Source organism: Legionella sp. 39-23 (genome assembly GCF_001897665.1).
GTDB classification, from domain to species: domain Bacteria; phylum Pseudomonadota; class Gammaproteobacteria; order Legionellales; family Legionellaceae; genus Legionella; species Legionella steelei.
Window position 1 is genome coordinate 57672 of the sequence record NZ_MKTO01000009.1, and the last position, 57671, is coordinate 115342.

Genomic DNA, 57671 nt, shown 5'->3' on the forward strand with positions numbered 1-57671 from the left:
AGTAAAACTTTTAGAGCAGATTCATGATCAATATCCACTCATCAACGTCTTAATGATTACCTCTGTTGGTCATGCATCGATTAAGGAGCAATGTAAATCCCTTGGTGCGAAAGGATACATCCAAAAACCATTTGAGGTTGAAGAAATTACAAGTGAACTAAAAAAATATTTATAACTCACCATAGGTGGCGTTCATGAATGATGATATGAACAAATACATAGAGGATTTTCTTAGTGAGGCAAATAATCATATCAAAAATATGAATTTGACACTTATTGATTGGGAAAAAGCTCCAGACAATAAGAAAAACCTCCAAGATATTTTTCGTTTTGCTCATACGTTCAAAAGTATTTCTGCAACAATGGGGTTTCAAAAAATAGCCAATTTAAATCATGCTATTGAAGATTTATTAGATGCGATTCGCACTCAAAAAATTCCACTCAATAAGTGTATTAATCTTTTATTTAATTGCTTTGATTTTTTAAAAGAAAGCTTAAAAGAAATCTCAGAAGGAAAGCCTGAGCCTGCTACAGAGACACTGATTCAACAAATTAAATTGGTATTATCGCATGATGAGAAACAAATGGCTGATCTCTCAACGCTCAAATCGTTGGGTACTCTGGAAGCAGTGACAAGCATCGAGGTAAAAGTTGACCGTCTCGATAAGTTACTCAACCTGACGAAAGAATTACTCATTAACAAAATGAGGTTAGAAAGTTTAAGCGAAACGATTCAATCCTCAGAATTAACTGCAACTGTGGGTATTCTGAATCAAACCCTCAATGAGTTACAGTATCATGTCATGCAAATTCGACTCGTGCCTGTAGGATTTGTTTTCGATCGTTTTTCACGCATGGTCAGAGATCTTGCGAAACAGCAAAAAAAACAAGTGACATTGCATACAGAAGGTAGAGACATCGAGGTTGATCGCTCACTAATCGATGCGATAAGTGAGTCTCTTGCGCACTTAATCAAAAATGCGATTGATCATGGCTTAGAATCCTCTGATATGAGAAAGGCGAAAAAGAAAGCTGCGGAGGGAAGTATTACATTAAGTGCAAAACATCAAAAAGAGTTTGTAGTTATTGAAGTGAATGATGATGGTGCTGGACTTGATCTGGAGTCCATCAAAAATATTGCGATACGCCGTAATTTATTACCAACAAGCGCAGCAAAACTAGAAGTTACAAATGCTATCTTTTCTGGGATTTCTACTACTGAAAAAGTGACGGATATTTCAGGAAGAGGGCTAGGCTTGTCTATAGTCAAACAGACAATTGAATCCATTAATGGGACGATTGCTGTCGCCACTGAAAAGGGAAAAGGAACTCAATTTACGATAAAAATCCCACTAACCTTAACTGTTATTCTTGTTTTATTAGTGCGTCAAGGCAAGCAGATTTACGCGCTCCCCTTAAACAGTATCGAGCGTTTAATCAATATATCGCGTCAGGAAACAGCAAGCCTCTTGCATCAAGAAGCTTTTGTATATGAGCAAATAAACGTTCCTCTGTTGCGTTTATCCGTTCTCTTTAGAGAAAAAGTAGTGATAGAAGAACGGCAATCCATTGTTGTCTTAAGAAAAGAAGAAGAACTATTAGGTTTAATTGTAGATACGTTGCTTACCACTGAAGAAATTATTACCCAACCTATCAATCCAAGCCTTCGCGGTAGTAAATTATTCTCTGGCACGGCATTATTAGGATCAGGAGAGACGATTTTAATTGTAGATATCGATGAACTTTTTCTATGTTTAAAATCAAAACATGCAGGATGAGTCATTATGAAGATAGAGAAACGATTCAATGAATTAATGAGCTTTGCGGCATCAGAAGCAACCTTTGCATTTTCAAAATTATTAAACCAGCAGATGACGCTGGCAGGCACTGACGTCAGTGTGCAAGTATGTGAGGTCCAAAGTAGCATTAAGGAGAGCATCAAAGAAGAAGTTGCCCAGATTAATCCCAACTTGGGAGGTGCTGTCATTATGACTACCCCATTGCTTGGTACTTTAGAGGGTTTTGGTTCATATATTTTACCAAGAACTTCTGCTTTAAAAATCTGTGATGTGCTTTTGCATAGAAACCTTGGGTCAACTATTCAATTAGGAAGCCTTGAAGAGTCTGCTCTATTGGAGTCGGGAAATATAGTTGTTGGCTGTTTTTTAAATGCTTTAGGTTATGTGTCCGTATTAGATAATATTTTGCATAAAAAAATGACTCTTACGGTTAGCGCCGATAATGAGATTCCTAATTTAAGTTATATAAGCTCTAAAAGTGAATATAGAATTCGTGTTAGCTTTTATATGAAACATATCGTTCAAGAGGATCATCAGTGTGCTGATATTGATGGGATTTGTGTTTTTTTCTTTGACAGTGCTAAAGTGACAGAACGATTAAATATGCCACACAATCCTGAAAAGAGTTGGTGAACTCATAATAGATTGTCACTGCTTTTTTCGGTAGAGGGTTGTGTTTCTTGCATTTCCCTATTAATAATAAATTAATATTAAAATGTTATTATTAAGTTGTAGCGATATCATCTCCTAGGTTATAAATCATACACTATCGCTACTTTAAACTTTTCTATATACAAACATCAAAAACATAACCGGTGTTATCTCGAGTGACGCGAAACCCTGCCATCTATTCTTTTTTCTCATACCCCTGATTGATACATCGAAACCAGCTTTGCTTATTGGATTGAATGACACGTAATAGTTATTTAATCATTTTTTACTATAATTAAACAAAAAGCATCCTTTTATAGGGGACAAATCCTATGATATTCAAAATTGCAGGTGTGGCTACGACACTTAGCTTTGATGTACTACAGGATGTCATTTTGCGCGCATTAAAAAGCGAAGGTAAAGAATTTACGATTGAGGTTTTTGATGAGCGTGATAATCATATAGCCTCTGCACTCATCGATGTATCTGGTTCATCTGTTGCACTTGACGAACTACCTCTTACAGAACATTTTAAAAACACTCACATAGACAATCCAACGGCAATTGTTGCGCAAAAAAATACAATTCTAGCTGCCTTAACGAACTCACTAACACAACTCAATGACGAAATTAAAAGACAGCCCGGACGGGTGGCTGAGCAACTTGTTAAGTACCGAGAGCTTTTTATGTATTACCCTTTTGAGGCATCGGCACTACATCAATTTATTCATAACAATAAAGAATATCAAAGCGTCTTTGAAGCGTTTTTACCCGGATTCTCTCAACTGAGCACAAAGGAATTTCAAACAGCATTAGGAGGTCTTTATGGAGAATTCGTTTCTCGAGAAAAAGACCTTGCTTCAACTCTAATCGATGAAGAACAAAGAAAAGATATTGTTCGCAAGTCTGAAGCGAGCGTCGCTCGTAAACAAGGAGAAATGGCCGCTTTCCTTGCTGCCCCCCAAAATGTACCTATGCTTGTTTTTTTGGCTGGTGAATTACCAAAATTCGCAGTCGCCGCTGCAGCTTGGGATAGCTACTCGAGAAGCGCTCAAGAAAAGCATGCTCAAAAGCAAAAAGAACTCGAGGAGCAATTTAATCACGCCAGGCAAAAAGAAATCTTAGCAACTGATACGCGTTTGCAAACGTATGCTCGAAGTGTGTTGGGCTTATACATTAAACAGTTCCCGGAACAATACAAGGAAGCTACCAGGATTGATATCCCAGAGCAGTTTTTAAAACATGCAGGCATGAGGCAAAAAATTATAAAGCTATTATTCCCAGCCGAACCTAGAATGGACCTAACTAAACCTTTAAAACAGCCTGATTTTGAACACGTGCTTGCATTAATTAATAATGATTCTTTGGTCAACAATCCCAAATTGATGGATTTATATGTTCATGAATATATTGACAACTATTCTCACAAACAAAATTTCAAAGAGTATAACCTGTCCTATCTGTTTTTAGATAAATTTCATATGAGCGAGAGCACGTTTGAAAAGACTAATCTTGCAAATTCAACCTTATCCAATGGCCGCTTTTTCAATGCAAGTTTTGAGAAAGCCATTTTAACTAATGCTGATTTACACGGCTCTGACTTTTCTTTTGCCAATTTTTCGGGCGCAGATTTGCGTGGCGCAAATCTCAAGGGAGCCATACTCGATTATGTCCACTGGGGGCGTGCTGTACTTTCTGAGAGTACAGTAATTGATTGGGATAAGTATGGTGCAGATATCATATTAAGCCAGTTAAAAGCTATTGGCCAGGCAACGGATTTAAATAGAGCGCAACAAAAGGCGGAAGCGAAACAGTGTATCAATTTGATTTTACCCAAGATCAGTTCGAATAAATCTTTATTAAAACTGGTTGCGCTTATTGAGGGTAAACACAAGGACTACGCATACCTTAGAGAGGAACAAGCGCAGTGGCGTTTTAACCAATATGGAAATACGAGAACATGGTCAACCATCATTGGCCGAATTAAGGAACAGTTAGACTGCAATGTTGCCCTGGAGGGTAAAAAGCAAGAAGAGGAAAAGGAGAGCTATACCGGAGAAGAGTACAAAACCTTTCTTAAAATCATGGACGAGCATCGAGGCCGAGGGTTTGGATCTGTTTCTCATTCCAAATTATATGAACATTTTTCTGAGGATGAGCTGAATGGTATACAATCAATGAAGATTTCTAAAAAATAGATGTCAATGTAACCATACTAGAGTAAGTCACACACTTTGTTCGTAATCACATCTTCTCAATGTGTACAAATACCGATATAATTGCACAACGATTAAAAAGCATTCTGCTCATAAATACAATCGTCTATTATCCTGATTTAAGAAGAAGCCATCATGCTATCCAGGTTATTTCAGCTACCACTTGTAGCGCTCATTGTTATCTCACTATTGGGTTGCTGTATGGAAATCGACATTTCCTTGCCCAGTTTTCCTAGCATTATGACGTTTTTCGGCAGCACAGAAGCACAAGTCCAAAGCACTTTAAGTCTTAATTTTTTAGCATTCTGCCTTTCTGGTTTGCTCTATGGTCCATTATCTGAAGCTTTAGGACGACGTGGTTTAATGCTTTTTGGAGCAACCTGTTTCTTAATTGGGGCAGTTGGTTGTGTGTTTTCATTTTCGATATACCAATTAATGTTTTGGCGTTTTATTCAAGGTTTGGGCGCAAGTAGCACGGTAGTGATGGGGTTTGCCATGGTCTCGGATCGGTATCATGGCGAAGTGGCTGTACATTATATTGGTAAAATTAATGCTTATGTTACTATTTTTATGGCAGCAGCGCCTATTTTAGGCAGTGCCATTATCAACTATTTTACTTGGCGCGCTAATTTTTCCTTCGTAGCTATGATTGCTTTGATTTCATGGTTTTTTTTGATATGGCAATTACCGGAAACCAAAACTGAAAAACAACCTTTAAAAGTTTCGACCCTCTTTAAAGACTATTGGACGGTTTCCACACATGGGCCGTTTTTAATTTATGCCAGCATGCCCAATATGTTAGTTACAGCTTATTTAACTTTTGTCGGTAGTGCGTCGTTTTATTATATTAACACCTGTAAATTAACTTATTTCCAATTTGCCATGCAGCAAGGATTAATTGTCTTACTCTTTTCGCTTACCAGTTTTTATGCTGAAAAAGTGATCAACCGAATTGGAAGCCGAAAAGCAGTTCATTTAGGGATGATGTGTTGTGCTATATCTATTGTGCTTTTTACTTATTTCGCATTCCAGTATCCTGATTCACCACGTTTGATCACTTTTGCCATGTGCTGGTTGGCTGTGGGCTGCGCATTTCCGATGAGTGTGATTTTTGCACAATCTTTGGAAATTTTACCGAATCTCAAGGGTGTGTGCTCTTCATTCATCATGTCAACGCGTTTGTTTATTTCATCTGGAGCTGTTGCTTTAACGGGCCTTTTATTTGATGGCTCGATGCGCCCCGTAGTCCTTGTTATTGATGGGGCTATCATTTTAGGATTGGGCATGTATTTTATCATAGAACGCAAAATGCTTCCTAAAGACAGCCTAGTAAATGCCGCTTGAGATTCTTTGTATTGTAGCCTGGGTGAAGCGACGCGGAACCCGGGGAACAGCGTTTGATTTTTTATCTGCAATTCGGGCTACGGCTTTTCCTTCACCCAGGCTATTTTTTGACTGCCAGCAATCGTGGTAGCTGCCTTAAATTTTTAATTGATGGGCCTGTTTGTTTTTATGAATTGATTGTGTTAAAAGTCATGTACCTAATGCTGCAATAACGCTGCAAATATCCTTTATTATCAAGAGATTTTCATGGATGAAAATAATAATAAATCCCTAACTTTCCGTGTTTGGGTAGTCTGTGCGCTGGGTTTGTTTATTGATGGTTATGATTTATATATTGCTTCAGTCGCAGAGCCATTCATTAATGCGATATATCATCCTTCTGCGCTTATGATTGGTCTTACGCAGGCAGCAGCGCCTCTCGGTGCAGTATTCGGTGCAATCATTGTTGGGCGATTGGCGGATATGCTGGGTAGGAAAAGCATGCTCATTATCAATCTTATTTTTTTTGTATTTATTGCTATTTGTTCTGCTTTTGCCTGGAGTATCACTTCTCTTTGCATTTTTCGATTTCTACTTGGTTTTGGCGTTGGTGCTGATTATCCCATTTGTGCCGCCTACTTGGCCGAAATGATCCCTGCTCAAAAAAGTGGACAATTTATTGCAACTGCTATGTTTATTAATTGTCTTGCTTCGCCAGTAGGCGTAATTGTTGCCTGGTTTTTATTTAAACTACATCCTCAGCTTGATGTCTGGCGGTGGATATTTGCTTCAGGGGCAATTCCTGCGATAGTAGGGCTGTTATTCAGAGCCAAGTTACCAGAAAGTTTTTTATGGAAAGTCCATCAAAATTTAAAACCGCAATCAAAACGTTCTGTTTTGACACATTACCGACTGATTTTTTCTCCAAGAATGATAAGAGTTACTCTGTGCCTTTGTTTTTGCTGGTTTTTATTAGACATATCCTATTATGGAATAGGACTATTTACTCCTTACGTGTTACACGCATTTAATCTGTCTAGTGACGTTAATTTCCTGAGTGCACAAACTGAGGTACTGAAAAGTACTTTAGTGGTCAATGTTTTTGTGTCCTTAGGTGCTTTTGCCGTTATTTTTTTTGTTAATCAAGTACCGCTGATTAAACTGCAGCGAATAGGATTCTTTTTTTCATTTTTGGGATTGCTAATCCTGAGCATAAGCTATCTGTTTCCAAGCCTCGGTATTATTTTTACCGGGTTTATATTATTCAATTTTTTTATAAACTTTGGTCCAGGAATTACAACGTATCTTTTGCCAGCAAAGATCTATAGTCCTGAGTTTAAAGCTACAGGGCATGGCTTAGCGGCAGGGACTGGAAAATTGGGAGCATTTATTGGAACTATATTTTTACCAATTTTCCAAGCCCGACTGGGTATCTATCTGACATTAGCTATTCTTGCTAGCACTCTTTTGCTGGGGTGGTTGTTCACAAAATGGCTAGAACAAGAAGAAAATAAATTAACTAATTTCTCGGATTCAATTTCTGAAAGTACATTGTTATCAACGTCTTGAAAGGTGAAATTATGGATTATCAATTGAGTGAAGAACAACACCGTTTTTGGAAAGAGCAGGGATTTGTGTTCATATCCAATTTTCTTTTTGGGGATATGAAACAACAACTGCAAAGGTGGTGTGATGAGTTAACATCCTGGCCTGAAACACCAGGAAAATGGATGAAATATTTTGAAATGAATGCCCAGGGAGAACGTCAACTTTGTCGCGTTGAAAATTTTATTGATTATCATCAAGGAATGCATGAGGTTGCCAATAGTGTGCGCACTATAAACTTAGTATCTTCATTAATGGGAGAGCAAGCTGCGATTTTCAAAGAAAAAATTAACTATAAATTTCCTGGTGGCGGGGGATTTAAGCCACATCAAGATGCTCCGGCGTTTATTAGTTTTAAGCAGCGTTTTCACATCACAATGATGGTGGCTATAGATGATTGCACTTTAGAAAATGGGTGTTTGCAAGTGGTTAAAGGCGGTGCGAATAAGCCGACAATTCTTCCTCAAGAGGCTGACGGTTCCATTAAAAATGAGATGGCTTCCAAATTTCACTGGTCTCCAATTGAATGTAAGACAGGAGATATTATTTTATTTGACTCCTATCTACCCCATTATTCTGAGCCTAATCGCAGTAATAATCCTCGTCGGGCAATTTTTATTACCTTTAGTAAATTTTCTGAAGGTGGGTTTAAACGTGATGCCTATTATAAGGACAAGCGAGAACACTTTCCGCCTGACTGTGAGCGTGACCCCAATAAAGATTATTCAGCAGGCGCTGCCATTTATAATGTTGCTAATCCTATTTCTGAAGTGATGCTATGAATACCATAAATTATATTGATCAAAAAATTGATAAGGTTTTTCACTATTTATATGATGCTAAAAATTTGGATTACATAGGAGAGCCTGTTTCCCAATTTGAACATGCACTACAGTGTGCTTATTTTGCCGAGCAAGCAGGGCATAGTCAGGAAGTCATTCTTGCATGCTTATTTCATGATATAGGACATTATGTTTTGGACAATCAAAATAGGATGGCTGATTTAGGTGTAGTACATCATGAATGGATAGGGGCGAGTTTAGCCTATGGGCTAGGATTCTCTGCAAAAGTTGCTTTGCTCATTGGCCATCACGTGAATGCCAAGCGTTATCTGGCAGGAAAGAAAAAAGAGTATTTTGAGCGTTTATCTGCAGCAAGTAAAAAAACGCTTTTTTTTCAAGGCGGGGTGATGCTTGAAGAAGAGATGGTGCTTTTTGAAAAAAATATCCATTTTAAAGACATATTACGTGTGCGGGTTAATGATGAAAAAGCCAAAGAAATGGACATAGAGATCCCCGACCTTACTTATTATCGCCCTTATTTATACAGGCATTTTGAGGAAACTGAGAGAACAACTGAGAGCATAATGCTCCCCGATTATGTTGATGATAAATGGGTAGAGCAATTTAAAGCATTTCTGGAGAGTGAATGCTATGAGAAAGCGAGTATGTTGGGTTGAATAACCCAACTATCCTAAGTGCATTAATGCGCCTATAAAAGATAAAAGAGGATTTGGCACTTCATGTGCAACGGGGGTGGCTGGAGTAAACAAATAAAGAATAAGTGTTATCAGAAAAATCAGTGCAGAAACATAAAATATAATTTTTACTGGAGATTTTGCTGAAGGATTTGTTCCTTTCTGTCTATATTCGATGACCCCTGAAATAATTGCTATAACTAAAAAAATAAAAGCTATTTTCAACATTTTATCTTTCCTTTTACAGAGTTAAGGATCATTCATCGCATTTTATGTAAAAACAAAAAAAGCGTGAGTACATTAAAAATACAACTGCTTATTAAAGAGTATAACAACGATTTTTAAAGAGTGCTTGGATATGCAATAATTGTTCTTTATGAAAAAATATCGATCTATTTAAAAAAAATGTTAAAATAGAACCTGATCGTGTAAGCCGGTTGCCCGATTATCCCTCAAGGGCCAAGAATAAATGCACATGCAAACAACTCGTGAAAAAAAACAACTGTGGATTATTTTACTTATTGTCTTAATTAGTTTTGTCGGTTCCTCCATCGTTTATCCTATTCTTCCACCTTTGTTTTTACAATCTACCGATCAATTAATTATCTCTCCGGAATGGAGTGAAACGGGTAGACGTATTTTACTGGGGCTAACTCTCGCGATTTTTCCTCTGGGACAATTCATTGGCGCTCCTATTCTGGGAAGAAATTCTGACTTGTATGGACGCAAAAAAATACTGGTCCTTAGTTTGGCTGGAAGTGTGCTCGGGTATGTGTTGACTGTCATTGCGTTTTGGATAAACAGTTTTTGGCTACTATTATTTAGTCGCTTTTTAACAGGATTCATGGAGGGTACTTTTGCTGTTGCAAGGGCATTGGCGTCAGAACTGACTACCATTAATAAGTTTGTAAGCTTTGGGCGGATCAACAGTATGGCTGGTGTTGGTTACATTATTGGACCAATCATTGGTGGCTTATTATCCAACTCACAACTTGTGCCTTGGTTTTCATGGTCATTTCCTTTTACTGTTGCAGCACTTGCGTCAGTGATAACTTTAGGACTTGCTTGGTGGAAATTGCCGGAGCATAAAGCCACACGCACACCCCAAAAAGAATCTATACTAAGACAACTCAATATTATCCAACAATTCAAACTTTTGTTGCAGCAACACCCGCATTTGAAACCGTTACTTATTATCAGCACGTTGTTTACTTTTGCAGTAGATATGTTTTATGAGTTTGGTCCGGTTTATCTGGCCGGAAAATGGCTCATGTCACCCAGCATGATTGCGCTGTATAATGCTGTTTTATCCGCGGCACTTGCTATAGGCGCTTCATGGCTTCCACGTCTTCTTTCAAAACACCTACCTATTCATAAAATTATTATTTTGGCCATGCTAGCGACTACTTTGATTTTTGCGGCGATGATTGCTTTGCAAAATCCCATAGCGATGTTTTTCTTTTTTGCGCTCATTGGATTTAGTATTACCAGCGTTGTAACCACTTTGACAATTCACATCTCAAATAGGTCACATGCAACCATTCAAGGTGAAGTCATGGGGGCGCAATTAAGTTTGCGCACGCTAGGTGATGCCATTATTTGTTTTGCCGGTGGTTTATTGATTGTTTTATCCATTATTTTGCCCATTATTTTATGTAGCCTCACTGCATTGACCGCCTGCATTCTCTGTTTGATGTATTTAAAACCGAAGGTCGAAGAGTTTAAGAAGGATTCACTTACATCGTAAGTGTTTGTTTGATCAACTATACCTGGAATATCACTGCAAAGCTTCTAGATGTTTGTATGGCCAAGTTTTTCCTCAATTATGGTGGTCCAGGAGGTTACTATTTTGCATCTGACTCAAGAGAATATCGTTAGTAATGAAATAAGTTGGAAACTTTTCTCTATTATGATTTTTCATCCATTGAGGTGCTGCAAAACGCATCTTTATTTTCAAATTGTTCTAATATTTATAATAAGCAGTGTGATATTTGGAGAAAACAATGCCTAGTGTTGCCGAGGAATTAATTAAAGAGCGTAAAATAAAGCAGCAGATAGCTCAAGAGGCCTATGATGCGGAAGTGCTTAAGTCAATATTAGGCCAAAAAAAAATACAAACCGTTTATGAGACTATGCTCAAAGATGGTAGTGCAGATCCTAGTAAGTTTTTGAGCACTATGGAGAGTTCCGAAAAAGCCGCTCATGCTGCTGCACGGGCGAAGCATGAGTTGAATAATGCTAAAGCTGAGGTAGCTCATGGAGAGTATCTGAAAGAGAGAGAGGGCTTAGATGCTCAAAAAAATACGCTTGAGCAACAAGGTAAATTTACTGCGGAAATGCGCAAAGAGTATGAGCAAAAATGTGAAGCGGCGTATCAAAAATATGTAGATACAAAAAAACAATTAGATAAAGATAGCGAGGCAGGCTGGAATGCATATAAAGAGTTTTGCCAAGATAATAGGAAAAAATATGATGCTCTTATAAATCCCGATGACACTATGAGTCTATCTGCACCTTCTGAAACTCAGACTTCTCCAACAGTAGTTACACCGCTACCATCTGCTCCCAAAAAGGATGTGTCTGTTGTCAGTGCACTCAATGATGAGATTATGAAGAAATTTCAAGAAACCTTTAAAGACAATCAATGGTACAAAGATAATCCACCGAAAAAAGGTGATGATGGTAAGCTCAGCTTAGCCTTCAAATCAGATGAGGATATGCACACATTTTTCGAAAAGCTTGCTAAAGAAAATAAAAATTTTATCATCGTTGATGGAAAAACAAATGAAGTTATGGGGTATGCAAAAGATGGAAAATTGTGTCACGCAAACGGAGATGAGTTTAAGAAAGGAGACGCACTCAAACCGGGAGGCACAAAGCTCGATTCTTTCAAAATGCCAGAGCCACAACCAGAGACAACACAAAGCAATACGCTCTAGTATGTCAATGCAACTCACTATGCTATCCCTGCACAGGCAGGGAGCAATTTATTGCTAAATCATGGATGGATTTTCCGTCTGGCGGGAAATGAATACCACAAAGCATGTTCGGAGATTAAACCTCAGCAATCGCGGCATGTTCAATAGAGATTTGTTTCCTAGCACTTTTATGAATCATGTAAATCAATGCAGTTCCTAAAAGGGCACAGACTGGTATAACAAGCAAGGCATGATGGTATGATTGAAGACTGTATTGTCTTAATCCATTTGCACTTAAGCCTCCTTCCCAGTAACAATCCATGATTTTACCAATTAAAGTATGAAAAAATGATCCACCAAACATATTGATACAATTTAGAAACGCTATGGTTATTCCTAAATGTTTACTGGATACGAGGGTCGCCCCTGCTGCAAAGACAATTACTTGATAGCAGCACATTAATCCGATAGTGAAGAATAAAGCACTAAGTAGCCACCAATTGCTTACATTCTCAGTAAGAAGTGCAAGAAAAGCCAGGGATAGCCCAACGCCACAAATTCCTATTACTGTGTAACTTCCTAGTTTCTTGCTAAGAAAAGCAAGTACTGGCCCACCAAATAACATACCCACGAAAATAAAAGAGACAAGTAGGGCTGCATCCGATTTAGTTAATCCATAAGCGGTAGTTAAATAGGGCACGCCCCATACATCAGCAAAACCTTCAAGCGCACCCACCAGCAGCAAATTAGCTAAGGCAAGAACCCATAATCTCTTTACAGTAAATAAAACAGATAAATGAGACACGTTTATATCAGGCGATTTTGTTGTTTTAAAGTTTTTTGGGGTCCGTACAATCAAGTAAGTTAAAAATCCTATAGCGATAGAACAGAGCGCTAAGATGAATCCTACATGCTGGCCACCATAGTTTGAGAGTAAGTGAGTCAATGGTCTGCCGCCATAGACTGCCCCTAACAGTCCAACACTAAAAGAAAATCCAATCATTTGAGAGTACTGATTGTTACGAAACCATTCAGAGACAACTTTGGATACCCCTAAAAAACCAACAGCCGAACTTGCTCCAATTAAGAATCTGCTGAATATAGCGAGGTGAAAATTATTGGTAGAGGCAAAGAGTAGGGCACCCAAGCCACAAAGGAGAGCAAAGATAAAAACTATTACTCTGGCGCCAAATTTTTCTAGTAAGAGCGCCATAGGGATTTGCATTCCAGCATATCCATAATAATAAAATGCTGCCAAGAAGCCAAAATTGGATGCATCGATAGAAAATTGAGTCATTATTTCTTGCATCATCAATCCTGGCCAAAGACGTAATATAAATTGAAGCGCAAAAAATGAAAGTGGAAAAAACCACATAACAAAAGGCAAGTAATTGTTTGTAAATTTAAAAAAATTGTTGTGAGTCACGATACCCTCCAGCATTCATAATCAGTTATTTAAAAATCCGAGTGTCTCCCTAGAGAGGTTCGGATTAGGAAATAGCTGACCGCTCTAGGGTAAAGAGGGCAAAATAATAATAATCTGTGCTGAAGAAATTGCTACAGCCAAAGAATCATGGCATAGCGATACTTTTGCAGTGGACACTGCAGGGAATGTATTGCTTTGGTTCGTTTGACGATGATTCATATTGATGGCAGATTGATTAAATTTTATCTATTGTTTGGTTAACATATCAAATTGGACTTCATGGTGTCAATTTAATTTTTTGAAAGATGTCAATTTGTACCCGTGCCATTCCCATGCAGGCTGGGCTGTTCAGTCTGGCCTAACTTTATTTAGCCATTTTTTTGAGGTGGTTGGAATGACATTTTCACTCCAAATTGTCTAAAATGAGCATATGGATATTAATAACATACTCATATGGACATAAACTATAAGCTTGTGAAGCCCTCTATTGTTTTTAAAGAATACGTGAATAAGTATGCTTACATTGGATTAAGTATTTCCATTATTAGTATATTAATCGCTTCATTCATCGTGTCTTATCAAATAACAGGCTTTATTAACGTTAATGGCTTTCTTCGAGCACAATCATCAAATCCTGCGATTTGGATTCTTGATCTCACCCCCTTTCTTTTCGCTTATTGGGGGCAGGCGTTTTGTTATGGATTGGCCAATACGGCAGAAACACTTGTTGCGGATAAAACTCAGGAGCTTCTCTATAAAAGCGGTGATCTGGAGTCAAAGCTAAAATATGAGAGTGAGCATGATTTTTTTACTCAGTTGCCAAATTCGCTTCTATTTCGTGAGCAGGTTACGCAAGCCATTAATAAAATTGAGAAGTCGAATGAGTTGGCAGTTATTCTCTTAAAGTTAAATGACTTTAAAGCAATTCATAATAATTTCGGTAATTTTAATGCAAACAGTGTCTTAATGCAGTTCGTAAAAAAATTAAAAGATATGTTACTTTCCCCTTTTATGCTCCAGGCCACTATGGGCATGAATAGTGTTGCCCGGATGGAGGGGGATGAATTTGCTTTATTGTTGCCAAGATTGAATAAAAATATTAATTGGGACAAGCTGTTGAATGCCATTATTGATGCGACTACGCTTAATTTTATTGTGGACAGCATTCATGTAAACATCAGTACTACTGCGGGTGCAGCTATCTATCCCCATGATGGGGATGAGGAGCTCTCATTAGTCAATCATGCGCGCACAGCAGTTTTTCATGCAAGAAAGAAGGACAAGCCTTTTGCTCTTTATCATTCAAATATGGAAGATGATTTTACTACAAACCGAATTGTGGTGAATGGCTTAAAAAAATCAATAGAAAATCAAGAAATGAAGATTTATTTTCAACCCACAGTTGAACTGGCAACAGGTAAAATAATAGGTGCTGAGGCTATGGTCAGCTTTGTGCATGAAAAATATGGACTAATCAGTATGGAAAAATTTATATCGCTTATTGAGGGAACAAGTCTAATTCAACAATTAACACGGTTTATGTTAACCAATGTCACAAAACAATTAGCGCTTTGGCATCAGGCTGGACATAAAATTTTTGTGTCGGTTAATTTATCAGGCCAAGATGCCATTGACAGGAAATTACCTGCTTTTGTAGCGAAATTACTTAATGAAAATAAAATTCCTTCTGAGTATTTAATACTCGAATTCAATGAACGCGCCTGCTTAGCAGAGCAAGCAAAATCAATTGATGTGTTAAACCAATTAAGTAATCTAGGTGTTAAAATCGCGATACATGATTTTTGTAGCGGTTATGCTTCATTTATTTATCTGGTCAATTTCCCTATCAATGAAATAAAAATTGAAAAGTCTCTTATTTTGAATATGGTTAAAGATAAGAAAAAATCTAAAATTGTCGAGGCCATTATTAAACTGGCCCAAACTTTCGAGCTAGAAGTTTTGGCCGATGGAGTAGAAAGCCAGGAAATTAGAGAGCAACTGAAACAGTATGGTTGCAGGTATGGGCAAGGGTTTTATTTCTCTCGTCAGATGAGTCCGTATGAGTTTATGGTGTTGTTAACTGCGGATGCAGCATAGTCATAGCCCAACACTTTTAATTAGTTAAACCAGTCCCAGGCACATTTTTTTTATCTTTATCTGCAACAGGATCAGGCGGGGTAACTGCATTAAATACACCAACTTTTCCTAAAGCTTCAGCTAAGCTATGGGGACTCTGAACTGAAACACTGGAATCTGCAAGTTCACTGGTCATGGGCTTTGGAATAGATAGATCTATGCCAGGCGGGGGTGGTGTTACAGGCGGTATTGTTGTTTGCAGTCCAGATGACACTGCTGATGGTATGACGGGTTTAGGGTAAGTTTTAGAGAGTGCTTCACCTACTGGAACCCCTGCTTTTGTTTGAATCACGGCTCCAGTCAAACCTATTTTATCGGCCGCTTCTATAGCCCCCTCTACATATTCTCTATTCGCTGATTCGAGAATCAAATCAACACTTTTTCCAGCAAAAAAGCGATTAAGGGTGCCATCAAATAAACAAGGTGCGATGTCTTCTTTTCTCTGCGTACATAGGTTTAAATCGCCTCTATAGGTTACTTTATTATATACTCCTTTAATGGAGGCCAATAATTCAAGTAGTTTGCCTTTAACAACCTCATCATTGTATGGGGTGCCAACATCTATCTCTGTGTATTGCATGTCTTTTGGCTTGAAATCTTTGATTCTCGCTCTGAGTAGGGGCGCGGCATTCATTTTAGACTGAAGTTTATCATGATAACTTGCAACAACCAGCTCATGGCCGGGGGTAATTGCATAAGTAATATAAATTGAAGGCATAATAATAACCTCTCTTATTTTCGGAAAAACAATAATTAATCTATTTGATTATAATATAGACTATTTGTGTTGTTTTTGATTTATTTTGGCGACCGCGCATAGGCAGATTCAGTAGTTGACTCAAGCAATTTCTCATAATATTTAATAAAAAAATCCTTTGCTTGTGACGGCGATTCAAACCCTAGGGAATTACTGCATTTCAAGCCTAGTCCGAGACTTGCGTTGTGTATGCTGTACTGGCTCTCTTTTAAAATTGATTCAGCATAATCTAGTGACTCTAAAACACGTGTATATGCTTCTTTTGCTTGTTTTAGCTCAAAATTCTTGTGTAGCCATAAACAGTAATGTGCCATTGCCTCAGCTAAAACCATATAACCGTAACTGCCATAATGAGGGAGCATGAGCTTGCTATTGGCGATAAGCTTACTATAAAGAGTTTCAGATTCTTTAGCGTTAGCCTGTTGCAGTTGCTGGTAAATGTATGCGTTGTAACGTTGTGTCGCATGAACAGAACCATATTGAATCGCCATTTTAAGCGATTCAAGTTCAGAAAATCCAAAATCACGATTTATTTCTTTTCTTATTTTTTGGGAAAAATAAAAAAAATGAGCTCCTCGTACTAAATCAAACTGATTTAATTGGGGCTGGGAAAACAATAAAATGGAAGACATGCTATTTTGTTGCGTCAATGCTGCGCCATAGGAGCACCAAATTTTGGTCCAGTACCCTGTGAGTTCAGTACGCCTACAAAATGCTTCGAAAGCTGGATTGTGATGTGCGATGCGAGTAATGGTTTCAATGCCTGGATTTTTAATGAGCTCATGTTTTTGCTCATCATTTGCCTGATTAAATACATAAATAAATAATTTATCGCTTGCTGTTAATTTTAATGACGTATTGAACGTCTTAAAATTAAAAAATGAGTACATGCTTTTTATGCCTTTTTCTAAGTGTTCAATCTATTGCTTGGGACTGATTTATTTTGCGCAGGCTTAATATCTTCTTCAAGTTAAGGACGTTATGAGGAGATCTTGGCCAAGGCTTATCGCTGTCAAGCTAAGGGAAAAAATACACAAAATCCCTCGCCCCCCCTTGGAGGCGGGTGAGGAGGGGCTTTACCATTTTTTACTTAGCTTTGTGACTATGGGCCAAGGCCCAATCTACGCCATTGAGCAAATTATATGCATTATACAACTGAAGAATGCAGCTGACTATTGCTTTGAACTTAAAAATAGCAATTAAGTGCTAATGCCCCAGTTACGAACTCCGCCGCATGAGGTCCTGTAACAGAAAACCAAACACCACCAATAAGACCTAGATTAGAAGTAAAGTTGTATTCGATGGCAGGGGCCAACGAAACTTGTTCATTTGCTTTTCCACCCACACCCGCAACAGTCCCGCCTGGTGTAAATCCTGGATTACCCTGAAAATTACTTCCTGGGCTGTGAACATATAAAACTTCGAAAACAGGAACCCAGTTTTGCGTGAGTGTATACTCAAAGGCCAAGTCAGCAGAATAACTGTTATCAAGTTTTACTTTACCCACGGTCTGGGGAGCACCACCAAAAACGCTTACTCCATGTACAGTGACATCACTAAACTTCGCACCAACCAAACTTAAACGCGTGCGTAAATAATGTTTATTAGGTAATAGAATCAATTTTTGAAAGTTAAAACCAAGGTAGGTCTGGAACGAACCTAAACCTGTTTGATCGGTGCCCAGTTTTTTGGGGTCTAAATGTTCATAGCGTCCTGTGGGAAAAACTTCTTGAACTACCACGCGCAAATCGGGAAGCCATGAGTTCTCTTTTTGCCGCAAAACTTGCACCCCTGCAGCCAAACTATAATCACCCATGCCATTTCCATGTTCCCCATGATCCCAACTGTAATCATAGGGTAAAGAAGTTTGTAAATCTAAAAAGCTAAGAACCCCTAAACTGACAATAGGAGTCACTTCAAAATTTCTAAACCCATGTGGATAGCCGCTATAAAACGCATAAGGTTCAAAGTTAATATGGCCTTTGGGAATTGTTTTTCCAGCAGGTGCAAGTAAAGGTCCAGTGAACCATGGATCAGCAAATGCTGCATTGACAAAAAATAACAATAAAAATAAGAGTCTTGATTTCATAGTGAATAGTTTATGTTAAAAGTTAAAATTTAAAGCTTTTTTCATATTAATGGAATTTATTTTTAACTTGTTTGCTGTGCTTTTTCATAATAAGTGTCGTTGTGAGAGATTGTCGTCAAAATTTTTCACAATTTGAAATATTTTGTGCATCATAAAAATTAGAAGTGGAACTAGGAAGTGTGATGAATGGAGATAAAATATATCGAGCGGTACAAGCTCGGAGCATTTTTGGCTCCGAGCTTGTTATTTATTTTGCAGGAACTTCTTTCCACCAATTGGTTTTGGTTTCTGTTGCCCAATGTCCTTCGCGCATACGAGCAACAAAAGCCTCGGCTTTTTCAGGAGTTGATGATTTTTGATCTAATTTAATGCACCAATCCCATTCACCGGATGTAGACCACATTCCTTCTACGCCATCCCATTTTGCCATTGCATTCATGTCAGACATAGATTTATTACTTTTCACAAAAATTACACTGTTCCATGCATTCATTATTTATATCCTTATAAAAAATATTTTAAAAAGGTGCTTGAGTTGATGCTCAAACTTTTTAAGAATAGAATACTTCCCGAATTCTTGCCAATGTATCCAGTAATTTTTTATTGATTGATTTTTTATTTGGCTTTAAGGGCTAATTTTGAGCCTTTAAGCAACAGGGGCAATAAGCAGTTGGGTTTCACTTTCCTCTGTTGGCGGTAACTGTTGAGGCTTGCAAAGCCATTGATTTTGAAACTCAACTTCTCTGTCTGTTTTTGTGCTACTAAAAAATAAGGTATTACCTTCACCTATACGCGCTAAGCCTACAAGAATCCCTATACCAAAAAATGCGGTAACGATCATAACGATATCCGCAATCAGTCGGCGCGTATCATGGCGATGGCTAAATTCATCTTTAGCCGCTTTCATTAAATCATTGGCCTGATTTTGCGAGGGATGACCTGACAAACGTATGGTCAATGCTTTTTCATAGAATTGATTGATTGATTGATCATATTCGTCCCCATATTTTTGTTCTTTGCTGAGGGCAATTTTTGCTTCACGGAACGCCTTTAGGGTGAGTAAGTCCTTGATCAAGGCTGGGGAGAATTTTTTATTTTCCACTTTTTTTAGAATGGCTTGCCGCAAAATATCATCATTTAGTGCTGCTGCTATTAACTGATTTTGCAGAGGAACATCAAGTTTATCAAGTATTGGGGTGAACTGCTCAAGAAGTGTATCCAATGGCTTCACTGGGGATTGTTCATTAATGATCTGAGTATTAAGAAGCTTTTCATAGATCAATTGAGCACGTGTTAATTGTCTGTGAATTCTTTTGCCGCATGCAGAAGATAATGCATTATTCCTTTCAAAATCTTCGACAGCTCGTGAATACATAGGATTAACAAATACGAGTTTCTTATCGGGGACCGAAGTTGCTCTTTTAAAGCGGTCATAAAATCCATACAAGGTATCTTCTATTTGTCTGGCGTCATATTCCACCTGGAGTTGTTTTCGTGAATCAAGCGGCAGTTTTCTAAATAATTGGTTTAAGATAGAAAATATTGTTTTCCTTTCTTCTATGTCTTGTGATGCATTGATTTTCGCAAGATAAAATTGATAAGCATTTTTTTGGGCTTGAATTAATTGAGGTGCATATTGGTTTCGTTCATTTTGAGGAAGATTATGGTATTGTTCTTCCAATAAATTCAATGCAGCGAACTTATCTTCTGCTGTTGCCAAATTGTTCCGTTGTAGCATGTAGGCTTGCAGTCGCCTCAGATCCGTTTGCGCATTTTCAATGTCTTGAGTCGCCTCAAAGATAGCCGACGACTCTGTCGCTACATTCCGCAGTTTTACAAAAATACCTTCTTTCGTTTGCAAATCAGTGTTGTCTTTAAATTGACGGGCTAATTCCCCAAAATAACGGATTTGGCGTAGGGTAATGACTTTTTTCTCGAAATCGTTACGATTTTTAAATTCATCATTTGGCAGCTCTTGCTCTACCAGTTGCCAGAGATCTTGACGACTCGTGATGCGCTTTACCAAGGCACTTGGAGATATCGCATTTAATTCTTCCAGGCATATGGTCGCAAGTTGCGCTCCATTCATGTTCCCTAGTACTTCATCATCGTTGATGGCGTAGAAAAAAGGGCTTTCAAAGACTTCTGCCGGAGCCATTTTGGCAGTACTGCGCAAACGATTTAACTCTTCATTTGCTTTTTTGAATCGTGCTATAGCCTCTTGAAATAAAATGAAGGTGGTACTCATATCCTCCCAGGAGGCCTTCGTAGATTGTTTTGCCTTTAAAGTATGGAGATTGGTAATGACGTCAGTGCCTGCAGTAAGAAGCTCGTTGGTTTTACACCAGTATGGATTGGGGTGATGTTTTAGATATTCTGCATTAAGTTCTTCATAGGGTTTTAAACCTAATGGCCTAAGGTTTGTATCTAGGAAAAATAAACGTCTTAGGATGGTACTTTCACGGTATTGCCCAACAAAAGTAGCGCCAAGTTCACGCTCAGGGTGTTGTGTGAAGAAGTCAGCAAAGATATTCGTGGTTTGGGATGGTTTATGATCCCAATAGTTATATTGTTCTGCTTGCCGCGCTACTGCATGTACATACTCATTAAATTGTTTCGCCAAATTACTCAGATTCAATTCTGAATAATCAATAAGATTGATTTGCGCAAAAGGCAAGAATTTTTCTTCCCAACCTAATAGAAGTGTGGAGAACGAGAGCGCGTTGTCGCCAGTTAACGTGATGGGCTTGATAAATAATTTGGCTGACTCTACCGCTTGCTTCAAGCGGTCAATAGAATCCATAGTGATGGCAATAGGGTAATCACACATGACCCAACTTGCAGATAAATCTACCGCTTCTAATTGGGGAGAGAATGGATTTTGCAGCGCTCTAATGTGCTTGTCAATTTGCAGGAGAAAGGGTTCTAGCGATTCGAGTTCTTTTGGAGGGAGTTCTTGGAAATGTTTTTGAATTTCCAACAGTTTTTCCAAAATAACTTTACTTTCTTCCTGTAAATCATCATAGATATTTTTTAATAAGAGTTCTTCATGTGTTTGCTTCAGTTTGGGATCAATTTTAAGCTGTAATTTAAATAGCTCTTGAATACGAAGAATAGCTTCTTGGTATTCAGGGGGAGTATCTTTTGTGTGAATGATTTCAGCAACTTGCAGTTTAAAAGTCTCGTAATGTTCGATATGGCCTTGTTGCAATTTTTTTATCGTAACTAATAACTGAGCTTGTAAATTAAAGAGTACTGACTGTTTTCCAGCGTCCAATTGACTCTCAGCAATGAAAATTTGATAAACACGTTTCAAATAAGTATCGAAATCAAGCGCGATATAACTGAGGTAATCTTCTTTAGCAGGGCTTGCCGTTACAGGTTTGCTTAATAATAATTCTAGGAGCTGCTGTTCCTTTTGATCTTCATCGCTATGAGCCGTTGTTTTCAGTTTATTGAAGAATAGTTTGATAAGCGGCCAATTTTCTTCGGTAATGGTGATGTGCATTGCTCCGTATTTATCCGGTGGAAAAACACCTTTTTCTAATAGAAGCTTTGTTTGATAAACGGGGTCGCTAAAATATAAAGATCCTGCTGCGGTGTAAGTGTCAGATGCTCCTGTTAACGAATGCCCTTGACCAAATTGATCATGATGTTGCTGTACCTCATCAGGATATTTTTTCGCCCCTAATAGGAATTCTAAAGCAGAGGCTGCCGGTGCTGTTTGTTCTAGTCCAAGTAGGAGTAAGCTATCGCTGTCATTCCGGTGAAAATAAAAATGGCCACTGCAGCCATTGTCTGATATTTTTTTATCATAAAAATTGGTTTGCCCCATCCCACCCATGGCGATATTAATGCCAAAATCTTGAGGTGTTTTGATGATACCGGGCAATTGCCCCATAATGCCCAACAGAACTCCCTTGCCTTCAACTGCTGCTCCTTCCATATTGCGACTGACATTATGGGTGGCCGAACGAGAAAAAACAGTATCTTTTACTCTTGGGGAGGGGAAATAACTTAATAGCTCTTGTCTATTCGTTTCAGTGAGTCCTTGGTAGTCAAGAATAATGCGACTGGCGTGGGACATGTAATCCGTGATGCTTAATTTATCTGAAGGTACTTGCAATGCAGGTGATTTAGAAAGAAACGCACGAGTTTTGAAGTCGCCGCGAGCCAAACATGCCAACAATAACTGGGTCATATTTACTGCGGTATCATCCTTTGAATTATGTATCAATGTGTCAGCCCATTGTTTAGCAACTGCGGCTTGATCCTGAGCAATGGAACGTGAAAGGATGTCGAATTTCTTACCGGGCATTTTGTGCACCTAAATTAAATTTGCCGCCATGGTAACAAATGAACCACTTTGTTGCAAAAATAAAAGTGTTTTCATCGCCACTTGAGCCATAGATTGGCTAAAATTGATGATACATTACATGGTGTTAAATACTATACTTAACTTATGGAGATCAAAAGTCCAGTTGAAAATCACCGGTTGTATATCGCATACTCCGAACTACATCAATTTGTGAAGGCTGTTATGAATAACCATCAAAAAATTATCTGCCCTACTTGTGGGAAAAAAAATACCTGGTATCCAGAGAACCTGTTTAAGCCCTTTTGTTCGGACCGATGTAAACTCATTGATTTGGGAGAATGGGCGAGCGAAAATCGAAACATTCCTGGAAACCCCATGGATCCAGAGTTTATTAGAGAAATCGATAATGATGGAGATGAGCTGAGTTAACTGAAGGTATTAAAACTGCAGTGTCCTGCACCTAAAGTTGTTTGATTGCTGTGGTGAGCTCAGTCAAAAGATAAAGTATATGACTAAAACGTCTATACTTAAGCTCTTAAACAAAAAATTTGGGAGTTTATTTTAAGACATGGGATAAGGAGTGGCTATGAGAAATCAAAAGTGTTCTGCCTCCAATAGCATTACCATGCGAGTTCGTATCCAAAATGCTCCCGGTACTTTTGGAAAGTTAGCTGCAGCAATCGAAAAAGAAGGCGGGCAAATTGGTGCGATTGACATTGTTCGCGTTGAAACAGATGCTCAGATACGTGATATTACTATATACACGTGTGGCACAAAACATGCAGAACTGATAGTTGATCTATTGCGCACCATTCCTCATTTAGAAGTGATTCATATTTCCGATCGTACTTTTCTAGCCCATTTAGGTGGGAAAATTGAAATGAAAGGTCGTATTCCATTAAAAACACGCGATGATCTGTCAATCGCCTATACACCCGGTGTGGCGCGAATTTGCACGTCAATTTATAACAAACCCGACGATGTCTTTAATCTAACCATTAAAAAAAACATGGTCGCAGTTGTTTCTGATGGGACTGCAGTGTTAGGTCTCGGTGATATGGGACCATACGCTGCCATTCCCGTTATGGAGGGCAAGGCATTATTGTTTAAAGAGTTTGCTAATGTTGATGCATTTCCCATTTGCTTGAATACCCAAAATGTGGATGAGATCGTTGCAACCATTAAGCATATTGCGCCAGTATTCGGTGGAATTAATTTAGAGGATATTTCCGCGCCTCGTTGTTTTGAAGTGGAAGAGCGTCTTAAGAAAGAACTGAATATCCCCGTATTTCATGATGATCAACACGGAACAGCTGTCGTGCTGGCGGCGGCAACGATTAACTCACTTAAATTGGTTAAGAAACAATTAGAACACATTAAAGTGGTTGTCGTGGGTATTGGTGCTGCGGGGACGGCATGTACTAAGATGTTATTAAACTTAGGCGTGAAAAATATTATTGGATGTGATTGTGACGGGGTGCTTTATGCCGGAAAACCTGGGTTACATCCAGTCCATCAGTGGTATGCGGAACATACCAATCCCAATCTTGAAAAAGGTACTGTGCATGATGTGATAAAGGGGGCAGATTTATTTGTTGGTGTCTCAAAACCAGGGGTAATTGATGCTAAAGACATAAAAAAAATGAATCGAGATGCGATTGTGTTTGCCATGGCAAATCCCATACCCGAAATCATGCCTGAAGATGCAAAAAAATATGCGGCTATTGTTGCAACAGGGCGCAGTGATTACCCGAATCAAATTAATAATGTACTCTGTTTTCCAGGTATCTTCAGAGGCGCACTTGATTGTATGGCTACTGAGATTAATGAAGAGATGAAGCTTGCAGCAGCTTATGCTATTGCAAACTCTATAGAGGAACAACATTTAAGTTGCAGTTATATTGTACCCAGCGTATTTGATACGAGTGTGGTAAAAAGAGTGGCTCAAGCGGTTAAAGAGGCGGCTATTAGCACTGGAGTAGCACGTAAAATTAAAACATAATCATTGATTATCTATCCTTATTTTCCCTTAATTTTTATAGGCAGATCCTTAATTTTTTAAAAAGCTCATAGAGGCTAAAATGATAAATTTGCTTTATTAGTGACTTGCTTTTACTTGAATTGTAAACAGACGCTAATGCAAAAATGAAATTTTATTAATAGTTTTCTGAAACAGATTTGTTAGCTAAAGGCTGGGAGTTTTAATTTCTAGAACTGTTAGTGAACAATTGCGATTCACCCTAATAAACTGAGGGAAATGGGTACGCTTTTCAAACTCCAACGCTATCCCTCATTGTACTTGGAATGACGTGGGGTTGTATGCATGCGGTGTAGGCTGGGCTGTTAAGCCCAGCATTTGCTGAATTAATTCGTACTCTCAAAATTCCACTGAAGCCAAATTAACAAGTATCTTATACATGGTGTTTTGAAGAAATACTTCAGTACATTGTTACATGCTGGGCTTAGCAGCCCAGCCTACGATTATTTAGCTATTTTTGTCAAAACATACATAGGAATGACATCAGAAGGCTGTAAATAAAAAGATGGAAATAATGCGTTGTCAGGTATTAAGCATTTACAACAGCTGCTTTCTGATACATCCCTGCCTCAAAATGGCCTGGGATATTACAGGCGAATACAACATCATGTTGCGCATTTGATTTAAATTTCCAGGTTAATGTTTTCGTTTCACCTGGATTAATGGTGATTGTATTACCATCTTCATGGACCATTCCTGGCATAGCTCGCATCATTTCTTGGTGTGCTTTTTGTTCTTTCTCATCACCAATCGAAAACTCATGAGGCACTTTTCCAATATTAGTAACTTTAAATGTGATAATGTCACCATCATGGAATTGAAGTTTTTGTGCAAAGGTAAAACGCATGTCGTCTGATGCAGTCACTTGAATTGTTTTTGTGGCTTTGGCGGCATTCTCGGGACTTCCTACAGGACTTGTTTCATGGTGAGTATGGGCGAATGTTGATTTAATAAAAATTCCTGAGCATAAAACAGTCAAAATAATTGTTTTTGGTAATGTATGTATCATCTTTGAAACCTTGCGTTAATCAATGGGCGTAGATTAAACGAACGACACAATGAATTCTACTGCTTTGGTAAAGTAAAAATAAACCAGGCACCTACCTCATTATGATTTTGTATGTAGAGCTTACCACCATGCGCTTCAATAAGATTTCTACAAATAGTAAGCCCTAAACCAGTACCTTGAGCTTTAGTCGTAAAATACGAACTCAAAATCTTATCTTGATATTCGGGAATAATACCTGGTCCATTATCACGAAAATGAATCTCAATGCGCTCATCCTCTTTGTTTATTGTTTGAATGGTGAGCTCTGGAGTTGGGATTGTATTTTCTTGCATTGCCTCAATGCTGTTGCGGGTTAGATTGGTAATGATTTGCATCATTTGAATTCTATCAATAGTTAATTTAGGGAGATCTGCTTCTAGTTTCAAATTGATTTTTAATTTTGAATGGGCTAGCTCAGAATCTAAAAAAATCATCGTATCTTTAATTAATGTATTAATATCTGTTTCTTCCTGAAAATATACATCCTTATGAATAAAACTTTTCATCCGATACATTACTTCACTGGCGTGTTTGGCTTGTGAAATAATTTTATTTAATAAAGAGATCACCTTGGGAGCTATTTTATTTTCATCCGCATGTTTTTTTATTTGTAAAAGGCAAGTTTGACTATAAAGAAGAATTGCAGTGAGCGGGTGATTAATTTCATGCGCTAGTGCCGAGGCCATTCCTTCCATGGTATTTAGGCGCATTACATGTGCTAATTTTGCTTGCTCTCTCATTGTTGATTGTTTTTGTAAATAATAGTTGGTTAGATCTTTAATGAGTAAAATAATTTCATTTTCTTGAGACGAATGGTTATAGAGCGGAGTAAAATTAATTTCAAAACAAAAATTTGCACCATCTACTTCATTAGAGTCTTCAATTAAAATGGTCGTTGTTTTTCCTAAAAGAGCTTGCCGACATGCCATGATTAATTGATTTTTATACTCTGAAAAATCAGAAATAAGCGTGAAAAAATTCATCCCCGTTTGAATTTTTATGGTAAAAATCTTAGAAAAAAACTTGATGAAGGATGAGTTTATTATTTTAAAGTAAAAGTCTTTATCTAATGTGGCAATGGCATCTGAAATATTTTGGAATAAATTGGTAACCGTTTCTAAGGATTGATTTAATTGGAGTTGTTGGGATTCTAAAGTAAAAAAGGCTTTAGAATTGAAATCATAAAATTCAGTATGTTGTTTTTTTAACGCGTCTATTTCTAAATGAAGTGATTTAATTTCTTGTGCTTTTTCCTGTAATTCGTTTTCTTTGCGAAGCAACTGCTCTTGTAATGTTTGAATTTCGTTTTGCATTTGCAAGGATGATTTTTTAATAATATTTGAATTCATTTCATTTCTTTTTAACAATATTTGGAAAAAAAACCTGGCAATAATTATTTAATTTGAATAGTAACAATAACATAGTATCCAAAAACTGTTGAATGGATATTGCGAAGAGACACTTTATTAATCTCCAGTTCAACTCAAATATAGGGTAAACCCTAGCTTTGCCAGTGTAGTTCATAATATTTTTTTTTCTTAATCGATCATAAATTTCTAATTTGAAAAAGCAGTTGAGGCTGTTGTCGAAGGTGTTTCATAAGTTGATTAATGTTTTTTTTCAGATTAACACGAGTCATTTTTCCGTTGCTAATTACTCTATAACTTGATATTGGCGACTTGTTCATGCAAGTCGCTCAATTAAAAGCACATAGATGTTGCAATGCGGAATTGTGATCGGCCTCATTTTCATAAAGAAAAGGGATTTTCAATGCAATTAAAACAATTAACAGTAGCCCAACAGTTATTCAAACGATTTTGCTATGGTTACAATGAGCGTGATTTAAATTATCTGCGGTCGCTTTTTTCTAATGATATTACTATGTGGGGGACTGGCATCGAGGATTATCGAATCGGGACTGCGCAAATCGAGGAGCAGTTTCTAAGAGATTGGCAACAGTACGATGATTCACAAATTAAATTACTCACATTTAGTCCAATTCCTCCTAATTCATATTGGGCTAGTGCTCTTTGTGAAGTCCAAATATGGATAGAGAGTAAAAATTATGATTTTCAAAATTTGCGGGGTACGATTTGTATTGATTTAGAAAACGATGTTTGGAAAATTACTCATTTACATATTTCATTTCCGCGCTATTAAGCACTAAGCGCTCACGACGTTTATCATCTTGAGGTGTTTTCGACGAGTAAAGGATAGGGATAGTTACCATTTGCGTCATAATATTTTTTTTAAAATATGAAACAATTCATTAAGATCAAAAGGTTTTGGCAAAAAGGTTTCATAAGGCATTTTTTCCATTTTTTCCAGATTGGTTTTCGCTGAAGTGATAATTGTTGGAATATTACTTATGCGTTGGCATAATTTTTTTTTCTCACGAAACTCAAAACCATCAAGTACAGGCATCATGAGATCTAAAAAAATAACTACTGGCAACGGATCTTTTTCAAGTATGTTTAAAGCCTCTTGCCCATCTTGAACCGCCACTGTGAAATACTCTGCATATTCCAAAGCCCAGACTAAAGCTTCTCTTACCGCACTATTGTCATCAATTAATAAGATAAATTGTTTTTGCTTTTCTATACTCATAGGTACTAAACCATAGTCTAACAATGCTATTCTTGAGGAAGCGTATCTGCTAGTAGTACATCAAATAACACAAATTCAAACCGGTTCATCTAAGAATGCAGAAGACTCAATAATTCGGTTATGAATCAGACTAATTTTTATCAGTTCAGCTAGCGATTTTACTTCCATTTTTCGCATGACATTAGCCCGATGCACCTCAACTGTGGATATGGATATATTAAGCTCATACGCAATCTGTTTATTCAGTTTACCTTCAACAACTAAATCCATGACCTGCTTTTCACGTTTGGTTAAACCATTTATTCGTTCTTGCAGGCCCGTTTGCCTTTGTGTCGTATTATCCTTAACTTTTTTAAGGCATCTTTGTGTTATTTCTAATAAATTCTGATGATTGATTGGCTTAAGGATGAAATCTTCGGCTCCTGCTTTCATGGCCCGTATTGCCATTGCAATATCACCGTAGCCTGTAATGATGATTATTGATAATTGTTTTTTTGATGAACTCAATTGCTCTAGTAATTCTAAGCCGCTCATTATAGGCATTCGTACATCAGTGATTAAACATCCACGTTGATTATCATAACTATCGAGAAAATCTTTGGCATTTAAATAAGTTTGAACCTGCAGATTTATTGACTCAAATAACCAGCGGAATGATTTACATATCTCGGGGTCGTCATCGATAACAAAAACAGTTGTATTATTAGAAGGCATATCCTTTATACTCTTGATGAAACACTATGAGTTGAAAACTAATACTATTAGCAAATAACTCAGCGAATAAGGTGCCACTTTCTCTATCAAGCAAAGTACGGCAATAAGTGAGTTCTTTTTCGAATTCTTCTTCCTGTATTAAAAAATTACTTTTTATCATAATTTTTGCTTTATTTTTATCCATATCTGTTTGAATTTCTAATGTTGCTTTGTGTATCTTGTTTTTTTCCACAACAGTAATACATTGTTTCAATAAACGAAATAAAATATGCTTGAGCTGCAATTGAGGTATATGAAAATCAGGGCACTCATCCTGAAAATTTACGACCAGTCGAATATTATTATGTTCTATTTCATAGGAATACAGAGAAATAATCTCTGTAATAATATCGTGAAAAATTGCAGGCCGTTCTCCTAATTTTTTTTGAGTTGTAGGTTCTTGCAGGGAATAAATTTTATTTTTCAACAACTCAACATGCTGGTTGATTTTTTGTAACGCATTGAGCATTTGCTCTGCACTAAGGCCTTTTTTTTCTAGCCGGAGTTCGCAACCACCCACATATGCTTTAATTGCAGTCATGGATTGATTGAGTTCATGGATTAATTTCTCAATGTATTGTGGATTTTCTTGATGCATTAATCGAGCCATATGGTCTATCTCAGATTCTGTACTATAAAAACCCCAGTTTCTATCGAATCATGTCATGCATGGTTGTAGTGGGATAATCTGTTTTTCTCAGCGTTCATATTTACAAGGACGGGTCAATATTAATGCATGCTGTTACTATAGTTTATTCAGGTTAACCTTAGTTTTTAATCCGCTAGGCAGTTATTTTGCACCAATTAAACGCTTAAGGGTAATAAAGGCATTATTTAGTGCGGTTGGTAGTAACTTTCTGAACTGCAGTTGTTTAAATTGTATTAGACGCATTTTTCAGATAATTTATACTTCAAATACATTACCATTACCAATGGACGGTATTATGGCCGATATGATTATTTTGGCAATGAGCAATTTTACATTGACTTGTTTTATACTTGGTTTGCTATGCGCTCTTCTTGAATGGTTGGTTCGCTCAAGGCCAATGGAAAAAGCCATGGTTATTGAATTTATCTTTTCTTGGTATTTGTTGTTCAATATCGGATTGGCCTATTTGTTTAACTTTATTATGCATGTCTTCTTTGGCGATTTTACTGCGCAGTTTATTGGCTGGCCGCAAAGTCCATTTCAAATGGAAGTAGGATTTGCCAGTTTGGGGATTGCGTTGAATGGAATAATTAGCTTTAAAGGTCAAATTGCTTTTCGTGCGGCAACGATCATCGTTCCTGCTCTGTTTTTATGGGGTGCTGCAGGTGGACATCTTTATCAAATGATCGTTGCCCATAATTTTGAACCTGGCAACGCGGGCAGCATATTTTGGACGGATATTTTCATGCCCATCATTGCTTTTTTATTACTTTGGCTGCAATATCGAAACCCGGAAAACAGGGTTAGTTAAAACGTTATAGCCTACCCAGCCAACAATAACTCTAATCCTTGTATGTTAGGTAATTCGCTGACAAAAAGAACACGAGTAGGCTGGGCTGTTAAGCCCAGCATGCACAGGATTAATTTTTCCTCTCCAAAATGTCCATCATGAAACCCCCACGGTAAGCTCAATTAACACGTGCTTATTCATTGGTCTTAAGAAAGCATTATTTTTGGCATTGTTACATGCTGGGCTTACAGCCCAGCCTAGGTTTATTTAGCTTTGTCAATGATACAATCCTGAGGAAGGCTCTCCTTGCTCATATCCGGAGATACCTCGCTGCGTTTAGAACGAATGTGCTCTCGTGATCGCGGATTTAAATAAAATCATAGTGCTATCTTTTAATGCAATGCGCTCATTTGACAAAGCTGTTATATGTACCAAAATTTGTATTAAGGCCATAGATTATATGGAGGTATATCATGAGCAAAGTAACACAATTTAAGCAAGGAACTCCCAGCAAAGGAGCTCCTGGTAAGGGAGCTTCCATTCAAATTAATCGATCACAAAATCCCTTTTTAAGTCTGCAAAACGAAGTGGATCGATTATTTAGTGACTTTAATGAGTTTTTTTCTCCAACCAAATTTAGTTGGGGACAATTTGAAAAATTAGATCTTTCTCCTTCAATGGATATTGTTGAGGATAAAGATCATTTCTGTGTGCAGCTAGAAATGCCTGGTATGGGCGAAAAAGACATTAAGGTCTCTATATTGGATAATGTACTCACTATTAGCGGCGAGAAATCCAGCTCGAAAAAAAATGAAGGTAAAAAATATATTTCTCGAGAAATTAGCTTTGGGAAATATGAACGCTCCATCTCTTTACCCGCTACTGTTGATATAGCGCAAGCGAAAGCAACGTTTAAAAAAGGTATGCTTTGGGTTGATTTACCTAAAAAAACGGAATCTAAAACCGGAACTCGAGATATCAAAGTGGAACAAGCCAAATAAACCTAAAATAACCCCATGGTTTCGGTCATGGGGTTATCTACTTAAGCTTTTAGCCAAAAAATGCGCACTAAGATATATAAGATCGTCATGCCAAGAATAGGAACAACGAGAAAGCCAAGAAAGCTATAAAATCCTATTCTATTTTCAGCTGAGGCATTATAAAACTTTTTAAATTTTTTCCATAAGGACATTTATAGCCTCCATTTTTGATTAGAGCTTATTTTATAAGATTATGGACCTCAATATAAAGCGATTTGTCAGAATCACGCATTTTGAGTTTCTGTTATTTTGTCTTAATTAGAATTAAAGTGTTCGCTAGAGCAATGGCGCTATTATTTTCACATTCATAGTAGAAAAATCCTTCTCCCGCTTACGGGAGAGGGCTAGGGTGAGGGAATTGCAAAATTCATGAACAAAAGTCTGAATTAGTTTCCAGGTCTACAATTTATAAAGTCGAAATTACCAATGTCTGCGCCAAATCGTGCACTTGCTTGAACAAAGGAGTCTGTAATAACCGCTTCTGTAATTTCTGCAAAAGGAGTGTCTTTATAGTGTCTCATAGTGTTAACGCGCTTTTGTAAATTTTGTCCAGCAAGAGTCTGAGGGTTGGAATGAGTCAATTGAAATTGTCCCAATCCAATTTCACTGGTTACTTTATCCAATGCTTGTTGATATGAATTAGCCATCCCGAATTTAATCGCATTTACGACGGTATTAATAGGAGCGCCCTGGTTCAATAATTGAGCACAAAAATCCGCTAGCCTATAGATTTCATTAATATAACCTTGTTGATTACCTAGCATTAATAGACGCATGGCAGACACTGCTGCGGATTTGACTTGGGGTAAGTCTATATGTTCCTCAGCATTCTCTTCCAAGAGCGCATCTAAAGAGAAGACTGGTTGACTTTTTACAATAGCTTTCTTTGGCACAGTTGACTCCAAAACAGGATTAAGGAAAATAGTTATTGTTCGATTGAAATGGCTCGAAACAAGATAATTGCTCATTATGTATTATTTTTATTCAAATGTAAAGACTCTTAAAACGCAGACTAATATCCTTTTTGCCATCATATACTTCAGTCTTTATGATATAATTGGTTCTATTTTGCAATGTTTTTTTAGTGAGTCGTGCAATTGATTACTCATCGTGTAGATCTGCGTTCCTATCATACTGAAAGTTGCAGTCATGCTCATGATTTTGCACAGCTGGTTTTACCTCTAGCTGGTTCTATGGAGTTGGAAGCGGGGCATTATTCTGGAGTTGTTGATCATCATGTAGGAGTCTTTATTGCTCCGAATGAACGGCATTGTTTTGCCGGAAGCCAGGGAAATCTTTTTTTAGTGGTTGATGTAGCAAGCCCAAAGGATCTTTTTAAGGAACACCGCTCGCATGCTTTTAATTTAACGACGAGCATTAAAAAGCTTATACAATTTGCGCATCATTATTTAGCAGATAATGAAGGCGATTTTTTTACTGATTCCTTAATGAATCAATTACTCGTACATTTCGCCACAAAATCCTTATCATTCGAGTCAGACGACATTGTCCTTAAGGCAAAAAATTGGATCGATTTTTATTTCGCGGAGCGTGTCAATGTGAATAAAGTTGCGCAGCATTGTCATTTGAGTGTCAGTCAATTACAGCGTCGGTTCAAACAATCCCTGGGTTGTAGTATTGCAGAATATTGGCGATTTAAAAAATTAAGTCAGGCCAAACAATTACTTTCTGCCCAACACCTTTCTATAGAGGCCATTGCTTTTGCGGTGGGATACGAAAATTTGCCCGCATTTAGTCGGCGATTTAGTACAGTTTTTGGGGAGTCGCCCTCCCAATGGCGAATAAAAGCATTATCGGCAAAGAAAATGCGTGAAATGGATAACTCATACTGAGCTTATTATTGCTACACTGTACGTTTTTATTTGGCGATACAGAGAAGTATTTTATATGCAAAAATCCAATGCTTATTTACAAGGAATACTCTTCCTTGTCTTGGCTCAAATCATGGTAGGCGTGAACATTGTTTTTTCCAAGTATGTGCTTTCCACAATTCCGCTGCTGTTTATATTGGCTCTGCGGTTTAGTTTGGCTGCTATTATTTTATTACCCTTGCACTGGTTTACCTCTGCGCGAAATAAGCCGGTGGGTTATTATTTTTCTCAATTAAAACCACGTGATTGGTTTTTTATTGGTGCGCAGGCGGTTTCTGCGGGAGTGCTGTTTAATTTCCTAATTTTATGGGGATTAAATTACACGGATGCGAATGTAGCGGGTATTATTACCAGCGCCTTACCTGCGATCATTGCAATTATGTCTTGGATTATTCTTGGTGAAAAAATTTCAGGAAAGAAAGCCATCTGTGTGGGTTTTGCCACATTTGGATTAATCGTTATTGCCTGCGATAAGTTGGTGGGGATGCGCGTGAGCCATTCTTTTTGGGGGGATGTGCTTGTTTTAATCTCTCTTTTGCCTGAGGCTACTTACTATATTTTAAGTAAGATGCATGCGAATTCACTGCCAGTATTTTTAATTTCTTCTTTACTCAATGCAATTAATGCCATTTTGTTATTGATTGCTTTGGGTTTTAGTTCCTGGAGCGGAATAACCATTCAATTTTCAGATTGGCTGATTTTGATTATTTTAGGTTTAAGCTCGGGTCTTTTTTATGTGTTTTGGAATTTTGGTTGCCAGAAAGTGGATGGGGTAATGGCTTCATTATCAACGGCGGTGATGCCTTTAGCCACGGTACTCATTGCTTGGCTGCTGTTGGGAGAACGACTGACACTTGGGCAAGCAATTGGTATGAGCATGGTAATTCTCTCAATTGCTGTCTATGCAAAAAGATAATTGGATGGTTTTGCAAGTTGGTTTAAGTGAGATAAAGCTGATTTATTTTGCAACATCTCCTTAACCCAAGTTATGATGGGCCAAACAAAAAATCTTAGTTTAATTTTATGCCTCATTTGATTTTGGAATTAAGTAATAACATTAAAAACACAGAACATTTAAGCCAGTTATTTGATAAATTACATCATATGCTTGCAGAACAACTTCCTACCCAATTATCAGGGTGCAGGAGCCGCTGTGTTATTCATCCATTGTTTTTTATTGGCGATCAGAGTGAAGACAATGCTTTTGTGCATTTAACGCTAAAAATGCTTCCAGGCCGGGATGAGCTTAAGAAAAAAAGCATAGGTAAAAACCTTTTTGATCTATTGGATGATTTTTTTAGAGTAGGTCAAAATCAATTAAATATTACTTTATCTGTAGAAATCTTGGATTTGGATCCTATTTATTTTAAGGGCTAAAGTATTTTCTAAATCGTTTCAAATGCAGGTTATTCTCTATGAGTGCACAAAAAAGATGGGAACATTTTTCTCATGAATCCGATATAGGTGTTAGAGGTTATGGCTCAACTGTTGCAGACGCTTTTTCCATGGGGGCGCTTGCTTTGACCAATGTTATTACGCGTTCACAATCAATTCATCCTTACAAAAAAATACAAATTCACTGTGAGGCTCCGAATCAGGAGATTTTATTTGTCGATTGGTTAAATGTCATTATTTACAATATGGCAATCCACAACATGCTGTTTAGCATGTTTGATGTCAGCATTAATGGATTGAGGCTAACTGCTATAATTGCCGGTGAACCAGTGGATATTCATAGACATCAACCTGCAGTGGAGGTCAAAGGTGCTACATTCACTGAATTAAAAGTGTATGAAAAGAATAACATCTGGGTGGCACAATGTGTTGTTGATGTGTGAGAGAGCGAGGGTAGAAATCAATGGACTTAAACCTGTTAGAAAAAATCAGTGACTTCGAATGGCGAATTCCCCAACAGGGTAAGATGCGTGTGCCGGGGATTATTTTTGCTTCAGAAGAGTTAATCCTCAGTATGGATATGAAAGTTTATGAACAAGTCACGAACGTCGCAACATTACCTGGAATTGTGCGTGGTTCTTATGCGATGCCTGATGCTCATTGGGGTTATGGGTTTCCTATTGGGGGTGTTGCTGCATTTGATCCCGATAACGACGGGGTTGTTTCAGCAGGTGGTGTTGGTTTTGATATTTCATGTGGCGTACGGCTTTTATCTACAGGACTTAAACGTGAAGAATTTGAACCCTATAAAGAACAACTTGCAGATGCGCTGTTTGCGCATATTCCGGCAGGTGTAGGCAGCAAAAGTCGTATTACTCTAACTATGAAACAAATGGATGATATGTTGCGTGGTGGCGCTGTATGGGCTGTAAAGCAAGGATATGGTGAACGTGAAGATTTAGCGCGTATTGAAGATAATGGCCGCGTAGAAGGTGCTTTACCTGAGCATGTTTCCGAACATGCAAAAAAACGTCAAAAAAATGAAATGGGTACTTTAGGTTCTGGTAATCATTATTTGGAAATTCAAGAGGTGCGCCATATATACTGTGAACAAACTGCTGCAGCATTTGGTTTAGCACTAGGGGATGTGGTTGTGAGCATCCATTGTGGTTCACGTGGCCTAGGTCACCAAATAGGAACTGATTTTCTGCGCTCGATGCTCATTCACGCCCAACAGCATGGTATCTCACTCGTTGATCGTGAGTTAGCTTGTGCCCCTATACGTTCTTCCATGGGGGAGCATTATTTAGGTGCTATGCGCTCAGGAATTAATTGTGCGCTCGCTAATCGTGAAATTATTACTCATTTTATGCGCGAAGTATTTCAGGATGAAATGCCAGGAGCCCAAATAAAACTCATTTATGATGTATCCCATAATACCTGCAAGGAAGAAGCGCATCAGATTGATGGTAAAACAAAACGTTTATTTGTTCATCGTAAAGGCGCAACGCGAGCTTTTGGTCCAGGTCATCCTGAGTTAGCACAAGCGTTTCATCATGTAGGACAACCTGTAATTATTGGCGGCAGCATGGGAACTTCATCTTATGTTTTAGTTGGTACAGAACATTCAGAACATAAATCCTTTGGTTCTGCTTGTCATGGTGCAGGACGGGCGATGAGCCGGCATCAGGCAACCAAAAAATGGCGTGGGAGTGAAATCATTGAGCAATTAGCACAACAAGGAATTTTAATTCGTAGTAGTTCCTATCGTGGTATAGCAGAGGAAGCTCCAGAAGCCTATAAGAATGTCGATTTTGTTGTTGATGCAGCACAAGAGTCCGGTTTAACCAAAAAAGTTGCCCGACTGGTACCTATTGTTTGTGTTAAGGGATAGTTTATTTAGAAATAGTTCTGGAGTTTTTTTGCGAAAACAAGCAGGTATAAATCGTATTTTTAATGTTCTTTTTGTTCTATTTTTCTACTAAGAAAATAAATAAACTATAATTAAAAATATTTGCTTTTTTCAAAAAAGGTGGAGTGTTGTTATGCCTTTGACTGCACAATCCAATCGAGGTCCGGTTAAGAAATTAAGTGGTACTTCAAATCATAGTCGCTATAGTAATAAGTTTGATAGTGTCGATGTCGTTGCTTTTGATAGAGAAGGGGAAGCGTGGGGGATTTTTTCCAACTATGCAGAAGTTCCTATTAAGATGCAAACTCCCTTTGGAGAAAGAACATTTCCTACAGTTGAGCATTATTTCCAATATCAAAAAGATCCTCATGACCAACAATACCTAGATAAGATTCTTCTGGGAGATGCGCAGAATGCTAGAGATTTAGGGCAAACCAAAAGATGGGCGAATAATGATTATACCTTAGCTGATGCCGCAATGCAGAGAGCAATACAAGTCAAATTACAAAATCCTATAGTGCAACAAGCACTGAGAGATACAGGAAATGCTTGCCTTATCGAAGATACAGGGAGTCGAAGCACTAAAAATCAGGATGGTAATTGGGGTTGGAAAGTAGGAGGTACTACCGAGCCTTATGCTCCAACAGGCAATAAGTTGGGTATCTTAATGATGGAAGAGCGTAATCGTTTGTATCGACAAGAAGGTCGTTTATCGATGATCGTGCAAGATCCAACCGATTTATCTGAACGAGCGCGTGGTGTGATGACGCGAAATTACAGTAGCCAGAATCTTATTCATCTCAGCTTACCCGTTGTGTCGAGTACACAACACCACCAACAGCATCATCAACAAAGTAGCTATCCTTCTTCGCGAATGAAAGATTCTTTGATTCAGACTAAAATGCACTCAACACAAGAGTCAAGTCAGGAAGTGAGTCAAGTGATTCGTACTATGGTGTCAACTCCTTCTCCAAGTGTGGATATTCCATTTGTGGGTAAAGGTCAGATGAATGGTACATTCAAAATTGCTTTTGATAATCCTCAAGAAGCACAGGCTTTTAAAGACTTACTGAAAGCACAGGGCTTTCAGACGTCCTACTTCGGAAATGGTGAACGTTATCCGATGGAGGTTGGAGGAAAAACCTTAAGTCATATTGTTCGCTTTGAGAATAACGGTACAAAAACAGAGGTTCCTAAAGAGGCATTACAGTTTCTCAAACAAAAATTTAACGATGATGATAAAGTTGCGAGTATTGTGGAACAAATGGGATTTGAACGACCTTGCATGAAACAATCATTAGGCGTGCACTGATTTTTATTCCAACATGGTACAGCCACCCGAAACAAAGGTGGTTAATTTGATATGGAAACTTCATTTACCTTACATCCAGTAGCTCCATTCCGGTTGGATTATACGGTTTCTGCGTTACGCAGGAGAAGCAAAAATAATGTAGATCTTTGGGATGGCCAACGTTACACCAGGTTATTGGTTATGGAGAATATGCCAGTTAAAGTGGTGGTTGAGCAAAATAAAAAAACCGAACTGACGATATCGATTAAAAGTGAGTATGCAGAGGTATTTCAAAATCAAATTGCACATGAAACAGAGAGCATGCTTGGCTTAAACTGTGATATGCATGATTTTTATCATATCGCACAGCGCGATCCCCAATTAAATCCCTTGGTTCTTCAATTTAAAGGGCTTAAGCCACCTCGATTTCCTTCTGTCTTTGAGGCACTTGTTAATGCGATTTCTTGTCAACAAATCTCTTTGGATGCTGGATTGCAAATTCAAAATCGATTGGCTGAGTTTTTGAGTCTAAGGATTACAGAAAAAGAGCACCTACTTTATGCATTTCCAAGGCCCAACGAAGTTGCGAATTGTTCTGTCCCTACATTAAAAAAAATAGGCTATAGCACCCATAAAAGCGAGACGCTAATACGATTAGCAACAGCCATAATGAATGACGAGTCACACTTTAAATCTCTAGAAAACAAATCAAATAATGAGAACATTAATTTTTTGTGCGATTTTAAAGGAATAGGGCGCTGGACTGCGGAATACGTTCTCTTGCGTGGTTTAGGAAGAATTGATACTTTCCCAAGCGATGATATTGGTGCACAAAACAATTTATATCATTTTCTGCATCTCGAGAAGAAGCCAGATTATAAAAAAATAGCAGAAATCACCGCAAAATGGTCTCCCTATGCAGGTTTAGTCTATTTCCATTTATTATTGCGACGTTTATATGAAAATAAGGCACTCGCCGCTCCTCGCGTGAGAGGGCAATTGTAATTTTAAGAACGCTACCAATTATTTGTGCATCCAAAGAGGCTATCCTGTCTTTTGTAATAATTTTTCTGTAAAATTAATCCCTTAAGCTAAAAATTTCTCACACAAGGAATGTGCTGGATGGATAGTACACCCCAAAATAGTGTTACTGAGCCTATGAGCTCCGATAAAGTCGCCAATGTATTAAAATGGATTCTCTTAATTACAGCGATCATTTGTTTTGTCGTATTGATTTGGGGAACCTATAAAACCTACCAGCTTGCTCCCCCTTTACCGCAACAATTTCAAACTTCTTCTGGACAGGTCGTTATGACAGCGGATGATATTGTTGCAGGTAAAGCAGGTTTTCAACGTGCCGATCTTATGGATTACGGGAGTCTTTATGGAATGGGCTCTTATTTTGGTGAAGATTACACCGCAAAATATTTAGTAAGCCTTGGCAGAATGACTGAGGATAAAATAGCGCAACAACAGTTTGGCAAACCCTTTATGAATCTGGATGTAGGACAACAGTATGTTGTGCGCCAAACAATGCAACAGGACCTGCAGCATACTGATTTGAATGCGCAAATCAGTGTCTTGTCTCAGCCAGTTGCTGATGCAATTGCGCAACTACGTACGCAAATTTCGCAAACCTTACTTCAACATGATCCAGAAGCAGGTTGGACTAAAGCGTACAGTTTGGATGAGAAAAGTGCTTTGCAAACTGCAGATTTTCTTATTTATTCTTCCTTAACTACGATTGCACATCGGCCAGGACAAACGAGTTCGTATACCAATAATTGGCCCTATGAACCTACTATGGGCAATCATCCAACAGCACACACTTTTTACTGGACCTGGGTATCCTTTTGTTTTGTATTCTTGGGTTTTGGTGCTGTGCTTTTTATTTATCATCGATATTTGAGTGCTCCAGATGATGCGTTTAAGACACCTGTTTTTTTGGGGTTTGAGACACTGACACCTAGTCAGCGTAAGGTAGGTCAATATTTTATTGTTGTGGCGCTTGTTCTACTGCTGCAGATTGCTGTAGGTGCAATTATGGCGCATTACTATACTGAACGTACGGGGTTTTATGGAATTAAGATTAATGATTATTTACCCTTTAATTTTTTGCGTGATGTACACATTCAAACCCCCATTGTGTGGATTGCTCTTTCTTGGATTAGCTCTGCTGTATTTATGGCACCTCTTATCAGTAAAAAAGAAGCAAAAAAGCAAGGATTTTTTGTTGATCTTTTATTTTGGGTCACTCTGTTTATTGTAGGCGGGGCAATTGTTGGCAATTATATAGGAATTATGGGCTATGTGAATGATACCTGGTTTTGGATTGGCAATCAGGGTTTGTCTTATTTGCAGCTCGGTCGATTGTGGCAAATTGGATTTTGTATTGGACTTTTCCTTTGGAGTTTTATTGTTTTTCGTGGAATGTGGCCTACATGGAGTGGTTTAAAAAACGCTACCATTGCATTTTGGACTGGACAGATTCGCTTGGAGCATCTTTTTTGGGCAAGTACTATAAATATTGCTGTATTGTATTGCTTTGGAATGATCCCATTAACGGGGATTGAGAAATCGTTCACGATTACCGATTTTTGGCGTTGGTGGGTAGTGCACCTTTGGGTGGAGCAATCTTTTGAGTTTTTTGCGGCATGTGCCACAGCGTATCTTCTAATGGGAACTGGATTAGTTTCACGAGCCCTGGCAGAGCGCACAATGTATTTTGAAACAATTCTGGTATTTTTAGGTGGTATTATCGGTACAGGACATCATTGGTATTGGACGGGTACGCCGGATCTATGGGTACCATTAGGAAGCATGTTTTCATTTATTGAGGTATTACCTTTAGTCCTTCTTATTATTGATGCAATCGAAAATTATCAATTAATTAAACGCCAACATTTGTTTACGTATAATTTGGCGTTTCTCTATATTTTGGGCGCTTCTTTTTGGAACTTTGTGGGTGCTGGAGTATTTGGTGGAGGTACACTCAATGCGCCACTCGTCAATTATTATGAGCATGGAACATTTCTTACTCTAAACCATGCTCATACCGCATTATTCGGCGCATTTGGTTTACTGGGGCTGGGCTTAATTTATTTTTGCTTACGTTATGCTGCAGGTGATCGTTTTCCCTGGAGTGATCGTTTGGGGACTTGGGCATTTTGGTTATATAACCTAGGCCTTGTTTTATGGATTGTGTTGAATTTCTTCCCTGTGGGATGGGCACAATTAATGGATGTATACGAACACGGATTTGCTCATTCAAGAAGCCTTGAGTTTTATAATACAACGTTGTTGTGGCAGTGGTTACGCTTGCCGGGAGACGTGTTATTTGCTCTTGGTGCATTATTGATGGCCTATGACTTTATTAAAAAGTTAGGTCCTTTTTTTCCAAGATGGGTGAGTGCTAAAAATTTAGAACAACAGCCTGCTCATGATGTTTAGGGCAGCAGCCTAAAAAAGAGGGTATTACCATGCCTGAGCTTTTTACGATTGGACACTCAACACATCCCTTGCAGGAATTTCTTGAAATAGTCCATGCATATCAAGTTACTCATCTTATTGATGTGCGGACTATTCCTAAATCACGTACCGTTCCTTGGTTTAATAAAGATGAATTCAAGCAAACACTTGCAAAAGAAAAAATTGCATACACACACCTGGTTAAATTAGGTGGTTTACGAAAGGTGAATAAAAATTCCATCAATACTGGATGGCGAAATGCAAGTTTCCGTGGATTTGCCGATTACATGCAAACAGAAGAGTTCCTTGAGGGACTTAATGAATTAAATGACATCATAGAGAAAGGGCATAAAGTGGTAATCATGTGTGCTGAAGCAGTACCCTGGCGATGTCATCGTTCACTTATTGCTGATGCTGAGTTGATCCGCGATTATGGCATTTGGGACATTATGAGTAAAACCACAACGCACCCTCATCAACTCACTTCTTTTGCTGTGGTGGATAAAGAGAAGAACCCCGCGCAAATTTATTATCCATAATCATAACAACAGACCATAGACAGCAGTTTGAGGGCGGAATTAGAAATTTTTTTTCGAGTTGCACTATAAAAATTATAATTGATATAATGGCTTACCGTTTTTTTGCGGCTATTATTAACCACTTTTTAGGAAATAAAATGTTAAGGAAGATATATTGGGGCTCGGTGGTTTCTTTATTATTAGTTAACCCTTCTTTTGCTGGATTTTATGTTGGTGCTGGTTTTGGCCCTGAATACGCTCAATTTACTCAAAAAACGCATGTTTTTGATAATTTTGGTGACTTTAATGCGATAGATGAAGAGAATTTTTCAGGCGCTGGTGTTTTCGGCACTTTTTTTGGTGGTTATTCTTGGGTACGCAATCGATTTTATTTAGCGGTCGAAGGCAATTTTAATCCAAGCTCACTTCAATATCGATTAGTTAATAAAGAGTATATCCATCATAATTTCAAGAAAACTTCTTTTACCATTCACTATAGTGAGGGCGTAAGTGCATTGCCAGGCTTCTTCCTCACAGAGAGTGCTGTAGTTTATGGACGAATTGGTTATGCGAATGGCCATGTTGCACTTCATAACTCAGATGAAACAATACATAGTTCAGTTGCCAATCGTAACGGCATTCGTTACGGTGCGGGAGTGCGCTATAACCTGACACCACAATGGACGATGATGGCTGATTTCAGTCAAACCAATTACGAGAAATTCAGCAGTCACTTTTTTGATCCTTTTGGCGGGGTTACAAAAAATTCTCGAATTTATCCTGTTTCTGCACAACTTGCTTTTGGGGTAATTTATAATTTTGAAAAACCTAAGGCAGCTTTTGTTAAGTAAGTTGGGAAAGTTCTATTACCAAGCCCAATGAACAAGTATTTTAGTCTGGTGTTCCTAAAGAAATACTTCGGTATGTTGTTACATGCTGGGCTTACCAGCCCAGTCTATGTTACGGAGATGACGTTTCCGCTGGAAGACTATCTAGTCGAGGGTTTTCTTTTTTAAAATGGCCCAATAGACTGACAATGTTCTTCAGGAGGTTCTGCAAAATTTCCTACGCCAATAACTAATAAAAGAAAATCTTTTGGTGCTAATTGGAGCCAGCGATAAAATTTCGCTTCACGGTTGAAATAGTCCGCATCAAGTGGATATATACATCTTCCTTGGTTATGGTTTTTCTCAGTGAATAGCACTATCTGTTTCACCCCAAAAGTTTTGAGGTGCTCCCATGACGGTAGTTTTTCAGCATCAATTTCAGTGAACCCGTGGTTAGGTTCCAATATTAAACCTAATGAAGAAGCATGTGATGCAGAAGCGAGTGATAGCAGTTCATTACGTGGTAAAGCGTCTTGTAGCTGATCCATAATCCGTGTTTGCGACGTGTCATCACATAAAATGGATAGTTGCCAGATGCAATCGATCCCATGCATATACAATGCGTTCGCAACAGGCGCTTCATGGCCCGTAAAGTTAATGAACAGGGTATTATCGAGTCTATGTTGGGCATCTAATTCAGCTAATACAGTATTTGTAGTGTCTTTGATTTTTTTATCAATACTTCCTGTTATAAAGTGCCGCCCTTTAGGTATTGCATTATGTGGGCTATTAAAATGAATAAAATGCACTGCATGCCCAAATCTTGATAGTATTTCTTCCGAAGGTTGGACAATTTCTAAGAGTGTTTTCAAGTCATATTGACGCGTTCTTCTTACATCAGGTTTCATTTAATTCTCTATCTAAAGATAGAGTGTATGTGCACAAATTATGAAACATGGCTCACTCACTCTGGAGTAATAATTACAATTATAGGCTATAAAAAGTAACAGAATTTTTTGTGCAGAACTGGATAAAATCGATAATGTAAAAACAGATTACCATCCACCTTGATAGGGTCTGTGCTTTTTCATTTGGCTATCATTTTCACCACGATGATAATGCAACCGCCAAGCAGATTGTTTGGTTTTTTTATCCCAAAAGGGATGATAATCAATAGCAAAGCAACGCTTGAATTTGCCGCTTGCCTGTTCTTTATAAAGATTCAAACCACCTCCGCCACTTTTTTCATACAAAAGAAAAGCAACTCGGTAATTGCCTTTACGAAGCAGGGCATAAAGCGCAACAGAGGTTGATAAAAAGCCAATAGTACGGTTAACCAGTTTTTGATGTTCTGGGGAAATATTTTCGTTTTTATCCATCATTTTGAGAAATCTATATGTCGTGGTTCTTTGTAGCCTGGGTGAAGTCGTAGCCGTAACCCGGGAATAAAGGGCGTGAATTTATGTCCAGAAATCCTGGGTTTGTTACGCTTCACCTAGGCTACATTGTTATTATTGAGTGGGATTTTATATTATTTTCAGACAGCGTGCCTCTATTTTAAAAATACATAAAATCAATAGGTTAGAGAAATAGTTTATTGACTGAATGTTTTGGTATACTTTGCAGATAATCCAATATAAATTTTGGCCTAAATGTATATCGAATCGAACCGATTAGTTTTTTCTCCTTCTGATCTTACTCAATTTATGGCAAGTCCTTTTGTATCTTGGATAGAGCATCTTGCCGTAGTGCATCCCGATTTATTGCCTGCACCTGATGAAAAAGATGAATTAATTGATGTATTGCAACATTTGGGAAATCAACATGAATTGGCTCTATTGGCTCTTTTTGAAAAACAAGGATTATCGGTTGTCAATTTGCGCCAACAAGCGAATTCTTATGACGCTACTTTAAGTGCAATGGAAGATGGCGCCGATGTTATTTATCAAGCGCGTTTACAATTAGATCCATTTCAGGGCTATGCTGATTTTTTAATAAAAATACCTGGTAAAAGTCGATTTGGGAATTATTGTTATGAGGTCTGGGATACTAAGCTTGCTAAATCAGTGAAACCTAGTTTTTTGCTGCAATTGTGTTGCTATGTAGAAATGCTTGCTGCTATGCAAGGAGAGCGTTCGGAATACTTCACTGTCGTTTTGGGAAACCAGGAGCAAAAGCGTTTTCGTACCGCAGATTATTTTTATTTTTATCAAAATCTGAAACAACAGTTTTTATTGGCACATGAGCGTTTTAATCCCAGTGAGTGTCCTGATCCTGCAGCATCGAAAAATTGGGGGCGTTGGAATACTTATGCTGAAGAGTTATTAGTTAAAGCAGATCATTTAATCCAGGTCGCAACCATTACCTCTGGGCAAGTTAAAAAATTACATCAAGCAGGAATAAAGACCATGAGTGGTTTAGCTCAGGCAACGTGTTCCTGGGTAAAAGGGATAAAGCCCGAACGTTTTGTGCGTTTGCAGGCACAAGCTAAAATTCAAAAAGAAAGCAGTGATAAGGAAGTCCCTTTGTATCAATTGCTTCCCCTGATTTCAGGACAAAAACAGGGATTGGCACTGTTACCTCCTGCATCGCCACGGGATATATTTTTTGATATTGAAGGGTTTCCTCTTGAAGAAGGTGGCTTGGAGTATCTTTGGGGAATTACCTATTTTGATGAAAAAGCACAGCGTCAGTATAAGGATTTTTGGGCTCATAATCCCGAACAGGAGAAAGAAGCTTTTCAGACATTTGTGCATTGGGTTTATCAACGTTGGCAAGAAGATCCGAAAATGCATATTTATCATTATGCCAATTACGAAATTTCTGCATGCCGTCGATTAATGGGGCGATATGGCGTGTGTGAGGATGAGGTAGATCAGCTTTTACGCAATGAAGTATTTGTTGATTTATATAAGATTGTTAAAAGTGCTCTGATTATTGGAGAACCACGCTATTCCATTAAAAATATAGAACATTTATATCGAGGTAAGCGTGATACGGCGGTGGGATCTGGAGGTGATTCTGTCGTTGTTTATGAGCATTGGCGAGAAAATCCCGATGGGGAAAATTGGCAAACCTCAAAAATATTAAATGACATTCGCACATACAATATTGATGATTGTAATTCCACTCAAGAATTGGTTGAGTGGCTCAGAGCGCGGCAAAATGAACAGGGTATAAATTACTTAGGTAAAACGGAACTTGTTGCACTGGAGGTTAAGGAAGAGTTGGGCGAGCGTATTCAATTACGCGATCGATTGTTGGCGCAAGCAGAGCGTTTAAAGTCTGAGGGAAATATTGAGTTAGCTAAAATCAATCTGATTTTTGCATGGTCAATTGAATTTCATCGACGTGAAGCCAAACCGGTGTTTTGGCGTATGTTTGAACGATTGGGTTTAACTGGAGAAGAGTTACTTGATGACATTGATTGCTTGGCCTACTGCCGACGAACTGCGAAGCCAGCCTACAAACCTTCGCCCAGAGCCCGTAACCTGGTCTACGAATATTTTTTTGATCCGGAACAGGAGTTTAAAGGAAGTGCCAAACAATATTTTATTCTAGGTAAGGAAACTGAAGAGGGTAAGGCTGCAGCAGCTAATTATTATGAAGACGATAGTGATCTGGAGCATGGAATTATTGCATTACAAATGAAAGATGAGCCTGATGATCCGATTACTTTAATTCCCAATGAATATGTCGATCCTCATTCGATTCCTGAGGCGATCACGAAGCAGGCTACATCATTTGAGCAGGGACTACTTGCACACACAGCGATACTGGATTTTTTGAGCAAATCGTATCCACGAATTACAGATCATCAACAAGGAATGCCTATTGCACCAAGCCATCATCCTGAAGAACGATTGGCGGAAATGATGCATGCAGTTTTAAATTTAAAGAACAGTTATCTCACGCTTCAAGGCCCTCCGGGAGCAGGTAAAACATATACAGGAAAACATTTGATTGCCGAACTTGTGCAAAGAGGAAAAAAAATAGGTATTTCCTCAAACAGCCATAAGGCGATTAATAACTTGTTGATGAGTGCCGCTGCCTATTGCCAAAAGGAAGGAATAAAAGGTCACTTTGGCTGTACACGTAATACGGATGAGCAAATTGCGGCTTTAGACATTAACTTATTGGAGAATAAACAGATCATTGAGTTTATCCAACCTGGATGTGTTGTCGGCACCACAGTTTGGGGTTTTGCTCGCGAAGAATTAGTTGATGCGTTTGATTACTTATTTATTGACGAGGCAGGCCAAGTCAGTGTTGCTAATTTAATTGCGATGAGTCGTTCAACACGTAATATTATTTTAATGGGTGATCAAATGCAGTTAGGTCAACCATCACAAGGAAGTCACCCCGAAGAAAGTGGTCTATCTATATTGGATTACTTATTGCATACAACCCCCACTATTCCTGACTCTATGGGCATCTTTTTAGGTACTACCTATAGAATGCATCCTGCAGTGAATCAGTTTATTAGTGATGCGATTTATGAGGGTAAACTGGAAACTGCTGCAGAAAATGAAGATCAATTAATACAGGTTCCCAAGGGATATACGGGTGTTCTAGATAAAGAGGCAGGCATTATTCCCATACCTGTTTTTCATGAGGGAAATACTCAAGCCAGTGATGAAGAAGTAGAGCAGATTGTGTTATTAACCAAGGAGCTTTTGGGGAGAACCTTTAAGGAAAAAAATGGCTCGCAACGAGTGATCGGTTGGGATGATATTCTTTTTGTTGCCCCATACAATCATCAAGTAGGTAAATTAAAAACAGCACTAGGTGAACAAGCTAAAGTGGGAAGTGTGGATAAATTTCAAGGTCAGGAAGCACCGATTGTTTTTTTGAGTATGTGTGCCAGTAATGTGGATGAGTCTCCTCGAGGACTCAATTTTCTTTTTGATAAAAATAGAATTAACGTTGCGGTTTCAAGAGCCCAGTGTTTGGCAATTGTGGTCTATTCACCATCCTTGCTTGATGCGATTCCAACGAACGTCGAACAAATTGCGATGATGAATGTATTTTGTCAATTGGTAAAAAATTAGATGGATATTGTGGTATTGGATAAGTATTTGTAGCTTGGGTGCAGTGCAGCGGAACCCGGGTTTCGTTGCGCTGCACTCAGGCTACAAATCTAATTTCGTTTACCTTAGAAAATCTCCAAGAGTACATTCATCATTTTCTAATAACTGAGCCATTATTTTATTGAATGTATGCGCTATCTCATCTTTACAAGGTGGTGTTAATGGTCCATTGATGGATAGTTGGTACTGTCCATCCTGGTCTTTTGAAAATAAAATCCATAAAGAGCGGTTGCTTATCGGACGATTCTCACTACTGTAATGACTTGGATACTCATAATTAAGATTTGCAAAATTTTTGTCAGTAACTATTTTACTAAAAAAAGAAGGCGTGATATTAACCAGGACCCTTAGCCTCTCGGGTTTTCTCAAAGGTATATTTAACTTAAGTAGTTGATTCAGTTTATTTTTGAACGAATTATTGTGAGTAACCGTTTGTGCCCAACTGAAATACTTGATTAAATAATCAATGAGGATTGAATGTAATTTACTTTTTTTAAGATCCTTCTGCAGCAAGAGCTTATTCCATACATAGTGTAAATAATGGCTTATTACCAGTCCTGCACCTTTAAACTCGCGATTCTTAATGATATGAGAGCATTTCTGATAGGGTGCTGTTATTAGGAATTGCTCCTCAATAGATTTAACAAAATCAATAAAGTTGTCCTTCTCATTTAAGGTAAGATTTATTCTTTTGTATTCTACGAACACGCCTACTATGGAATTATAGTGACTTCCTTCTCTACCACTATGAATGAGAACAAACGGCATTTTCTTTTGCTGACTCAGTTTATAAAGAGCAATATGGCATGCAGCAATTAAGCCGGTACTGACATTAATATTTTTTGTTTTATGCCATTCTATAAATTGTTCCACCTGATGTGAATCAAGAGGATAGTGGAATAAATACTTCTCTTGCTCGTCTGTATCAGACACATAATCTTTCGGTCTAAGTGACAACATCTTAAAACTATGATTGTAGTGGCGCCAAAAATTAACTTTATCTTTTAGATTGGTTTCGTAAAGACGATTATTTTTTTTCACATAGTCAAGAAACGAGTCTTCTTCTGGCTTGTGAATCATTTTTTTACCACGGAAAAGCGCTTCATAGCATTTTTTGAATTGATTAAAGATAATCCCACATGAAGTTCCATCTACTATGATGTGAGGCATCACAATATGCAACTCATGTAATTCGCTATTTATCTTATAAAGATATACGCGCATTAGTGGGGGCTCTGTTAAGGGAATGGCACTCATCATATTGCTTTGAAACTCTTCATGCAGCACGGTGTGTTCGTTGCTTAATGAAATGTCTTCATAGATTAGCTTGAACAGTCCTTCTTTTCTCAATGTTTGTACCGGTACATCTTTATTAATACTCAACCAAAAAACACTATTTTGTTTCACAATAAAATCAAATGCCTGGGCCACATATTCTTTGTTAAGTGTGCCGTGTATCTGTAGCTGCGTACCCATATTATAAGGATGCCCCATTTTATTGAGCACCCAAAATACGTATTGAAAATCACACAGAGCAACTTCTTCAGCGATTGGCGATGCAGTAGGCGGCAGCGTTGGGGTATCCGTGACAAGTTTATCTAATTCATGAGCAATGTTTTTGGCGATTTTATCGATGCGGGGTTCATTAATAAAATACTCTATGGGCAGGCTTAGTGAGGGACAACCCAATTGGTCATGAACGCGGTTTCTTAATTCCAACGCCATGAGTGAGTCCATACCCATGGCGAACAAATCATTTTTCAAACCCACCTCATCACGGTGTTCCAACCCCAAAACATCGGCAGCAATCGCGCTTAAGGTTTGGCTCAAGAAGCTGACTCGTTCTTTGAGGGACTGCTGTTGCAACACGGTTATAGAGAGTTGATTGGCAGGCGATTTCCTCTCCATGAGTGCAGAGAACTCGCTGGGTTTTGACGAGTTTTTGAAATACACATCCCAATGAATGGGGCAGACGACGATTTGTGGTACATGGCTTGGCAACAACACATCCAGCACGTCCATGCGCTCAGGAGGTAAAGGAATAAAACCGCGGTGCTCGAGTGCCTCAATGTTCTGCGCAGCCATACCCAAGGTGTGAAAAGCCCCCCAATTGATTGCCAGTGCCGGTAAACCTTGTTGGTGGCGCAGGTGCGCCAGGCCATCTAAAAATCCATTGGCGGCAACGTAGTTGGCCTGCCCTTTGGCGCCTAAAATAGAGGCCGCCGATGAAAAGAGCACAAAGCAATCCAGGTGCAGCTTTTGAGTGAGTTGATGCAAAATCAGTGCGCTGTTCATTTTTGCCTGCAGCACTTCATCGACGGTCTGCGCACTCAAATGCACCAGCAACTCATCGTGAATGACGCCTGCCAGATGAAAGACCCCTCTGAGTGGGTATGCGCTGCGCTCTATCTCTTGGATAAGCTGCTCCATCTGCGCTAGGTTACTGGCATCACACACCTGATGGGTGATGGACACCTGTTTTTTGCGCACCTGCTCGATGAACGCTTGTATGGACTCAGTGCATGCTGTGCGGCTGGTGATGATGAGGTGTTTGGCCCCGCGCGCGATGAGATACTCCATTAAGGGCTTGCCCAAACCACCGGTACCGCCGGTAATAAGGTAACTTGCTTCACGGTCGAATAATACCTGAGGCTCTGTAGGCACAGGCAGCTGTTTTTTCTTAAGTCTGGGCACATAAAGGGTATCGCGTACCGCAAATTGGGTTTCAGTACTCGTTGTATGCACGATATAACGTAACACGTCACTTAAGGTACTGTGTGCGTCTAAGTCAACGGTGTAATTTTTAGTAAATGCCAGCTCATTTCTAAAGCTTTTCCAAAACGCACTCGCCATGGTGTGGTACGGATTCACCCGGTCGGAGGTGTACTTGTCGTTGATGGCATAGGCGTTTTCGGTGACCAAGATAAAGCGTGCCGGCTGCTGTTGAAACATCTGTTGGCACCAATGCAGCAGCTCAGGGAACTGGTCTTGTTCGTAAAGCACCACGATGTTTTGCTGCGCTACCTCTGGAAATTGGCCTACCTCTTTGATGAGCTGATACTCAAGCCCGCCTAATACTTTTTCTGCGCGTACTTCATCACGGGCGATAACCCACAGCTTGGGCAGCTCGGCGGTACGAGACACCGTATTGTTGAGTGGATTCCAAGTGAGTTCGTACAGATACTGTACGGCCAAGTCATCGGTGCTAACCTGCGGTGTAGGCGCCTTTTTATCCAGCCAAAATTCACGGCGTGCAAATGCATAGTTGGGCAACATCACTTTGTTGCATATCCCCGGGGTGGCGGTGTAATAATACCGCCAATCCACATCGCCACCCTGTAGGTACTCGCGCACCAGGGCTGCAAGTTCCGGGGCGACATCCAGAATCTTTGTGGGCGCAGAGGATGTGACAACCAGACCCTGCTGCAGCAATTGACTGGCTTCAACCGTACTTTGGGCTACTACCGCCAAGCGATAAGCATAATGCTCGCGACAGGTGGCTGCGGTAAAGCAGATGTCAGCAAACGCATCGGAAGTGGTTGCTAAATACTGTTGATAGCGTTGGGCCAAACCATCCAACGCATCCTGGCTCTTAGCAGAGAACACGAGGGCATTCGTTTGGGCGGTCATGTTTTTGGGCGGTGTTTGGGTAGGAAACTCCTGCACAATGACGTGGGCATTAGTACCACTAAAACCAAACGCATTGATGCCAGCGCATTTTAAGGGGGCTGTACTGTGCCAATCCATCGTGTGTAAGGCAAGACGGGTATTATCCAGTTGAATCTTTGGATTGAGGTGATGAAAATTAATGTTTTTATAGATTCTTCCTTTCTGTAAGCTCAAGATGACTTTAATCATACTGGCCACACCGGCTGCACTTTCCAGATGTCCCAGATTGGTTTTCACAGCCCCCAGATACAAGGGATTGTCTGCACTGCGTTGTCCGCCATAGACCTGATTAATGGCATGCACCTCAATCGGGTCGCCAAGAGGCGTGCCGGTGCCGTGCGTCTCAATGTAGCTGATGTCACTACGCGCTAAAGTGCTCTGACCTAAAGCTTTGCGCATGACCGCTTCCTGACTTTTCCCATTAGGCACGGTGAGTCCTGCCGTCCTTCCATCATTACTGATGGCAGAGGCTTTAATCACCGCTAAAATCGGGTCTTTATCGCGCACGGCATCAGCAAGGCGTTTTAGAAATAACACCCCACATCCTTCCGCGCGCACATACCCATCGGCCTCTGCATCAAAGGTTTTGCATTGGCTTGTCAACGATAAGGCTTTTGCTTTGCACAGATTAACAATGCTTTCCGGACGCAACAACACATTCACCCCGCCGGCCAGCGCAAAATCGATTTCCCGAGTTTTTAAGCTTTGGCAGGCATAATGAATCGCAACTAAGGAAGAAGAACACGCCGTATCAAAGCTCACTGCTGGTCCCTTGAAATCAAAGGTATAGGTGACGCGCCCAGGAATCATATTCAATGCCTTACCCGTGACCGCATACATCCCCAGCTCATCAGGAGACAAGCCTATTTGTTCTAGTTGTGAATAATACTCATGCGATGCACCCACTCCCGCAAAAACCCCAGTTAAGCTACCCCGTAAGGAGTGCACGCAGTAGTTGGCGTTTTCCAATGCCTGATAGCATTGTTCTAAAAAAAGACGTTGTTGTGGATCGATAAACGGCGCTTCTCGGGGGCTAATCCCAAAAAACTGCGCATCAAATGCTTTGATGTTGTCGATGAGCCCCAGTTTCGTGATGTAGGATTTGCCTGGAGCATCCGGATCAGGGTCGTAATATTTTTTATTGTCCCAACGTGCAAGGGGAATGTCCTGCACCCCACTTAGCCCTTGTTCGAGCAAGGTCTCAAAAGCTGCAACATCGGCGGCATTGGGTAGGGAACAACTCATGCTGATTATGGCAATTGAATCATCAGTATCTTCTGGTGATGACCGCAACGCTTTCGTTTGCACAAGGTTCTTTTGCAATTCCGATTCAACATATTGGGCAAGTTTGTTTATGGAGGGATAATCAAAACCTATGGTGGCGGTTACATTAAGAACAGGTTGCAGCTTTTCCTTCAGCCTGGTCGCTATTTCAGTAACCATTAACGAATCAAAACCAAGCTCAAAAAATCCTTCGTGCTCCTCTAACTCTTCAGTTTCTGGTAATCCCAGGATTTTTTTACACAGTGTAGAGACCATATTCTTGCAGGCGATACTTTTTTGATTATCACCCATCTTCATATAATCATTCAGCCATGGTGATGTACTTTCATTACTCTTATGCTCAACTCCAGCCAGATCATCAGCTAGATGCTGATAAAATAAAGGCCGAGGTTTTGACACAAAATCCAGCATAAACGAGAGGTATTCTGGAGATATAATGGTGACATGGCTTAATGGGCTACTGATTAAGAGATTAATGAACGCGCGGCCTTGATCATTATGAATGAATGCTTGTTTTAGACCTTGATCGCGTGCTCGTTTTTCTGCCATCCCCGCTTCAGCCCAAGGCCCCCATTGAATTGCTGTACCTACCAAGCCCAAACGTCGGCGCTCTGCAATTAGGGCATCTAAAAAACTATTGGTGCCACTATAGACTGACTCTTTATTGCTTCCAAATACCGAGGAAATAGAAGAGTAGACGATAAAAAAATCCAGATCGCAGTGTTGGCTTAATTCATGTAAATACCAGCCGCCTTTTATCTTGGCAGAAAATAAAGAATCAATGTCGTCCTCTTGGTGTGCAAGCAATGGCGCATTCATTGAGATGCCAGCTGCATGAACAATGCCCTTTAGCAAACCATCCGCATTACTCTCTAGCAATAAACTATGTAGTTTTTCTTTATCGGTAATATCTAAACCTACTGTACGAATTATTTGATTTGGATAAAAAGATTGAATTTTTTTAATCCGTGCTTTTAATTCAGGCTTATCCACATGCCTTGAGACAAGAATTAATTCTTTGGCACCAACAGATAGCAAGGCTTGCGCAGTTACCAGACCTAAACCACCGGTCCCACCCGTAATAAGGTAGCGGCCTTCTCCTCGTAACGTTCTTTTCTCTTCAGGTAGTGTGGTCCTCTTTAAACGGGAGACCCATCGTTGGCCATTACGATACGCCACGACATGCTCGTAATTTTGGCCATGATTATAATGAATTTCATTCATTATCTGTGTCGAATAATGACCTGCATCATGCTTGTCCAGATCGATGAGCATCGTTTGATATTGGGGTAACTCTAAAGCTAAAGTCTTGCAAAACCCCAAAAGTACACTGCAGTCAAGATTCAAAATGTCGCCACTAAGCTCTGGTATCGTGTTGGTAGTGAGGATTATGAGCCGTAATTCAATTGTTTTATGTTGTAACTCTTGAACCAGGTTCAATAATTTTTTTAGCGTGTTCTTTTGTAAATCGATATGCGTCTCAATATCCTTTGCTGTCACTGACTCGAAGTCTGCTGCAAAAATAATCCCATCCAATGTGTCTAATGAATGGTTATCCTCATCCAAGACAATGGACAATCCCTGCTCTATAAACCCAGGAGCTAATTGTTTGGCTCCTATTAACAACCAAGGTTTGTCTGATGGTTTGCGCTGATGTATCTCAGCGACTTGTTGCTGCCATTCCAGGTGAAAGATCCAATCTTTAGGTGCCGGTACATCGATTGCTGTGTCATTATTCTCTTTATCATGCCAATAAGTTTTTCTATCAAAAAAATACAAGGGCAAATCAACTTGCTGGTATATCATTTTGTTTTTATCGAACCTGATCGTGTCTCCTGCGAGAAAATGCTCATAAACTTGTTGCGCATCGTGTTCGATTATTTTTAGATCTTTATTGCGGGTTACTTTATTCAGCACATACGTTTTTGCTTCAATTTTTTTAATTAATTCTTCTTTATTATCAGCAATGATGGCACAGCGAAATTTATAATGGTCTCGACAATTGATTAAGGTAGAACACACATCGTGCAGGCTTGCAGAGGATTCCTTTAAATAGCATAAGTGACTTGCCAGCATCTGCTTTAATGAATATTCACTATGTGCAGAAAGTACAAAACATTCAGGTTGATTGTGATGCACTGTGGATGAGTTTAATGACACATCAGGCGGCTCTTCAATGAGCGCACTCACATTAGTACCCGTAAAACCAAAATTGGATACTTGCGTGTACCGTTTTTTATTAGCCTGCTTCGCAAAAGGTATCGCTTGAATTGGGAGAAGTGCCGGGATACTCTCGGGATCAATCGATGGGCTTGGGGTCGTGTAATGCAAATTAGCAGGAATGAGCTCATGATTTAATGCGGCAACCACTTTAATGACTGAGGCAATGCCTGATGCAGAAATCGTATGTCCTAGATTACTTTTTAATGCACCGACAATTAATGGATTGTCTTTGGTGTGATGGCCTTGGTGTATGTGTTGAATCGCATTAAACTCAACAGAATCGCCCATGATCGTACCAGTGCCATGGGTTTCAATATAGTCAATGTCACTTGCTGCTAAATGCGCTTGTGCTAATACGGCCTGATGCATTGTAATTTGCGCCTCGATGTTAGGCGCAGCCATACCCATTCCTCCACCGCCATCTTGATTCATGACAATGCTTTTAATCACTGCGAGGATTTTATTATTGTCTTTGAGCGCGTCACGAAGTCGTTTTATAACCACTACAGCACAACCTTCGCTACGTGCATAACCATCGGCGGCAGCATCAAAGCTGCTGCATTGGCCAAGAGCGGAAAGCATGTTCGCTTTCGTTACCCCTATAAAAATTTCAGGACACAGGCTCAGATGGACTCCGCCAACAATTGCCATATCACACTGCTGATTTCTTAATGCCATCGTGGCAAGATAAAGTGCCGACAGTGAAGAAGAACAAGCGGTATCGACCGTCATGCATGGGCCTTTTAAATTAAGAAAGTGACTCAGTCTTCCTGGCGCCGCGCTATCAGCAGAACCAATATAGGTATAGGCATTAAATGTGATCTTATCTTTATAATTCAGTTGGCTATAATCGTGCGTAGAAACACCACAATAGACCCCAGTGTTGGAATTTTTTAATGAATCAATTGGTATGTTGGCATGATTTAAAGCACGAACAGAAACCTCTAAAAACAAACGTTGTTGCGGATCCATTTGTTTGGCTTCAGTGGGCGATATTTTAAAAAAAGCAGCATCGAATAATTGAGGATCATGCAAAAAACCGCCCTTACGGCTTACTATTTTATTTTCTTTCTGCCTATCTGGATCATAATATTGATTAATATCCCAGCGATTTTCAGGTACGTCTTTAATTGAAGTCTGTTCGTTGAGTAACATCTCATAAAACGCATCGACATCTTCAACATCAGCATTAATCCCAGGGAACTGACAATTCATGCCAATAATAGCTATCGGCTCATTCAGGATGTTGTTTAGGCTATTTTGATGTCCTTTTTTTGTCTGCATCATGTTACCTCATTAGATTATGCAAGATGTCATTCTGCGCTTTTCTTTTGTAACAAATAACAAAGATACTGCTGTTGCCCATTGATAAACCCATTGTAAGTAACTGAACCCTTCACCGCTGATATGTCACGAACCGCTTGCCGCCATATGGGTGAATACGTTGCATTAATATGGGCTTTCCGTCTATCTGACAGACGAGTTAACGAATCAAGCACCTGAGGCGTAATATCACTTCGCTCAAGCACTTGTAATCCGGAGGCACTGATGCATTGGTCTAACAGTGCTACCTCCGAAGACGGGCGTAGATCGGTAAAAGCCATATAACCATTAGGTCGCAGTACACGCCAGACTTCACTCAGAAATTGCTCCATTGAAGGATAACAATGAGATGATTCTACATTGACAAGCACATCAGCACTATGGTCAGGAATAGGTAGGGAGTCTGCACGCCCTTGAATCCAACACGCATTGTCCCATTTGGAGTTACGCTGGCAGATTGCAATTGCTTTATCAGACAAATCAATGCCTATATAAGAATGTGGTTTTTTATACTGTAATAAGAAAATGCCACCAGCGCCCTGACCACATCCGACCTCAACAATATCTTTGTTTTCTAAATCGATATCTCTAACGACGCGATTGTAAAGCTGAATAAAATATCGATTAGGCTCATCCTCACGATTTAACGCTAAGGTAGTCTCATCATGATAACCATAATTCAGAAAAACGTATTGTTTCGACTTGTTATTCGAGGCAAATTTATTATAAAGCCAGCGAATCAATGCTATGCGTAAAATAGGTGACAACTGCATTAAAAATCGATGTATTTTTCTAAGTTTACTTGCTTTCATTGTATTAGACTGCTCTTATCATATATTGGTTCCAACCCAACTTTTCATAAATAGGATTTCTATTGATTCGAGTAAGATAACCTTGTTCTCGCAAATATGCAGCAAGATACTCTACTCTATTGTCTATATCATGCACTTTGGTACTTAACTGCTTAATCATAAAAAACTGTTTAAGCTCAATACTTTTTACAACTTCAAATTCTGTGCCTTCAACATTAATTTTCAAAAAATCGATATGATTTATCGCATTTCTTTCGATAAAATGCCCAAGTGATATCAGTTTACATAAAATTTTTGTTTCCATTGTTCGATTTTTAAAGTTCTTTT

At 38.9% G+C, this 57671-nt stretch carries 45 protein-coding genes and 1 pseudogene (2 of these 46 cut by a window edge); 27 read left to right on the plus strand and 19 right to left on the minus strand.

Annotation, left to right across the window (positions count from 1 at the left end):
* From BGO44_RS04745 to BGO44_RS04780, 8 genes are all read left to right on the plus strand, one after another.
* A protein-coding gene (locus BGO44_RS04745) for a response regulator (protein ID WP_286822686.1) crosses the window boundary here: on the plus strand, window positions 1–175 show its end. 308 nt of this gene lie to the left of the window's left edge; 175 of the gene's 483 nt are visible here — the last part of the coding sequence; the start codon falls outside the window, past its left edge; the stop codon is at window positions 173–175.
* A gap of 19 nt (window positions 176–194) precedes the next feature.
* Window positions 195–1778 (plus strand): chemotaxis protein CheA, encoded by a 1584-nt coding sequence (locus BGO44_RS04750; protein WP_273198913.1) that lies wholly within the window; start codon window positions 195–197, stop codon window positions 1776–1778.
* Between the two features lie 6 nt (window positions 1779–1784).
* Window positions 1785–2432, plus strand: coding sequence for a hypothetical protein (locus tag BGO44_RS04755; RefSeq protein ID WP_058511995.1), 648 nt, complete (start codon window positions 1785–1787; stop codon window positions 2430–2432).
* 350 nt (window positions 2433–2782) lie between these two features.
* A complete protein-coding gene (locus BGO44_RS04760) occupies window positions 2783–4648 on the plus strand; it encodes a pentapeptide repeat-containing protein (RefSeq protein WP_058511996.1) in 1866 nt (621 codons plus the stop codon).
* 153 nt (window positions 4649–4801) lie between these two features.
* Window positions 4802–6010 (plus strand): multidrug effflux MFS transporter, encoded by a 1209-nt coding sequence (locus tag BGO44_RS04765; RefSeq protein WP_273198910.1) that lies wholly within the window; start codon window positions 4802–4804, stop codon window positions 6008–6010.
* Window positions 6011–6256: 246 nt separating this feature from the next.
* A complete protein-coding gene (locus BGO44_RS04770; RefSeq protein ID WP_058511998.1) occupies window positions 6257–7558 on the plus strand; it encodes an MFS transporter in 1302 nt (433 codons plus the stop codon).
* An 11-nt stretch (window positions 7559–7569) separates the two neighbouring features.
* Window positions 7570–8376 carry a phytanoyl-CoA dioxygenase family protein gene (locus BGO44_RS04775; RefSeq protein WP_058511999.1) on the plus strand — a complete coding sequence of 269 codons (807 nt, stop codon included), beginning with the start codon at window positions 7570–7572 and terminating at the stop codon, window positions 8374–8376.
* Window positions 8373–9053, plus strand: coding sequence for an HD domain-containing protein (locus BGO44_RS04780; protein WP_058512000.1), 681 nt, complete (start codon window positions 8373–8375; stop codon window positions 9051–9053). The genes BGO44_RS04775 and BGO44_RS04780 overlap by 4 nt, the downstream gene beginning before the upstream one ends.
* 9 nt (window positions 9054–9062) lie before the next feature.
* Here BGO44_RS04780 and BGO44_RS04785 read toward each other — a convergent pair whose 3' ends face one another.
* Window positions 9063–9299, minus strand: coding sequence for a hypothetical protein (locus tag BGO44_RS04785; protein ID WP_058512001.1), 237 nt, complete (start codon window positions 9297–9299; stop codon window positions 9063–9065).
* Between the two features lie 241 nt (window positions 9300–9540).
* Here BGO44_RS04785 and BGO44_RS04790 point away from each other — a divergent pair, with 241 nt between their 5' ends.
* A complete protein-coding gene (locus BGO44_RS04790) occupies window positions 9541–10818 on the plus strand; it encodes an MFS transporter (RefSeq protein WP_273198906.1) in 1278 nt (425 codons plus the stop codon).
* Window positions 10819–11074: 256 nt separating this feature from the next.
* The gene (locus tag BGO44_RS04795; RefSeq protein ID WP_286822693.1) at window positions 11075–12010 is read left to right on the plus strand and encodes a hypothetical protein; all 936 of its coding nucleotides are present in this window, start codon (window positions 11075–11077) and stop codon (window positions 12008–12010) included.
* A 115-nt stretch (window positions 12011–12125) separates the two neighbouring features.
* Here the strand turns inward: BGO44_RS04795 and BGO44_RS04800 are convergent, their stop codons facing one another.
* Window positions 12126–13430: an MFS transporter gene (locus BGO44_RS04800; RefSeq protein WP_193393438.1), complete on the minus strand. Its 1305-nt coding sequence runs from the start codon at window positions 13428–13430 to the stop codon at window positions 12126–12128.
* 438 nt (window positions 13431–13868) lie between these two features.
* Between BGO44_RS04800 and BGO44_RS04805 the strand changes: the two genes are divergently transcribed.
* Window positions 13869–15512 carry a putative bifunctional diguanylate cyclase/phosphodiesterase gene (locus BGO44_RS04805; RefSeq protein WP_058512004.1) on the plus strand — a complete coding sequence of 548 codons (1644 nt, stop codon included), beginning with the start codon at window positions 13869–13871 and terminating at the stop codon, window positions 15510–15512.
* A gap of 16 nt (window positions 15513–15528) precedes the next feature.
* On the opposite strand, the gene BGO44_RS04810 is transcribed toward BGO44_RS04805, so the two are convergent.
* From BGO44_RS04810 to BGO44_RS04830, 5 genes are all read right to left on the minus strand, one after another.
* Window positions 15529–16269 carry a hypothetical protein gene (locus tag BGO44_RS04810; protein WP_273198902.1) on the minus strand — a complete coding sequence of 247 codons (741 nt, stop codon included), beginning with the start codon at window positions 16267–16269 and terminating at the stop codon, window positions 15529–15531.
* Window positions 16270–16349: 80 nt separating this feature from the next.
* Window positions 16350–17198, minus strand: a complete 849-nt coding sequence (locus BGO44_RS04815) for a DUF5630 domain-containing protein (protein WP_273198900.1) — start codon at window positions 17196–17198, stop codon at window positions 16350–16352.
* Window positions 17199–17494: 296 nt separating this feature from the next.
* Entirely contained in the window at window positions 17495–18397 is a 903-nt protein-coding gene (locus tag BGO44_RS04820) for a transporter (RefSeq protein ID WP_058512008.1), read from the minus strand.
* 247 nt (window positions 18398–18644) lie between these two features.
* Entirely contained in the window at window positions 18645–18890 is a 246-nt protein-coding gene (locus tag BGO44_RS04825; RefSeq protein WP_058512009.1) for a hypothetical protein, read from the minus strand.
* A 153-nt stretch (window positions 18891–19043) separates the two neighbouring features.
* On the minus strand, window positions 19044–22715 hold the full coding sequence (locus BGO44_RS04830; protein ID WP_273198897.1) for a LepB GTPase-activating domain-containing protein: 3672 nt from the start codon (window positions 22713–22715) through the stop codon (window positions 19044–19046).
* 222 nt (window positions 22716–22937) lie between these two features.
* Here BGO44_RS04830 and BGO44_RS04835 point away from each other — a divergent pair, with 222 nt between their 5' ends.
* On the plus strand, window positions 22938–23144 hold the full coding sequence (locus BGO44_RS04835) for a DNA gyrase inhibitor YacG (RefSeq protein WP_058512464.1): 207 nt from the start codon (window positions 22938–22940) through the stop codon (window positions 23142–23144).
* Between the two features lie 157 nt (window positions 23145–23301).
* Window positions 23302–24717, plus strand: coding sequence for an NAD-dependent malic enzyme (locus BGO44_RS04840; protein ID WP_058512011.1), 1416 nt, complete (start codon window positions 23302–23304; stop codon window positions 24715–24717).
* Window positions 24718–25282: 565 nt separating this feature from the next.
* Here the strand turns inward: BGO44_RS04840 and BGO44_RS04845 are convergent.
* Both BGO44_RS04845 and BGO44_RS04850 read right to left on the minus strand, forming a co-directional pair.
* Window positions 25283–25762 carry a cupredoxin domain-containing protein gene (locus BGO44_RS04845; RefSeq protein ID WP_058512012.1) on the minus strand — a complete coding sequence of 160 codons (480 nt, stop codon included), beginning with the start codon at window positions 25760–25762 and terminating at the stop codon, window positions 25283–25285.
* 56 nt (window positions 25763–25818) lie between these two features.
* A complete protein-coding gene (locus tag BGO44_RS04850) occupies window positions 25819–27150 on the minus strand; it encodes a PAS domain-containing sensor histidine kinase (protein WP_273198894.1) in 1332 nt (443 codons plus the stop codon).
* 421 nt (window positions 27151–27571) lie between these two features.
* On the opposite strand from BGO44_RS04850, the gene BGO44_RS04855 reads away from it, so the two are divergent.
* A complete protein-coding gene (locus tag BGO44_RS04855; RefSeq protein WP_083504022.1) occupies window positions 27572–27961 on the plus strand; it encodes a nuclear transport factor 2 family protein in 390 nt (129 codons plus the stop codon).
* 75 nt (window positions 27962–28036) lie between these two features.
* On the opposite strand, the gene BGO44_RS04860 is transcribed toward BGO44_RS04855, so the two are convergent.
* From BGO44_RS04860 to BGO44_RS04870, 3 genes are all read right to left on the minus strand, one after another.
* The gene (locus BGO44_RS04860; protein WP_058512014.1) at window positions 28037–28408 is read right to left on the minus strand and encodes a response regulator; all 372 of its coding nucleotides are present in this window, start codon (window positions 28406–28408) and stop codon (window positions 28037–28039) included.
* 75 nt (window positions 28409–28483) lie between these two features.
* Window positions 28484–29122: a response regulator transcription factor gene (locus tag BGO44_RS04865; RefSeq protein ID WP_273198891.1), complete on the minus strand. Its 639-nt coding sequence runs from the start codon at window positions 29120–29122 to the stop codon at window positions 28484–28486.
* Complete coding sequence (locus tag BGO44_RS04870) at window positions 29112–29771, minus strand: sensor histidine kinase (RefSeq protein WP_273198889.1); 660 nt, start codon at window positions 29769–29771, stop codon at window positions 29112–29114. Before BGO44_RS04870 ends, BGO44_RS04865 begins: the two co-directional genes overlap by 11 nt.
* A gap of 334 nt (window positions 29772–30105) precedes the next feature.
* Here BGO44_RS04870 and BGO44_RS04875 point away from each other — a divergent pair, with 334 nt between their 5' ends.
* Window positions 30106–30621: a DUF6790 family protein gene (locus BGO44_RS04875; RefSeq protein ID WP_273198887.1), complete on the plus strand. Its 516-nt coding sequence runs from the start codon at window positions 30106–30108 to the stop codon at window positions 30619–30621.
* Window positions 30622–31073: 452 nt separating this feature from the next.
* Window positions 31074–31601 (plus strand): Hsp20/alpha crystallin family protein, encoded by a 528-nt coding sequence (locus BGO44_RS04880; protein WP_273198885.1) that lies wholly within the window; start codon window positions 31074–31076, stop codon window positions 31599–31601.
* 425 nt (window positions 31602–32026) lie between these two features.
* Here the strand turns inward: BGO44_RS04880 and BGO44_RS04885 are convergent, their stop codons facing one another.
* Entirely contained in the window at window positions 32027–32533 is a 507-nt protein-coding gene (locus BGO44_RS04885) for a hypothetical protein (protein ID WP_237760512.1), read from the minus strand.
* Between the two features lie 204 nt (window positions 32534–32737).
* On the opposite strand from BGO44_RS04885, the gene BGO44_RS04890 reads away from it, so the two are divergent.
* From BGO44_RS04890 to BGO44_RS04935, 10 genes are all read left to right on the plus strand, one after another.
* The gene (locus BGO44_RS04890) at window positions 32738–33493 is read left to right on the plus strand and encodes a helix-turn-helix domain-containing protein (protein WP_273198882.1); all 756 of its coding nucleotides are present in this window, start codon (window positions 32738–32740) and stop codon (window positions 33491–33493) included.
* A gap of 55 nt (window positions 33494–33548) precedes the next feature.
* Window positions 33549–34448: a DMT family transporter gene (locus tag BGO44_RS04895; RefSeq protein WP_157070801.1), complete on the plus strand. Its 900-nt coding sequence runs from the start codon at window positions 33549–33551 to the stop codon at window positions 34446–34448.
* Window positions 34449–34555: 107 nt separating this feature from the next.
* Complete coding sequence (locus tag BGO44_RS04900; protein ID WP_083504002.1) at window positions 34556–34909, plus strand: 5-carboxymethyl-2-hydroxymuconate Delta-isomerase; 354 nt, start codon at window positions 34556–34558, stop codon at window positions 34907–34909.
* A gap of 38 nt (window positions 34910–34947) precedes the next feature.
* On the plus strand, window positions 34948–35370 hold the full coding sequence (locus BGO44_RS04905; protein ID WP_273198880.1) for an archease: 423 nt from the start codon (window positions 34948–34950) through the stop codon (window positions 35368–35370).
* A gap of 20 nt (window positions 35371–35390) precedes the next feature.
* On the plus strand, window positions 35391–36821 hold the full coding sequence (locus BGO44_RS04910) for an RtcB family protein (protein WP_273198877.1): 1431 nt from the start codon (window positions 35391–35393) through the stop codon (window positions 36819–36821).
* A 151-nt stretch (window positions 36822–36972) separates the two neighbouring features.
* Window positions 36973–38151, plus strand: coding sequence for an NADAR family protein (locus BGO44_RS04915; protein WP_273198875.1), 1179 nt, complete (start codon window positions 36973–36975; stop codon window positions 38149–38151).
* 51 nt (window positions 38152–38202) lie between these two features.
* The gene (locus BGO44_RS04920; protein WP_273198873.1) at window positions 38203–39135 is read left to right on the plus strand and encodes a DNA-3-methyladenine glycosylase family protein; all 933 of its coding nucleotides are present in this window, start codon (window positions 38203–38205) and stop codon (window positions 39133–39135) included.
* 117 nt (window positions 39136–39252) lie between these two features.
* Window positions 39253–41580, plus strand: coding sequence for a nitric-oxide reductase large subunit (locus tag BGO44_RS04925; RefSeq protein WP_273198871.1), 2328 nt, complete (start codon window positions 39253–39255; stop codon window positions 41578–41580).
* A gap of 29 nt (window positions 41581–41609) precedes the next feature.
* Window positions 41610–42137, plus strand: a complete 528-nt coding sequence (locus tag BGO44_RS04930; RefSeq protein ID WP_273198869.1) for a DUF488 domain-containing protein — start codon at window positions 41610–41612, stop codon at window positions 42135–42137.
* 137 nt (window positions 42138–42274) lie between these two features.
* On the plus strand, window positions 42275–42967 hold the full coding sequence (locus BGO44_RS04935) for an outer membrane protein (RefSeq protein ID WP_058512468.1): 693 nt from the start codon (window positions 42275–42277) through the stop codon (window positions 42965–42967).
* A 161-nt stretch (window positions 42968–43128) separates the two neighbouring features.
* Here BGO44_RS04935 and BGO44_RS04940 read toward each other — a convergent pair whose 3' ends face one another.
* Window positions 43129–43851 carry a hypothetical protein gene (locus BGO44_RS04940; protein WP_273198866.1) on the minus strand — a complete coding sequence of 241 codons (723 nt, stop codon included), beginning with the start codon at window positions 43849–43851 and terminating at the stop codon, window positions 43129–43131.
* Window positions 43852–43998: 147 nt separating this feature from the next.
* Entirely contained in the window at window positions 43999–44325 is a 327-nt protein-coding gene (locus BGO44_RS04945; RefSeq protein WP_058512027.1) for a hypothetical protein, read from the minus strand.
* 270 nt (window positions 44326–44595) lie between these two features.
* On the opposite strand from BGO44_RS04945, the gene BGO44_RS04950 reads away from it, so the two are divergent.
* Window positions 44596–47994 carry a TM0106 family RecB-like putative nuclease gene (locus BGO44_RS04950; RefSeq protein ID WP_273198863.1) on the plus strand — a complete coding sequence of 1133 codons (3399 nt, stop codon included), beginning with the start codon at window positions 44596–44598 and terminating at the stop codon, window positions 47992–47994.
* Window positions 47995–48093: 99 nt separating this feature from the next.
* On the opposite strand, the gene BGO44_RS18650 is transcribed toward BGO44_RS04950, so the two are convergent.
* The 4 genes and pseudogenes from BGO44_RS18650 to BGO44_RS04965 all read right to left on the minus strand — a co-directional run.
* Window positions 48094–50985 carry an SDR family NAD(P)-dependent oxidoreductase gene (locus BGO44_RS18650; RefSeq protein WP_502688216.1) on the minus strand — a complete coding sequence of 964 codons (2892 nt, stop codon included), beginning with the start codon at window positions 50983–50985 and terminating at the stop codon, window positions 48094–48096.
* Between the two features lie 273 nt (window positions 50986–51258).
* A pseudogene (locus BGO44_RS18655) lies at window positions 51259–56493 on the minus strand (SDR family NAD(P)-dependent oxidoreductase); the annotation flags it as partial.
* 29 nt (window positions 56494–56522) lie between these two features.
* Window positions 56523–57344 carry a class I SAM-dependent methyltransferase gene (locus BGO44_RS04960; RefSeq protein WP_058512030.1) on the minus strand — a complete coding sequence of 274 codons (822 nt, stop codon included), beginning with the start codon at window positions 57342–57344 and terminating at the stop codon, window positions 56523–56525.
* A gap of 4 nt (window positions 57345–57348) precedes the next feature.
* Window positions 57349–57671, minus strand: partial view of an FkbM family methyltransferase gene (locus BGO44_RS04965; RefSeq protein WP_273198858.1) — the final stretch only. Its footprint extends 427 nt past the window's final position; 323 of the gene's 750 nt are visible here — the last part of the coding sequence; its start codon lies beyond the right edge, outside the window; the stop codon is at window positions 57349–57351.

Coding starts and splice junctions, on each gene's coding strand:
- BGO44_RS04750 (WP_273198913.1), top strand. CDS start 195: ATGAATGATGATATGAACAAATACATAGAGGATTTTCTTAGTGAGGCA.
- BGO44_RS04755 (WP_058511995.1), top strand. CDS start 1,785: ATGAAGATAGAGAAACGATTCAATGAATTAATGAGCTTTGCGGCATCA.
- BGO44_RS04760 (WP_058511996.1), top strand. CDS start 2,783: ATGATATTCAAAATTGCAGGTGTGGCTACGACACTTAGCTTTGATGTA.
- BGO44_RS04765 (WP_273198910.1), top strand. CDS start 4,802: ATGCTATCCAGGTTATTTCAGCTACCACTTGTAGCGCTCATTGTTATC.
- BGO44_RS04770 (WP_058511998.1), top strand. CDS start 6,257: ATGGATGAAAATAATAATAAATCCCTAACTTTCCGTGTTTGGGTAGTC.
- BGO44_RS04775 (WP_058511999.1), top strand. CDS start 7,570: ATGGATTATCAATTGAGTGAAGAACAACACCGTTTTTGGAAAGAGCAG.
- BGO44_RS04780 (WP_058512000.1), top strand. CDS start 8,373: ATGAATACCATAAATTATATTGATCAAAAAATTGATAAGGTTTTTCAC.
- BGO44_RS04785 (WP_058512001.1), bottom strand. CDS start 9,299: ATGTTGAAAATAGCTTTTATTTTTTTAGTTATAGCAATTATTTCAGGG.
- BGO44_RS04790 (WP_273198906.1), top strand. CDS start 9,541: ATGCACATGCAAACAACTCGTGAAAAAAAACAACTGTGGATTATTTTA.
- BGO44_RS04795 (WP_286822693.1), top strand. CDS start 11,075: ATGCCTAGTGTTGCCGAGGAATTAATTAAAGAGCGTAAAATAAAGCAG.
- BGO44_RS04800 (WP_193393438.1), bottom strand. CDS start 13,430: ATGCTGGAGGGTATCGTGACTCACAACAATTTTTTTAAATTTACAAAC.
- BGO44_RS04805 (WP_058512004.1), top strand. CDS start 13,869: ATGGACATAAACTATAAGCTTGTGAAGCCCTCTATTGTTTTTAAAGAA.
- BGO44_RS04810 (WP_273198902.1), bottom strand. CDS start 16,269: ATGCCTTCAATTTATATTACTTATGCAATTACCCCCGGCCATGAGCTG.
- BGO44_RS04815 (WP_273198900.1), bottom strand. CDS start 17,198: ATGTACTCATTTTTTAATTTTAAGACGTTCAATACGTCATTAAAATTA.
- BGO44_RS04820 (WP_058512008.1), bottom strand. CDS start 18,397: ATGAAATCAAGACTCTTATTTTTATTGTTATTTTTTGTCAATGCAGCA.
- BGO44_RS04825 (WP_058512009.1), bottom strand. CDS start 18,890: ATGAATGCATGGAACAGTGTAATTTTTGTGAAAAGTAATAAATCTATG.
- BGO44_RS04830 (WP_273198897.1), bottom strand. CDS start 22,715: ATGCCCGGTAAGAAATTCGACATCCTTTCACGTTCCATTGCTCAGGAT.
- BGO44_RS04835 (WP_058512464.1), top strand. CDS start 22,938: ATGAATAACCATCAAAAAATTATCTGCCCTACTTGTGGGAAAAAAAAT.
- BGO44_RS04840 (WP_058512011.1), top strand. CDS start 23,302: ATGAGAAATCAAAAGTGTTCTGCCTCCAATAGCATTACCATGCGAGTT.
- BGO44_RS04845 (WP_058512012.1), bottom strand. CDS start 25,762: ATGATACATACATTACCAAAAACAATTATTTTGACTGTTTTATGCTCA.
- BGO44_RS04850 (WP_273198894.1), bottom strand. CDS start 27,150: ATGAATTCAAATATTATTAAAAAATCATCCTTGCAAATGCAAAACGAA.
- BGO44_RS04855 (WP_083504022.1), top strand. CDS start 27,572: ATGCAATTAAAACAATTAACAGTAGCCCAACAGTTATTCAAACGATTT.
- BGO44_RS04860 (WP_058512014.1), bottom strand. CDS start 28,408: ATGAGTATAGAAAAGCAAAAACAATTTATCTTATTAATTGATGACAAT.
- BGO44_RS04865 (WP_273198891.1), bottom strand. CDS start 29,122: ATGCCTTCTAATAATACAACTGTTTTTGTTATCGATGACGACCCCGAG.
- BGO44_RS04870 (WP_273198889.1), bottom strand. CDS start 29,771: ATGGCTCGATTAATGCATCAAGAAAATCCACAATACATTGAGAAATTA.
- BGO44_RS04875 (WP_273198887.1), top strand. CDS start 30,106: ATGGCCGATATGATTATTTTGGCAATGAGCAATTTTACATTGACTTGT.
- BGO44_RS04880 (WP_273198885.1), top strand. CDS start 31,074: ATGAGCAAAGTAACACAATTTAAGCAAGGAACTCCCAGCAAAGGAGCT.
- BGO44_RS04895 (WP_157070801.1), top strand. CDS start 33,549: ATGCAAAAATCCAATGCTTATTTACAAGGAATACTCTTCCTTGTCTTG.
- BGO44_RS04900 (WP_083504002.1), top strand. CDS start 34,556: ATGCCTCATTTGATTTTGGAATTAAGTAATAACATTAAAAACACAGAA.
- BGO44_RS04905 (WP_273198880.1), top strand. CDS start 34,948: ATGAGTGCACAAAAAAGATGGGAACATTTTTCTCATGAATCCGATATA.
- BGO44_RS04910 (WP_273198877.1), top strand. CDS start 35,391: ATGGACTTAAACCTGTTAGAAAAAATCAGTGACTTCGAATGGCGAATT.
- BGO44_RS04915 (WP_273198875.1), top strand. CDS start 36,973: ATGCCTTTGACTGCACAATCCAATCGAGGTCCGGTTAAGAAATTAAGT.
- BGO44_RS04920 (WP_273198873.1), top strand. CDS start 38,203: ATGGAAACTTCATTTACCTTACATCCAGTAGCTCCATTCCGGTTGGAT.
- BGO44_RS04925 (WP_273198871.1), top strand. CDS start 39,253: ATGGATAGTACACCCCAAAATAGTGTTACTGAGCCTATGAGCTCCGAT.
- BGO44_RS04930 (WP_273198869.1), top strand. CDS start 41,610: ATGCCTGAGCTTTTTACGATTGGACACTCAACACATCCCTTGCAGGAA.
- BGO44_RS04935 (WP_058512468.1), top strand. CDS start 42,275: ATGTTAAGGAAGATATATTGGGGCTCGGTGGTTTCTTTATTATTAGTT.
- BGO44_RS04940 (WP_273198866.1), bottom strand. CDS start 43,851: ATGAAACCTGATGTAAGAAGAACGCGTCAATATGACTTGAAAACACTC.
- BGO44_RS04945 (WP_058512027.1), bottom strand. CDS start 44,325: ATGATGGATAAAAACGAAAATATTTCCCCAGAACATCAAAAACTGGTT.
- BGO44_RS04950 (WP_273198863.1), top strand. CDS start 44,596: ATGTATATCGAATCGAACCGATTAGTTTTTTCTCCTTCTGATCTTACT.
- BGO44_RS18650 (WP_502688216.1), bottom strand. CDS start 50,985: ATGTTTCAACAGCAGCCGGCACGCTTTATCTTGGTCACCGAAAACGCC.
- BGO44_RS04960 (WP_058512030.1), bottom strand. CDS start 57,344: ATGAAAGCAAGTAAACTTAGAAAAATACATCGATTTTTAATGCAGTTG.